This window comes from Allobosea sp. CRIB-10, from assembly GCF_900112185.1.
Lineage (GTDB): Bacteria > Pseudomonadota > Alphaproteobacteria > Rhizobiales > Beijerinckiaceae > Allobosea.
The window spans coordinates 1-54512 of the sequence record NZ_FOKP01000005.1; the positions used below are offsets into that span (position 1 = coordinate 1).

The 54512-nt window shown below is 63.0% G+C and carries 60 protein-coding genes and 6 pseudogenes (1 of these 66 running past the window's edge); 42 read left to right on the plus strand and 24 right to left on the minus strand.

Going from position 1 to position 54512, the window contains the following annotated elements:
• The 28 genes and pseudogenes from BMZ69_RS31545 to BMZ69_RS08675 form a co-directional block, all read left to right on the plus strand.
• A partial coding sequence (locus BMZ69_RS31545) for a hypothetical protein (protein WP_175506722.1) occupies positions 1–893 on the plus strand: 893 nt, incomplete at its 5' end.
• A gap of 10 nt (positions 894–903) precedes the next feature.
• Complete coding sequence (locus tag BMZ69_RS08555; RefSeq protein ID WP_092156165.1) at positions 904–1614, plus strand: hypothetical protein; 711 nt, start codon at positions 904–906, stop codon at positions 1612–1614.
• Positions 1614–2912, plus strand: coding sequence for a hypothetical protein (locus BMZ69_RS08560; RefSeq protein ID WP_092156166.1), 1299 nt, complete (start codon positions 1614–1616; stop codon positions 2910–2912). Before BMZ69_RS08555 ends, BMZ69_RS08560 begins: the two co-directional genes overlap by 1 nt.
• Entirely contained in the window at positions 2909–3520 is a 612-nt protein-coding gene (locus BMZ69_RS08565; RefSeq protein ID WP_092156167.1) for a DUF4376 domain-containing protein, read from the plus strand. The genes BMZ69_RS08560 and BMZ69_RS08565 overlap by 4 nt, the downstream gene beginning before the upstream one ends.
• Positions 3521–3628: 108 nt before the next feature.
• Complete coding sequence (locus BMZ69_RS08570) at positions 3629–4843, plus strand: phage tail sheath C-terminal domain-containing protein (RefSeq protein ID WP_092156168.1); 1215 nt, start codon at positions 3629–3631, stop codon at positions 4841–4843.
• Between the two features lie 15 nt (positions 4844–4858).
• Positions 4859–5395 carry a phage major tail tube protein gene (locus BMZ69_RS08575; protein ID WP_092156169.1) on the plus strand — a complete coding sequence of 179 codons (537 nt, stop codon included), beginning with the start codon at positions 4859–4861 and terminating at the stop codon, positions 5393–5395.
• The gene (locus BMZ69_RS08580; RefSeq protein WP_092156170.1) at positions 5395–5832 is read left to right on the plus strand and encodes a hypothetical protein; all 438 of its coding nucleotides are present in this window, start codon (positions 5395–5397) and stop codon (positions 5830–5832) included. The genes BMZ69_RS08575 and BMZ69_RS08580 overlap by 1 nt, the downstream gene beginning before the upstream one ends.
• Positions 5833–5988: 156 nt before the next feature.
• Positions 5989–8580, plus strand: a complete 2592-nt coding sequence (locus BMZ69_RS08585) for a phage tail tape measure protein (protein WP_092156171.1) — start codon at positions 5989–5991, stop codon at positions 8578–8580.
• Positions 8580–9005 (plus strand): phage tail protein, encoded by a 426-nt coding sequence (locus BMZ69_RS08590; RefSeq protein ID WP_092155490.1) that lies wholly within the window; start codon positions 8580–8582, stop codon positions 9003–9005. Before BMZ69_RS08585 ends, BMZ69_RS08590 begins: the two co-directional genes overlap by 1 nt.
• Positions 9005–9223 carry a tail protein X gene (locus tag BMZ69_RS08595; protein ID WP_092156172.1) on the plus strand — a complete coding sequence of 73 codons (219 nt, stop codon included), beginning with the start codon at positions 9005–9007 and terminating at the stop codon, positions 9221–9223. Before BMZ69_RS08590 ends, BMZ69_RS08595 begins: the two co-directional genes overlap by 1 nt.
• Complete coding sequence (locus tag BMZ69_RS08600; RefSeq protein WP_092156173.1) at positions 9223–10380, plus strand: phage late control D family protein; 1158 nt, start codon at positions 9223–9225, stop codon at positions 10378–10380. The genes BMZ69_RS08595 and BMZ69_RS08600 overlap by 1 nt, the downstream gene beginning before the upstream one ends.
• 176 nt (positions 10381–10556) lie before the next feature.
• Positions 10557–10877, plus strand: coding sequence for a hypothetical protein (locus BMZ69_RS08605; protein ID WP_092156174.1), 321 nt, complete (start codon positions 10557–10559; stop codon positions 10875–10877).
• Positions 10858–12123, plus strand: coding sequence for a DNA-packaging protein (locus tag BMZ69_RS08610; protein ID WP_244543297.1), 1266 nt, complete (start codon positions 10858–10860; stop codon positions 12121–12123). Before BMZ69_RS08605 ends, BMZ69_RS08610 begins: the two co-directional genes overlap by 20 nt.
• Before the next feature lie 111 nt (positions 12124–12234).
• Positions 12235–13407 carry a phage portal protein gene (locus tag BMZ69_RS08615; protein WP_092156176.1) on the plus strand — a complete coding sequence of 391 codons (1173 nt, stop codon included), beginning with the start codon at positions 12235–12237 and terminating at the stop codon, positions 13405–13407.
• The gene (locus tag BMZ69_RS08620; RefSeq protein ID WP_092156177.1) at positions 13404–13604 is read left to right on the plus strand and encodes a hypothetical protein; all 201 of its coding nucleotides are present in this window, start codon (positions 13404–13406) and stop codon (positions 13602–13604) included. The genes BMZ69_RS08615 and BMZ69_RS08620 overlap by 4 nt, the downstream gene beginning before the upstream one ends.
• Positions 13601–13771: a hypothetical protein gene (locus tag BMZ69_RS31550; protein WP_175506723.1), complete on the plus strand. Its 171-nt coding sequence runs from the start codon at positions 13601–13603 to the stop codon at positions 13769–13771. The genes BMZ69_RS08620 and BMZ69_RS31550 overlap by 4 nt, the downstream gene beginning before the upstream one ends.
• Complete coding sequence (locus BMZ69_RS08625; protein WP_092156178.1) at positions 13768–14292, plus strand: HK97 family phage prohead protease; 525 nt, start codon at positions 13768–13770, stop codon at positions 14290–14292. Before BMZ69_RS31550 ends, BMZ69_RS08625 begins: the two co-directional genes overlap by 4 nt.
• Positions 14293–14328: 36 nt before the next feature.
• A pseudogene (locus tag BMZ69_RS08630) lies at positions 14329–15303 on the plus strand (phage major capsid protein); the annotation flags it as partial.
• A gap of 2 nt (positions 15304–15305) precedes the next feature.
• Positions 15306–17033, plus strand: coding sequence for a recombinase family protein (locus BMZ69_RS08635; protein ID WP_139219003.1), 1728 nt, complete (start codon positions 15306–15308; stop codon positions 17031–17033).
• Positions 17034–17125: 92 nt separating this feature from the next.
• Positions 17126–17554, plus strand: coding sequence for a helix-turn-helix domain-containing protein (locus tag BMZ69_RS08640; protein ID WP_139219004.1), 429 nt, complete (start codon positions 17126–17128; stop codon positions 17552–17554).
• A gap of 174 nt (positions 17555–17728) precedes the next feature.
• Positions 17729–18439, plus strand: coding sequence for a DUF6878 family protein (locus BMZ69_RS08645; protein WP_092156182.1), 711 nt, complete (start codon positions 17729–17731; stop codon positions 18437–18439).
• Positions 18440–18441: 2 nt separating this feature from the next.
• Positions 18442–18786 carry a DUF6915 family protein gene (locus BMZ69_RS08650; protein WP_092156183.1) on the plus strand — a complete coding sequence of 115 codons (345 nt, stop codon included), beginning with the start codon at positions 18442–18444 and terminating at the stop codon, positions 18784–18786.
• Between the two features lie 175 nt (positions 18787–18961).
• Complete coding sequence (locus BMZ69_RS08655) at positions 18962–19513, plus strand: hypothetical protein (protein WP_092156184.1); 552 nt, start codon at positions 18962–18964, stop codon at positions 19511–19513.
• Positions 19514–20499: 986 nt separating this feature from the next.
• On the plus strand, positions 20500–21096 hold the full coding sequence (locus BMZ69_RS31040) for a hypothetical protein (protein WP_139219005.1): 597 nt from the start codon (positions 20500–20502) through the stop codon (positions 21094–21096).
• Between the two features lie 83 nt (positions 21097–21179).
• Positions 21180–22355: a type 1 periplasmic-binding domain-containing protein gene (locus BMZ69_RS08660; RefSeq protein WP_092156185.1), complete on the plus strand. Its 1176-nt coding sequence runs from the start codon at positions 21180–21182 to the stop codon at positions 22353–22355.
• The gene (locus tag BMZ69_RS08665) at positions 22355–22594 is read left to right on the plus strand and encodes a hypothetical protein (protein ID WP_092156186.1); all 240 of its coding nucleotides are present in this window, start codon (positions 22355–22357) and stop codon (positions 22592–22594) included. The genes BMZ69_RS08660 and BMZ69_RS08665 overlap by 1 nt, the downstream gene beginning before the upstream one ends.
• A gap of 2 nt (positions 22595–22596) precedes the next feature.
• A complete protein-coding gene (locus BMZ69_RS08670; protein ID WP_092156187.1) occupies positions 22597–23073 on the plus strand; it encodes a hypothetical protein in 477 nt (158 codons plus the stop codon).
• Positions 23074–24161: 1088 nt separating this feature from the next.
• Positions 24162–24362 (plus strand): DUF3606 domain-containing protein, encoded by a 201-nt coding sequence (locus BMZ69_RS08675; protein ID WP_092156188.1) that lies wholly within the window; start codon positions 24162–24164, stop codon positions 24360–24362.
• Here BMZ69_RS08675 and ligD read toward each other — a convergent pair.
• The 5 genes from ligD to umuD form a co-directional block, all read right to left on the minus strand.
• Positions 24359–25288 (minus strand): non-homologous end-joining DNA ligase, encoded by a 930-nt coding sequence (ligD, locus tag BMZ69_RS08680; protein ID WP_348272459.1) that lies wholly within the window; start codon positions 25286–25288, stop codon positions 24359–24361. The two genes, BMZ69_RS08675 and ligD, sit on opposite strands and share 4 nt — an antisense overlap.
• A 170-nt stretch (positions 25289–25458) precedes the next feature.
• On the minus strand, positions 25459–25710 hold the full coding sequence (locus BMZ69_RS08685; protein ID WP_139219006.1) for a hypothetical protein: 252 nt from the start codon (positions 25708–25710) through the stop codon (positions 25459–25461).
• A 38-nt stretch (positions 25711–25748) separates the two neighbouring features.
• Complete coding sequence (locus tag BMZ69_RS08690; protein WP_092156191.1) at positions 25749–26084, minus strand: hypothetical protein; 336 nt, start codon at positions 26082–26084, stop codon at positions 25749–25751.
• Complete coding sequence (locus BMZ69_RS08695; RefSeq protein ID WP_092156192.1) at positions 26081–27361, minus strand: Y-family DNA polymerase; 1281 nt, start codon at positions 27359–27361, stop codon at positions 26081–26083. The genes BMZ69_RS08690 and BMZ69_RS08695 overlap by 4 nt, the downstream gene beginning before the upstream one ends.
• The gene (umuD, locus tag BMZ69_RS08700; RefSeq protein WP_092156193.1) at positions 27358–27780 is read right to left on the minus strand and encodes a LexA family protein; all 423 of its coding nucleotides are present in this window, start codon (positions 27778–27780) and stop codon (positions 27358–27360) included. The genes BMZ69_RS08695 and umuD overlap by 4 nt, the downstream gene beginning before the upstream one ends.
• A gap of 114 nt (positions 27781–27894) precedes the next feature.
• Here umuD and BMZ69_RS08705 point away from each other — a divergent pair, with 114 nt between their 5' ends.
• A complete protein-coding gene (locus BMZ69_RS08705) occupies positions 27895–28635 on the plus strand; it encodes a hypothetical protein (RefSeq protein ID WP_092156194.1) in 741 nt (246 codons plus the stop codon).
• A gap of 2 nt (positions 28636–28637) precedes the next feature.
• Complete coding sequence (locus tag BMZ69_RS08710) at positions 28638–29222, plus strand: hypothetical protein (protein WP_092156195.1); 585 nt, start codon at positions 28638–28640, stop codon at positions 29220–29222.
• A 38-nt stretch (positions 29223–29260) separates the two neighbouring features.
• Here the strand turns inward: BMZ69_RS08710 and BMZ69_RS08715 are convergent.
• Positions 29261–29575, minus strand: a pseudogene (locus tag BMZ69_RS08715) (molybdopterin cofactor-binding domain-containing protein); the annotation flags it as partial.
• A 201-nt stretch (positions 29576–29776) separates the two neighbouring features.
• On the opposite strand from BMZ69_RS08715, the gene BMZ69_RS08720 reads away from it, so the two are divergent.
• From BMZ69_RS08720 to BMZ69_RS08730, 3 genes are read left to right on the plus strand one after another with little or no spacing between them, the layout of a single operon-like run.
• Positions 29777–30172, plus strand: coding sequence for a (R)-mandelonitrile lyase (locus tag BMZ69_RS08720; protein ID WP_092156196.1), 396 nt, complete (start codon positions 29777–29779; stop codon positions 30170–30172).
• Between the two features lie 31 nt (positions 30173–30203).
• Positions 30204–30689 carry a cyclophilin-like fold protein gene (locus BMZ69_RS08725; RefSeq protein WP_244543282.1) on the plus strand — a complete coding sequence of 162 codons (486 nt, stop codon included), beginning with the start codon at positions 30204–30206 and terminating at the stop codon, positions 30687–30689.
• Positions 30653–31126, plus strand: a complete 474-nt coding sequence (locus BMZ69_RS08730) for an NADPH-dependent F420 reductase (protein ID WP_280142079.1) — start codon at positions 30653–30655, stop codon at positions 31124–31126. Before BMZ69_RS08725 ends, BMZ69_RS08730 begins: the two co-directional genes overlap by 37 nt.
• Here BMZ69_RS08730 and BMZ69_RS08735 read toward each other — a convergent pair.
• From BMZ69_RS08735 to BMZ69_RS08750, 4 genes and pseudogenes are all read right to left on the minus strand, one after another.
• Positions 31117–31377, minus strand: a pseudogene (locus BMZ69_RS08735) (transposase); the annotation flags it as partial. The gene BMZ69_RS08730 and the pseudogene BMZ69_RS08735 sit on opposite strands and share 10 nt — an antisense overlap.
• A 163-nt stretch (positions 31378–31540) precedes the next feature.
• Positions 31541–32710 carry a cation:proton antiporter domain-containing protein gene (locus BMZ69_RS08740; protein ID WP_092156198.1) on the minus strand — a complete coding sequence of 390 codons (1170 nt, stop codon included), beginning with the start codon at positions 32708–32710 and terminating at the stop codon, positions 31541–31543.
• A gap of 48 nt (positions 32711–32758) precedes the next feature.
• A complete protein-coding gene (trxC, locus tag BMZ69_RS08745) occupies positions 32759–33181 on the minus strand; it encodes a thioredoxin TrxC (RefSeq protein ID WP_011982916.1) in 423 nt (140 codons plus the stop codon).
• A gap of 51 nt (positions 33182–33232) precedes the next feature.
• A complete protein-coding gene (locus BMZ69_RS08750) occupies positions 33233–33475 on the minus strand; it encodes an SDH family Clp fold serine proteinase (RefSeq protein WP_244543283.1) in 243 nt (80 codons plus the stop codon).
• On the opposite strand from BMZ69_RS08750, the gene BMZ69_RS08755 reads away from it, so the two are divergent.
• Complete coding sequence (locus BMZ69_RS08755) at positions 33416–33805, plus strand: IS5 family transposase (RefSeq protein WP_244543284.1); 390 nt, start codon at positions 33416–33418, stop codon at positions 33803–33805. The genes BMZ69_RS08750 and BMZ69_RS08755 overlap by 60 nt on opposite strands.
• A gap of 74 nt (positions 33806–33879) precedes the next feature.
• On the opposite strand, the gene yfdX2 is transcribed toward BMZ69_RS08755, so the two are convergent.
• The 11 genes and pseudogenes from yfdX2 to BMZ69_RS08815 all read right to left on the minus strand — a co-directional run bounded on the left by yfdX2 (position 33880) and on the right by BMZ69_RS08815 (position 45208).
• Positions 33880–34767 carry a heat resistance protein YfdX2 gene (yfdX2, locus tag BMZ69_RS08760; protein WP_092156199.1) on the minus strand — a complete coding sequence of 296 codons (888 nt, stop codon included), beginning with the start codon at positions 34765–34767 and terminating at the stop codon, positions 33880–33882.
• 102 nt (positions 34768–34869) lie between these two features.
• Entirely contained in the window at positions 34870–35784 is a 915-nt protein-coding gene (gene yfdX1, locus BMZ69_RS08765) for a heat resistance protein YfdX1 (protein WP_092156200.1), read from the minus strand.
• 22 nt (positions 35785–35806) lie between these two features.
• A pseudogene (hsp20-GI, locus tag BMZ69_RS08770) lies at positions 35807–35950 on the minus strand (small heat shock protein sHSP20-GI); the annotation flags it as partial.
• Positions 35951–35963: 13 nt separating this feature from the next.
• Positions 35964–36647, minus strand: a pseudogene (locus tag BMZ69_RS08775) (IS3 family transposase); the annotation flags it as partial.
• A 20-nt stretch (positions 36648–36667) separates the two neighbouring features.
• Positions 36668–37231, minus strand: coding sequence for an NADH dehydrogenase ubiquinone Fe-S protein 4 (locus BMZ69_RS08780; RefSeq protein WP_092156201.1), 564 nt, complete (start codon positions 37229–37231; stop codon positions 36668–36670).
• 1 nt (position 37232) lies between these two features.
• Complete coding sequence (locus tag BMZ69_RS08785) at positions 37233–37853, minus strand: hypothetical protein (protein WP_037094075.1); 621 nt, start codon at positions 37851–37853, stop codon at positions 37233–37235.
• A gap of 211 nt (positions 37854–38064) precedes the next feature.
• Entirely contained in the window at positions 38065–38712 is a 648-nt protein-coding gene (locus BMZ69_RS08795) for an HdeD family acid-resistance protein (RefSeq protein ID WP_092156202.1), read from the minus strand.
• A gap of 26 nt (positions 38713–38738) precedes the next feature.
• Positions 38739–39881: a sigma-70 family RNA polymerase sigma factor gene (locus tag BMZ69_RS08800; RefSeq protein WP_092156203.1), complete on the minus strand. Its 1143-nt coding sequence runs from the start codon at positions 39879–39881 to the stop codon at positions 38739–38741.
• Positions 39882–39959: 78 nt separating this feature from the next.
• Entirely contained in the window at positions 39960–42866 is a 2907-nt protein-coding gene (locus BMZ69_RS08805; RefSeq protein WP_092156204.1) for an ATP-dependent Clp protease ATP-binding subunit, read from the minus strand.
• 64 nt (positions 42867–42930) lie between these two features.
• A complete protein-coding gene (gene ftsH, locus BMZ69_RS08810; protein ID WP_092156205.1) occupies positions 42931–44763 on the minus strand; it encodes an ATP-dependent zinc metalloprotease FtsH in 1833 nt (610 codons plus the stop codon).
• A gap of 16 nt (positions 44764–44779) precedes the next feature.
• Positions 44780–45208, minus strand: coding sequence for a MarR family winged helix-turn-helix transcriptional regulator (locus BMZ69_RS08815; RefSeq protein ID WP_036751102.1), 429 nt, complete (start codon positions 45206–45208; stop codon positions 44780–44782).
• A gap of 201 nt (positions 45209–45409) precedes the next feature.
• Between BMZ69_RS08815 and BMZ69_RS08820 the strand changes: the two genes are divergently transcribed.
• The 7 genes and pseudogenes from BMZ69_RS08820 to BMZ69_RS08855 all read left to right on the plus strand — a co-directional run bounded on the left by BMZ69_RS08820 (position 45410) and on the right by BMZ69_RS08855 (position 51667).
• On the plus strand, positions 45410–45835 hold the full coding sequence (locus tag BMZ69_RS08820) for an Hsp20/alpha crystallin family protein (protein WP_092156206.1): 426 nt from the start codon (positions 45410–45412) through the stop codon (positions 45833–45835).
• A gap of 14 nt (positions 45836–45849) precedes the next feature.
• Entirely contained in the window at positions 45850–46248 is a 399-nt protein-coding gene (locus BMZ69_RS08825; RefSeq protein WP_003603273.1) for an Hsp20/alpha crystallin family protein, read from the plus strand.
• A 20-nt stretch (positions 46249–46268) separates the two neighbouring features.
• Positions 46269–46760: an Hsp20/alpha crystallin family protein gene (locus BMZ69_RS08830; protein ID WP_092156207.1), complete on the plus strand. Its 492-nt coding sequence runs from the start codon at positions 46269–46271 to the stop codon at positions 46758–46760.
• Positions 46761–46874: 114 nt separating this feature from the next.
• On the plus strand, positions 46875–47366 hold the full coding sequence (locus BMZ69_RS08835; protein ID WP_003603271.1) for a phosphate-starvation-inducible PsiE family protein: 492 nt from the start codon (positions 46875–46877) through the stop codon (positions 47364–47366).
• 482 nt (positions 47367–47848) lie between these two features.
• Positions 47849–48442, plus strand: coding sequence for a recombinase family protein (locus BMZ69_RS08845; RefSeq protein WP_003603269.1), 594 nt, complete (start codon positions 47849–47851; stop codon positions 48440–48442).
• 80 nt (positions 48443–48522) lie between these two features.
• A pseudogene (locus tag BMZ69_RS08850) lies at positions 48523–49240 on the plus strand (IS6 family transposase).
• Between the two features lie 978 nt (positions 49241–50218).
• Positions 50219–51667, plus strand: coding sequence for a hypothetical protein (locus BMZ69_RS08855; protein WP_092156208.1), 1449 nt, complete (start codon positions 50219–50221; stop codon positions 51665–51667).
• 297 nt (positions 51668–51964) lie between these two features.
• On the opposite strand, the gene BMZ69_RS08860 is transcribed toward BMZ69_RS08855, so the two are convergent.
• The 3 genes from BMZ69_RS08860 to BMZ69_RS08870 are packed head-to-tail and all read right to left on the minus strand — an operon-like array spanning position 51965 to position 54244.
• Complete coding sequence (locus BMZ69_RS08860) at positions 51965–52408, minus strand: ubiquitination-like system serine protease family protein (RefSeq protein WP_092156209.1); 444 nt, start codon at positions 52406–52408, stop codon at positions 51965–51967.
• The gene (locus BMZ69_RS08865; protein WP_092156210.1) at positions 52405–53589 is read right to left on the minus strand and encodes a ThiF family adenylyltransferase; all 1185 of its coding nucleotides are present in this window, start codon (positions 53587–53589) and stop codon (positions 52405–52407) included. The genes BMZ69_RS08860 and BMZ69_RS08865 overlap by 4 nt, the downstream gene beginning before the upstream one ends.
• A complete protein-coding gene (locus BMZ69_RS08870; RefSeq protein ID WP_175506724.1) occupies positions 53564–54244 on the minus strand; it encodes a multiubiquitin domain-containing protein in 681 nt (226 codons plus the stop codon). The genes BMZ69_RS08865 and BMZ69_RS08870 overlap by 26 nt, the downstream gene beginning before the upstream one ends.
• A gap of 138 nt (positions 54245–54382) precedes the next feature.
• On the opposite strand from BMZ69_RS08870, the gene BMZ69_RS08875 reads away from it, so the two are divergent.
• Positions 54383–54512: the start of an antitoxin Xre/MbcA/ParS toxin-binding domain-containing protein gene (locus tag BMZ69_RS08875; RefSeq protein ID WP_210188007.1), read on the plus strand. 254 nt of this gene lie beyond the right edge of the window; only the first 130 of its 384 coding nucleotides appear in the window; its start codon is at positions 54383–54385; the stop codon falls past the right edge of the window.

Consider the following 54512-nt stretch of genomic DNA (forward strand, 5'->3'; position numbering starts at 1 on the left):
CAGCGATGCCGAGCCGGTTTGATCAGCTCTATCGCTGGGGCAAGCGCGATATCGTCAACGACGACGCGCTGAACCTGCGGTTCCGCGACCTCGACGACCGGATCACGCCGATCGAGGCGCTGAAGATCTCGTATGAAGCGGCGCTGCTCACCCTGCAGGATCGCGTGCTGGAGCGGTCCGAGGCGGTGATCGAGGGGCTGCGCGACCGCCTCATCGAGATCACCGAGCTCGCCTGGCTCGTCGGCTCGTCCTCGACCAGCCTCACGCTCGTCGAGGAGGCCGAGCAGGCGCTGATCATCGCGCCCGATCGCCGCGCGCTCTTCACGCCTGGCCCGTTCGCCATCGTCGCGACCGCCTCGGATCCCGACGCCTATGCGGTGGTGCAGCATCTCGATTTCGACCGCGCGACCGGCCAGTGGAATTTCAGGACCAAGGTGGTCTCGGCTGCGCTGACGGGCACACATGCCGACTGGTCGATCGGCGCGCTCGCCGGCTCGACACTGGCGCAGATGGCGATGCTGGGGGAGGGCCAGGCCCTCCGCGACCAGTCCGTGGCTGCCGCCGTTTCCACAGCGGCGGACCGGATGGCCGTTGCCACCCATCGGGCGGCCGTCGCCGAGGATAAGGCGGTCACAACCGCCGATCGCGAGGCTGCTGCGGCCTCGGCCCTCGCTGCGGCTGAGTCCGCCGCTGCCGCTCAGACCTTTGATCCCGCGACCTATTACAGCAAGGTCCAGATCGACACGCAGTTCGCCGCGGTCAACACCGCGATGACCGATCTCGTCGGCGACGCCACTCCTGCCGGCAACACGCTTGGCGAACTCGAAGCGCGGCTTGCCGTGCTCGAAAATGCCACCTCCGGCTCTCCGGGCATGCCCATTCTGATCATCTAGGAACCTCGCAATGGACAAGCCCATCTATGTCGGCAGCTACCGCAATCAGCTTTCCGCGATCGTCGCCGGCGATGGCTTCGCCGCTGTCCCCGTCTGGGTTCCTCAGCCCGCGATCGGCTCTGCCACTCTGCGCGGCTCGCGGGTTCACGCCATCGTCGCATCCTCCAATCTCACCTTGCTGACCAAGCTTCTGGTCATCATGAAAGCGCTGGCGGTGACGAAGTCGGGGGCCGGCGAGGGCGGGAACCTGGCGTTCGGAACGGCGACGACGATCACCCGCAGCGACACAAGCCAGAAGGACTTCGTCAAGGAAGGCTGGCGCGTCGGCGACCGCGTCGCTGTCTTCGATCGAGGCAACCGCACGGGCGGCCTGACGACGGCCGCGAACCGCAAGGTCGCTCAGATCACAGGCGTCGCGGCCGGGACGCTGACCTTTGCGGCGGCGACCTGGACAGCCGAGGCGATCCCCTCGACGGCGGCGATCCATCGTGTCTCACCGATGGGTATGCCTGTCTCCGTCAGCGCGGGCGCCGGGAATTCGGCCGCCGTCCAGCCGGCCAACATCCTGTCCACACTCAACATGCCCTGGCTGCCAAACCGACCCGACACGGCCGATGTGGTGGGGCCTGATGAGGCCATCATCGCCATGCTCTCCTCCACCAACACGGTGCTCGGCGCCGGCGACGTGATCGAGATCACTGCCACAGGCGGAGACTACTGATGAGCCGTCTCGGCCTAATTCCCGAGTTCCTGGCCGACATGCCGTTCCCTGGGCTGAACAGGATCGGGTTCGTTCCTGAAGTCGTCTTTCCCCAGCCCTTCACCGGCAACATGCTCGACGCCAGCTTCACCAGCTGGAACGGCGTCTACGACGCTCCCGTCCCCGTCAATCACGGGACTGTCGACTGGGATTTTTCAGGTGGATACACGGACGGCGAGGTTTGGGGGTTCGACTCCAACAGCAAGCAGATCATCCGTGCGCAGGTGCTGGACAACGGAAATTTCAGCGCGATCGCGTCGTACACCTTCACGCTTCCATCGCCCTATACCTTCTATAGCTCGAAAATCCGTGTCTGCCGGATAACCGCCACGCGCGCTCTCGTCCTGGCCTGGGTCAGCAACGGGGCCAGCGACGGGCTGGGCTGCTTCTGGGCCGATTTCACCGGAACCGGCTTCAATGCGTTCGTGGCTGGCCCCTTCGTCAGCCACGGGTCGGCCGCCAACAACGCCAACCCCTTCCACTCCTGGGGGCGGGTGGTCCGGATGCAGAACAATCTGGCTGTGATGCACGGGCCTCGCTCAAGCGGATCAAGTCAGCTTCTGGTCTCTTTCGATCTGCGCAGCGGTACGCTCCAGACCGCAGTCATGCTGGTGCCCACCCTGAGTTCCGACGCCCCGCAGCAGATCGTGCGGCAGACGGACACGGAACTCTCGATCTTCGGCGGGAATAGCGGCAGCTACTACATGTATCAGCCCGCTCGGATCACGGTCCCGGGCGGCACGACGTCCCCCTCCTTTCTGGAGGCGGTCACCACGCATCCGGACGGGACCGGCACCTGGAACAACAGTTCGATCATCTTCCCGATCTGCGCTCTGACGCCTCGGCTGCTGGTGGTGCCCAACAGTCTCAGCCATAGCCTCGAACTCTGGGACATGTCGGGAACGCCGACGCGGATCAGCCAGACGGGTTACGCCGGAACGACCAATGCGTCGTACCAGTACGGCTTGCCCATCGCCATGGCGAGGATCAACGACAACGAAGTCCTGATCATCTTCTATCGGCTCGCGACCGGCGTCTTCACCACCGGGCGCGTCGTGAAGCAGATCGACAACTCGCTGGTCCTCACGATCTATTACGACACAGGCCAGACGATCACCCCTGGCCTCGTCGGCAGCAGCCCCTATAGCGCCTGGAGCGTTGGACTCGTCCTGCCGAACAACAAGATCGTCCTCGGCTACATCCCGACCAACACAGGCACTCCGGTGAGGTACACGGTGATGGCGAGGTCACTGTCATGACGATCGCAAAGGTCGATCTCGCCGAGGAAAGGGTTATTGCTCTCTTCGACGACATTCCCGAGCCTTTCCGCCACGTCCCGGCGGAAAACCTGCTCGACATGGGATGGGCCGGAATGTCGGGCATCGGCTATTTCCCGGCCTATCAGGCCCCCGATCCCGCATTCGATCCGGCCGCCGAGGTGCTCGCTCCGGCCGATCCGATCGTCGATCTCGCAGGGAAGCAGGTGGCGCTGATCAGGGCGCCGCGCGCCATGACGATCGAGGAAGCGGCAGCCTATCGAAGCGGCCTCAGGGCGCACGCGGCGGATGTGCGCTGGCGCAAGGAAACCGGGGGCATCACCGTCGCCGGCGTCACTGTGCTCACCGATCGCGATAGCCAGGCGATGATCAACGGCGCCGGCGCGCTCTGCGACAAGGTTCCCGCGACCATCGTGCGCTTCAAGGCCGCTACGGGGTTTGTCGATCTCGATGCTGCGACGATGACGGCCATCGCCATCGCCGTCGGCCAGCATGTCCAGTCGGTCTTCGCCACCGAAGCCGAGGTCGTTGCGGCGATCGACGCTGGCACGATCACGACGAGAGCGCAGGTCGAAGTAGCCTTCAGCTAGGCGAAGGGTGACACGCGTCACCCTCTTTAGCCCTCTCCCGCGCCCGTAGGGTCCCGGCTCGCATGACGCCTGTCAAGCGTCTCTCCCGAGCGACCGGAGCCCCGCACAATGGCCGTAACCGAGTATTTTCACGGCGTCCGCGTCTTCGAAGTCGGCTCGACCCCGCGGCCGATCTCGGTCAACGAATACAATACGGTCGGCGCGATGGTCGTGGCGCCGGCGGCCGATCCCGAGATATTCCCGGAAGACGTCGTGGTCGAGGGCTTCACGAACGACACGGCGTTCCGGCAGGCGCTCGGCACCGGCGGCAATGTCGATGCGGTCTTCGATGCGATCGACGATCAGGGCGTCATCGCCGAGATCCAGGTGGTCCGGGTGGCCGAGGGCACCGGCGCCACCGACCAGGCCAAGCTCGAAGCCACGATCGCCAACATCGTCGGCAGCGGCGCCGACAATTCCGGCGTGCACGCCTTCAAGCTCGCTTCAAAACCGCCGAAACTGCTGATCGCGCCCGGCTATGACAGCCAGCGCATCAGCAACGCCAAGAACCCGGTCGCGGCCGAGCTCGACGGCATCGCCAAGCGCTCGCGGGCGATCAAGATCCTCAACACGCCGATGACCAGCCGGGCCGCGGCCGAGACCTATCGCGACGACTTTCCGGACGACAAGCGCGCCTACCTGTTCCACCCGGCCGTCCGGGTGATGCGCGGCACCAGCATCGTCAACGAGCCCGCCTCGGGCCGCATCGCCGGGCTCTTCATCGCGCGTGACCGTCAGGTCGGCGGCCCGTGGGAGAGCCCCTCGAACCAGGCGATCGGCGGCGCTCTCGCGCCCAGCCGACCGATCAGCTATTTCACCGGCGAACCGGACAGCGAGGCTAACGCCCTCAATGAAAACCGGATCGCGACCGTGCGCAACGGGACGTTGCTTTGGGGCAACGAGACCTGCGCGATGGACCCGCTCGACCGGTTCGTCAACGTCGTCCGCACCAACGACATGATCGACGATGCGGTCGTCAATGCCTTCTATTGGGCGATGGACCGGACGCTGTCGGTCCCGCATGCCACCTCGATCATCCAGTCGCTCGACATGTTCGGCGACGAGCTCGTCGCCGCCGGCGCGGTGCTCGGCTTCCGCGTCTGGTTCGACCGGACCCTCAACAGCAACGGCCAGCTGGCCTCCGGCATCCTGCGGATCGAATACGACCGCGAGCCGGCCGCGCCGCTGCAGGACCTGCAGTTCGGGGCCCGCCGCAACCTCGAATATTACGCGGAGCTGGCCAACGGCATCCTGCAATCGCTCGACCGGCGCGAAGCCGCCTGACCCGGAGAGACCATCATGGCCAGCCTGCCGCTGCTCCTCGTCCAGGGGCGCAATTGTCATATCCAGTATGCCGGCGACACCTCGCTCAACTGCCAGCTGGCGCTCGGCAAGGTCAAGCTGCCGGTCGCGAAGGAAACCTATGAGGATTTCCAGCCGGGCGCGACCAATGGTTCGATGGAGATCGCGACCGGCGCCGAGGCCTGCGTGCTCGGCTTCGACCTCAAGGGTCTCTCGCCCGAGGTGCTGGCCCTGACGCAGATCCCGCGCGGCGACCGCGTCAAGATCACCGTCTTCGCGGCGCTCGTGAACGAGTATGCCGAGACGGGCGGCAACCGCGAGATCCCGGTCACGGCCACGGCCTATGGCCGGATCAACGCCGAGATGGGCGAGCTGGAGCCGAACATGGGCACCGACTATGAGCTCAAGTCGATCTCGAAATACTCGCTGATCATCGGCAACCGCGAGATCTGCCGCTGGAACGTCCAGCTCGGCGGCTGGCAGGCCATCGGCGGCCAGACCACGCGCATCAACCAGATGATCGGGGTCGTCTGATGAGCGCGCCGGGCGAAGCGATCCTCTCCGGATTCGAGCGCGACCCGGAGCTCGACCCGATCGTCGCACCGCCGCTGGCAGCCGCCCCCGCGGCTCCGGCTCGCCAGGGCCCGCGGGTCGAGCCGGCCGAGCCCCGGCTCTGGGAGGTCAGCCAGGACCTGCTCTTTCCCCTGCTGGTCGATGGCGAGCGGATCGAGCGGCTGACGATCCGGCGTCTCACCGGCCAGCAGGTCGCCGAGCTCGTCCTTGAAGACGACGACGGCGTCTCGCTCAACGCCCGGGCCCGCGCCCGCATGGCCGGCGTGCATCCCGCCGTGATCGCCGCGCTGGCGGCCGACGACGCCCTCATCTTCGCGGAACTCTGCCGCCCTTTATTGCCGGCCGCGCTCGCGCGCCTCGAAGAGGCGGTCATGGCGGACGCGGCGGGCGCGATCTGAGGCGCGGCCTGGCGCGGCTGCCGCGGCTCGCGGCGGAGGTCGCCCAGGCGCTGCACACGCCGCTGCCGACGATCCTGGCGATGCCGGTCGACGAGATTCTCTACTGGCACGAAGAGGCCTGCCTGATCGCGGCCGAGCGGCTCGGAAGGTGACCCCATGGCCGGCGACATGCGCGTCAAGCTGTTCCTGGACCTCGTCAACCGGCTCTCGCCCGGGGCGAAGGTCGCTGCAAAAGACCTGAAAGCGATCAAGCAGGCGGCGGCCGACATCCGCAAGGAACGGGCCGGGGACGGGCTGGCGAAGGGGCTCGACCGCAGCGGCCGGGCGGCGCGCTCGGCCGAACGCGATCTCAAGGGCGTCAAGCGGGCTGCTGCCGAGCTCCGCAACGAGCGCGCCGGCGACCAGCTGGCGGCGGGGCTGGACCGGGCCTCCGCCTCGGCCCGGCGCGCCCGCTCCGAGATCGCCGGCGTCAAGCGCGCCCAGGAGGATCTGGCGCGGACCGCGGCGGGCGCCAATCTGCCAGCGCCGCGCGGCGGCCGTGGTCGCCCGGCAGGGTCGCCGGCCGGCCTCGATGCCGCCGCCGGAGCCGCCGCAGCCGGAGGCCGCGGCGGTTTGATGCCGCTCGTCGGCGCCTATGGCGGCTATCGCGCCGCCAGCGCCGGCGTGCGCGGGACGGTGGGCACCGCGATCAGCCGAGAAAAGGCGATGGCCGAGGTCAAGAAGAAAGTCGAGTTGCCACAGGGCCAAAACTGGGACGGCCTGGAGAAGCAAATTTCACAGATGGCGATCACCTATGGTCGCAAATTCGAGGACATCGCAGCGATCGTTGCCGAGGCCGGCGCGAGCAATATCGATTTCAGTGCTCTGCCGCGCTTCACCAAACTGGCCACCAAAGCCGCGATCGGCTGGGATATGGATATGCGCGAGGCGGCGCAGAAGCTCTTCGAAATCAAAGCCGCCCGAGGGTCGACCATCGATCAGCTCGAAGAAATCGCCGACCTCGTCAACGATCAGGAAGACAACTCGGCTGCCAAGGCCAGGGACGTCGTCGAGATGTTCCAGCGCGCCGGCGAAGCGGGCGACACGGCCGGCGTCGACATGAAGGCGAGTATCGCCTTTCTGACTGCGCTCCGGTCCGGCGGCATGCAGCCGGAAGTCGCCTCGCGCATGTTTGCTGCATTCGCGGGCGGACTTCGCACGATCACCAGTGGTTCCGAGAAGGCACAGGAAGCGATCAAGCAACTCGGTCTCGATCCCGCCGCCGTCGAGAAGGGCATGCAGACCAATAGCGTCGGCACGATCGTGGACTTGTTCCAGCGCCTCGAAAAGAGCGGTGATCAGGCAAAGATCGCCCTTCAGCTCTTCGGCAAGGAATGGTGGGACGATGTCCTGCGAGCCAAGAAAGTGCTGCCCGAGTTCATGCGCCTCCTGGACCGTACGAAAGACCCGCAAACCTATGCTGGCTCGCTCGACAAGGGTCTCAACGTCGAGCTCGCCACGACATCGACGCATCTCTCGCGGCTCTCCGCCCTTGCCTCGGATGTCGGCGATCGCCTCGGCCGCTGGGCGCTGCCGGCCATCAACGAAGGCGTAGAGCGGGTCATCGCCGGCCTGGACGCGATCGACAAGCGTGCCGAGCAGAAGAAAGAGGTCGAGAGCCTGGCGCAGTCCCAGGCCAAGGGCGAGGCGCTGACGCCCGAGCAGCGCGAAAAGCTCGCCGGCGACCACCAGATGGCGCTGGCCGTGAAGCGCCGTTCAAACCAGATTTCGGCGCAGTCCGACTATGAGGAGACCACCGCCCGTACCGCCCAGGCCGAGCCTGCCGACGTGCTCGACGAGCGTCGCCAGCTCCTGCGGCGCCAGTTGCAGCGCCAGGTCGATACGCTCGAGTCGGAGCAGAAGCTGGCGCCGGGCGAGTTCGGTCTCGGCAAACAGAAAAAGCTCCAGGCGCTGCGCAACCAGCTCGCCGAGATCCCGGCGCAGGCGCAGGAGCGGCGCGTCGCGGCGCCCGATCCGCGCCGCCCGGCCGACCAGGCCGAGCGCGGCCAGGCCGATCGCGGCGAGGCCGAGGCCCAGCGCGAGCGCGTCCGGCAGATCACCAGTCGCGTCCAGGCGCTGGACGATCTGGCGGCGACCGCCAGCAACCCCGCCGACAAGCAAGGCTTCAAAGGCGATGCCGACGTGCAGCGCGCCCGGCTCTCGGTCGCCGCGCGCGAGCTCGCCACCCTCGAAAACCCTGCGGCGGGCGATGCGATGGCGGCTCGCCAGGCCGCGCCCAATGCGGCGGCGGCCGGCGCCTTCGGGTTCAACAAGCTCGGCGGGGCTCCCGATAGTGCCGCGCCCAAGGGGCCGGGGCCTGGCCTGCTCTCCTTCGGCCTCAACGGCGCCGGCGGCGACAGCGGCGCGGCCTGGGCCTCGGCCGTCAAGAGCGCGACCGATATCGACCTCGGTCCCGCCGGCATGACGATGATGGAAAGGCTCAACGCCGGGCTGAAGTCGGGCGCGGCCGGGGCCGAGAGCACGGCCGCCGGCGTGAAGACCGGCATCGAGGCCGCACTGCAGGGCGGCGATCTCAGCGGCGCCGGCGCCTCGCTGATGTCGACCTTCGCGGCCGGGATCACCGCCGGCGGCGCGGCTGCCGTCGCCGCGGCGCAAGGGGTCGCCGGGCAGGTCAAGGCCGCGCTCGCCGCCGGCGGTGGCGGCGGCTCGCGCGGCCTCTCCGGCTCGCTGCATGACGGGGTGGATTGATGGTTATCCCGATCCTGGCCATCGGCCCGCATATCTTCGCGGCGCTGCCGCTCTCGATCCAGACGATCAAGGAGACGACCAAGGCCAACTGGCCCTCGGTCAACCGTTTCGGCGTCGGACCCGCCCGCCAGTTCGTCGGCCGCGGCGAGGACAGTTTCGAGGTCGAGGGGCTCTACTTCCATGCAGAATTCGGCGGGCATGCGCAGTATCTGATGCTGAAGGCGACGCAATCGGCGGGGGAGCCGGTCGAGCTGATCGGCTGGAGCGCCGCCGGCGCGGCGGCGGAGGTCTTCGGGACCGTCGTCATCCTCACCGTCAGCGCGACCCACAAAAAGATCACCCGCGCGGGCATCGGCGCGATCACCGAATTCTCGATCGAGCTCGCGCCCTTTGGCGGAGACGGCAGCTTCGGCGGTCTGTTCTGATGGCCCGCGTCAAGGTCACGCGCGAGGGCATGACGGTCGACCTGATCGTCTTCCGCCATTTCGGGAACCCCGACACGCGCCTGGTCGAGCTCACCTATGAGCTCAATCGCGGGCTCGCCGACCTCGGGACGATCGTGCCGGTCGGGACGGAAATCGACCTGCCGGAGGCGCCGCCCTCGTCGCCGCCGCGCCGCGAGACCGTGAGGCTCTGGGACTGATGGCCTACGTCCTCGACAACGTCAGCAAGGGCGGCTTCACGCCCATGATCGAGATCAAGATCGACGGCGAGGAGGTCGCGGGCGAGTTCTACAGCGTCCTGATCAAGGCGACCGTGCGCGACGAGGCCGGGCAGAAGTCAGATCAACTCACGCTGGAGCTCGACGATCGCCATAATCAGATCGCCCGGCCGCGCGACAAGGCCAAGATCGAGGTCTGGCTCGGCTACAAGCAGACCGGGATCGCCGAGATCGGCACCTATGAAATGCAGACCTTCTCGCGCAAATGGGACGATGGCGGCCAGACCGTCACGATCCAGGCCAATGCCGCCGACCTAAAGACCGGGCTGAAGGGCGGCGGGCGCGAGCATTTCGAGGATACCAATGTCGGCGACGTCATCACACGCATCGCCAAGCGCAACAAGCTGACCCCGGAGATCCACGCCAAGCTGAAATCGATCCCTGTCGAGTATCTCGCCCATGTCGATTCCAGCGATATCGACTTCCTTACGAACTTGGCGGATGCGCTCGACGCGGTGATCAAGCCGATGGGCGACAAGCTCGTCGCGACCCCGCGTGGCGAGGCGAGCTCGGCCGGCGGCAAGAAGCTGATCACGATCGAGATCGCCAAGTCCGACACGGTCGACGGCGAGATCACACCCAACAGCCGGGCGCAGTACGGCAAGGTCGAGACCAGCTATATCGACCAGAAGACCGGCAAGCGCGTCGTCGAGAAGTCCGATACCGGGCTCGACGGGCCGACCTTCACGGTCCGCGATCCTCTGCCGAGCAGTGAACTGGCGAAAAAGAAGGGTCAGGCCGAGGCGAAGCGCCTGACGCGCAACACGGCGCAGGGCCATGTCACGCTCGCCAAGGGCCGCCCCGAGGCGAAGGCCGAAGCCGATGTCGTGCTGGGCGAGGGCTTCGTCGACGACGTGGCGGGTGAGTACCGGGCGGATTCGGTCGAGCACACCTTCGACAACAACGGGTTCCGCACCAAGATCGAGCTCAAGGCCAAGGAAGATGGCTCGACGACGAAAAAGATGGCCAAGGAGAGCAAGAAGAAGGGGGGCAAGGCCGCCTCGAAGCCCTCCACGACCTCGAAGAACAACTCTGCGGTCAACAGCTCCGGCGGAGGCGGCGGCTCAGCGGTCGGCTAGCGCCGGCAGGTTGACCAGGCGCTGCTAGAGGGTGGCGTCAGATTTTCAATCTGTTGCCATTTGATCGTTCGCTCAATGCCATTTGAAAGTTCGCGCTACACGATGAGAATGATGACACCGCCCCGGCTCGGCCGGCGGCGAAACGCAAGCCTGCACGGAGCGGCGGCCGCAAAGCCGTGATCAGCAAGCTCTGGAAGGCGGCGCAGACCCAGCTCGAAGCGCATGAGGCGCATCTGGCCGAACTGCCGGCCGGCACGGCCGCGAGCGAGGCCGATGCCAAGACGCTGGCGACGCTGGCTCGCACGGTGCGCGAGCTGGTCGCGCTGGATTCGGCGGCAGCGGGGGAGGGAGGAAAGTCCGAGGATGAGCCCAGCCCCGCCGAAGGATTGCGCCGGGTCGATGAGCTCCGCAGCGAGCTTGGACGCCGTCTTGGGGCGCTTGCCGCCGAGGAGGCGGGCACGGCTGGTGCGCCGCCTCATGGAGACGGCCTCACCTGAGGAACAGCAGATCATCCTGACGACTTGGGCGACTTGGGCGCGTTCGGATCAGTTTCCTGCCTCGCAGGATGATTGGTTCAGTTGGCTCGTTCTTGGCGGGCGAGGCGCTGGCAAGACCCGGACTGGCGCCGAGTGGGTACGGGGCACGGCACTGGGGCGATGGCCATTTGCGACCGCTCCCGTCGGCCGCATCGCCCTTGTCGGCGAAACGCAGGCGCAGGTCCGCGATGTGATGATCGAGGGCGTCTCCGGGCTGCTGGCGGTCCATCATCGCTGGGAGAGGCCGATCTGGTCGCCGTCGCGCCGCCGGCTCGAATGGGGCAATGGCGCGATCGCGCAGGTGTTTACCGCCGAGGACCCGGAAGGCCTGCGCGGCCCGCAATTTGGCGCCGCCTGGTCCGACGAGCTGGCGAAATGGCCGAACCTTCAGGAGACCTGGGACATGCTGCAGCTCGGCTTGAGGCTTGGCGAAAGGCCAAGACAGGTGATCACGACGACGCCGCGCCCGCTGCCCTTGATCAAGCGGCTGCTCGACGATCCCAGGGTCGCCGTCAGCCGGGCGGCGACCCGCGCCAACCGCTTCAACCTGGCGCCGAGCTTTCTCGACAGTGTGAGCCAGGCCTATGGCGGCACCCGGCTCGGCCGGCAGGAACTCGAAGGCGAGATCGTCGAGGAGAGCGCCGATGCGCTCTGGAGCCGGGCGCTGATCGAGGAATGCCGCGAGCGCGACGCGCCGCCATTGGCGCGGATCGTCGTGGCGATCGATCCGCCGGCGTCCTCGTCGAAGCGGGCCGACAGCTGCGGGCTCGTCGCGGCCGGGATTGATCGCGACGGCATCGCCCATGTGCTGGCGGACGGAACGCTCGGGGGGGCCAAGCCGCATGAATGGGCCGCTGCCGCCGTCGCGCTCTATCGCCGGCTGGAGGCTGATGTGCTGGTCGTCGAGGTCAACCAGGGCGGCGAGATGGCGACCAGCGTCATCCGCGAGGTCGATCCGGGCGTGCCGGTGATGCCGGTCAGGGCCTCGCGCGGAAAATTCCTGCGGGCCGAGCCGGTGGCGGCGCTCTATGCGCAGGGCCGGGTGCGCCATGCCGGCGCCTTTCCGGCGCTCGAGGATGAGATGTGCGACTTCGGGCCGACCGGGCTCAGCTCTGGCCGCTCGCCCGACCGGCTCGACGCATTGGTCTGGGCATTGACTTATCTGATGCTCGGGCCGAAGGGCCGGCCGCGGGTGAGGGGGCTTTAGGAACAGCCGTCATTCCCGGACCGCGAAGCGGATCCGGGAATCTCAGGACCATCTTGCATGAGATGCTCGGCTCAAGGCCGAGCATGACGTGCGCTTCATAGCGAGAAACCCATGCTCAATTTCCTTCGCAGCCTGCGCGGCCTTGCCGCGCCGGAACAGAAGCGCTCGCGCGTCGGGCCGCTGATCGCCCTGCACGAGGCCGGCCGCCCGGTCTGGACGCCGCGCGACTACGGCGCCCTGGCAAGGGAGGGCTATCAGCGCAATCCCGTCGTGCATCGCTGCGTTCGGCTGATCGCCGAGGCGGCGGCGCAGACGCAGCTGATCGCCAAGGTCGGCGGGCGCGAGATGCCGGAGCATCCGGCGCTGGCGCTGATCGAGCGGCCCAATCCGCGCCAGGGCGGCATCGCCTTTCGCGAGATGCTCTACGGGCATCTGCTCGTCGCCGGGAATGCCTATGTCGAAGCGGCGAGCATCGGCCGCGAGCCGCGCGAGCTCTATGCGCTGAGGCCCGACCGGATGCGGGTGGTGCCCGGCCGCGACGGCTGGCCTGAGGCCTATGATTATACGGTCGGCGCCCAGACCATCCGCTTCCGCCAGGACGAGGGCGCGCTGCCGCCGATCCTGCATTTGTCGTTGTTCCATCCGGTCGACGACCATTACGGCCTCTCGCCGGTCGAGGCGGCCGCCTGCTCGCTCGACGTCCACAACGCGGCCGGCGCCTGGCACAAGGGGCTGCTCGACAATGCAGCCAGGCCCTCCGGCGCCCTGGTCTATGACGGGCCGGAAGGCGGCACTCTGACCGAGGCCCAGTTCGAGCGGCTGAAGCAGGAGCTGGAGGACGGCTTCCAAGGCGCGCGCAATGCCGGACGCCCGCTCCTGCTCGAAGGCGGGCTCGACTGGAAGCCGCTGTCGCTGACGCCGGCCGAGCTCGATTTCGTCGCCGCCAAGGGCGTCGCGGCGCGCGAGATCGCGCTCGCCTTCGGCGTGCCGCCTTTGCTGCTCGGCCTGCCTGGCGACAATACCCATGCCAATTTCGCCGAGGCGAACCGCGCCTTCTGGCGCCAGACGCTGATCCCGCTGGTCAGGCGCACGGCCCAGTCGCTGGCGCAATGGCTCGGCCCGGCCTTCGGCGATGCGCTCACGCTCGAACCCGATCTCGATGCGGTCGAGGCGCTGGCGGAGGAGCGGGAATCGCTCTGGCGGCGGGTCTCCGCCGCCGGCTTCCTCAGCGAGGACGAGAAACGCGAGGCGGTCGGTTATGGCCGCCGGGAGGTGTCGTCATGAGCCCGTTCGACGAAGCCGCCGCCGGGATCGTCGCGCGTGGCGATCTCGGCCATCTCGCGCTGCTGCTCTGGGCCTTCTGCGCCTCGGGGCTGGCGCTGTTTTCCCTGCGCGAGCTGATCGCCGCCAACCGGCGCTTCGACGAGTTCGTGCGTGAGTTCGCCCGCTTCAACGCCCGCTACGAGGGAGGGGATTCATGAGCAAGACCGGTGGCAAGCAGCCGCCCAGGCCGGCTCCGGCAGCCGTCAGATCGGGCGTCGGCGCGCCGCGCCCCGGCCGCCAGCCGCGCGAGGTGTTCGGCCGTTTCTTCGAGACGCTGGGGCAGCTCGACGCCAACGGCCGCGGCGGGCGGGGAGGGGCACGATGAGAAGCGTTCCGCCTCGCTATGCCGGGCCAGCGCGCGAAGCCAAGTTTCTGGCGCAGCCGCTGGCCCGGATCGAGCCGGACGGTGCTTTCGAGGGCTATGCCAGCCTGTTCCGCATCGCTGATCTCGGCAAGGACGTGGTCGAGCCCGGCGCCTTCCGCGAGTGCCTCGCTCGCCGCGGCGCCGGCGGCATCCGAATGCTCTGGCAGCATGACCCGACCGAGCCGATCGGCCGTTGGCTCGACCTGCGCGAGGATTCGCGCGGCCTCTATGTCCGCGGCCGGCTCTCGCTCGCCGTGGCGCGGGCCCGCGAGCTGCATGCGCTGATGCGCGACGGCGCCGTCGACGGGCTTTCGATCGGCTTCCGCTCGCAGCGTGCCCGCAGCGAGCCGCGCACCGGTTTGCGCCGGCTCGAGAAGGTCGACCTCTGGGAGATCTCGCTCGTCACCTTCCCGATGCTGCCGCAGGCAAGGGTCAGCGCCGTCAAGGCGCTGCGCCCCTCCTGTCGTGCCGCCCTTGTCTGAAAACCCACCTGAAGCCGCAGAACCACAGGAGATTCCATGACTGCGCTGAACCAGGCTCCCGAGACCAAGGCGACCGGCGAGGCCGCCGCTGTCTATGACGATCTGCGCTACACGCTGGAGGCCTATCGCGCCACCAATGACGAGCGCCTGGCCGAGCTCGAGACCCGCATGGGCGGCGACGTGCTGACCGGCGAGAAGCTCGCTCGTCTCGACGATGCGCTCGACGAGACCCGCCGCCGGCTCGACCGGCTGAGCCTCGACAGTCGCCGCCCGGCGTTGGGTGCGAGCGAGGAACGCGATCCGGCCGTGGCCGAGCACAAGGCCGCCTTCGCCTCCTATGTTCGCCATGGCGAGGCGACCGGGCTGAAACGGCTCGAAGCCAAGGCGCTTTCCGCCGGCTCCGGCCCGGATGGCGGCTATCTCGCACCCTCGACCGTCGAGGGCGAAATCCTGCGCCGCCTGGCGACGGTGTCGCCGATCCGCTCGATCGCGACGGTGCGCACCATTTCCTCCGGCACCTACAAGAAGGCGTTCTCGACCACCGGCCCGGCCTCCGGCTGGGTGGCGGAGACGGCGGCGCGTCCGCAGAGCGGCACGCCGACGCTGGCCGAACTCTCCTTCCCGGCGATGGAACTCTATGCCATGCCGGCGGCGACGCAGACCCTGCTCGACGACGCCATTGTCGATATCGACCAGTGGATCGCCGAAGAGGTCGAGAGCGCGTTTGCCGAGCAGGAGGGGGCGGCCTTCGTCGGTGGTGACGGCGTCGACAAGCCCAAGGGCTTTCTGGCCTATCCGACCGTCGCCGACGCCAGCTGGAGCTGGGGCAATCTCGGCACGCTGAAGACCGGTGTCGCCGGCGCCTTCGCCGCTTCGAACCCGTCCGACATCCTGGTCGATCTGGTCTATGCGCTGAAGGCCGGCTATCGCCAGAACGCCAGCTTCGTGATGAACCGGAAGACGCAGGCCGCGGTGCGCAAGTTCAAGGACTCGACCGGGATATACCTTTACAATTGACAGCCGTCAAATCTGGAAGTTATTTCAAGGGGATGACACAGCTTGGACACCTCTACCGACGCGTCTCGCACCCGTCGCAACTCACCGGGCACGGCCTCAAAAGGCAGGACGAGAACACCCTCGCGTTCGTTAAGAGCCGAGGTCTCACTCTCGTTGGAACGTACGAGGACCGAGGCATCAGCGCCTGGACGGGCAAGAACCAGAAAAAGGGCGAGCTTGGCCGTGTCCTGGACCTCATCAGGGCCGGGGTTATCAAATCCGGCGAAGCTCTGGTGGTGGATGCTCTGGATCGTCTGAGCCGCCAGCCCTTCATGTCCGCGTTCGGACTTCTGAAGGAAATTCTGGAGGCGGGCGTCGTGATCCACGCGATCCACGAGCCGAACCCGATCACGCTTGAAAGCGTCAACACCGTGCCGCAAATCGCGCAGTCGATGATCTCGGCGTTGATGCTCGCGCATGACGAGAGCAAGAACAAAAGCCGGTTGGTCCGGCAGGCGTATCAGCACGGTCGCGAGACGGGTGAGATCGTCGCGGGCAGGGTGCCGACGTGGGTGATCAGGAACGTCAACAAGAGGACGGGCGAGAAGTGGTTCACACTGGACGAGGACATCGTCCCGATCGTGCAGCGCATCTTCAGGATGTGCGCGAGCGGACATTCGTCATACGAGATCGCCAAGCGGTTCACCGAGGAGGGGATCAAGCCATTCGGTGACCTGAAACGGTTGAGCGGGTCTGCCGCTACCAACAAGCACCATTGGAACAGCACGACCGTTCAAGACATCGTCCGCTCGCGCACGGTGCTCGGTGAGTTCCGTTCCCATCAGGTGTGGGAAGACGAGAACGGCAAGCGCCAGCACAAGCTGATGAAGGTGATGCCAAATTACTACCCATCCGGCTTCATCGATCACGACCTTTGGCAGAAGGCCAACGACGCCCTTGTGATGAGGAAGAGGGCTCGCGTGCGTGGAAACACCGGTATTGGTTTCCCGAACTTGTTGAAGCCGATCGCGGTCTGCCAACATTGCGGCAGCACGATGCAGATCAAAAACCAGATAGCGAAAAAGGACGGGTCGAAGTTTCGGCGACTTCGCTGCGCCGGCCGGTCGGAAAACTACTGCGACAACAGCCGCGTCCCTAGATATGATCAGGTCGAGGAGGCGATCCTGCGGCTGGTGAGCGAGATCAAGCTTACCGACCATCGTTCAGCGGAGAAGTCGGCGCTGACCCGCGTGGTCAACGAGGAGAGCATGAAGCTCGACGCGCTCCAGGTGGAGGTCCGCAATATCATCCTCGCCTTCAAAGGCTCGCCCACGGCGGTGGCTATCGTCGCCGAGAAGGAGGCCGAGATCGCTACCCTCGCGAAGTCCAGGAGCGAGAACCAAGCCAAGCTTGACGCCCTGAACTTCTCTCAGTCGCCCGAGAGCCGCCGCGACGCGATGATCGAGCTTATTGGGCGCATGCGATCGGAGATCGACCTGCATAAGCTGCACGACATACGCACGGAGCTGAATATGCGGCTACGGCAGGCAATTAAACATGTCGCTTTCAATTGCAATGGTGACATCGCAATCCATCTGCACGGTGAGACTGCATGGTATCTGCTGGCTCAGGACAAAGGCGGGCTAACGTCTGGCATGCGGCTGATCGATGGCCCAAAGCGTGGCGAGGATGGTCTCGACCTACGTGGCAAGACGGTCGACGACTTCGTAATGATCAGGTCATGACAGCTCATGCGTTGTCTGCATAGCAGAAATGTCCGAATGAAGCCGATAAAAATTCTAAAGTTGCAGACTTTAGCCGCAAAGTCGATTTGACGATGTCGATTTTGTGCGAGTATGGTCTCGTCATGACAAACGAGCAACTCAAGGCATGGCGCGCCTCGAAGCGCCTCTCACAATCAGAACTTGCTGCAAAGCTGGGGTTAAGCCGTGACGCGGTGTCCCAGTACGAACGCGGCATCAATCCGCTGCCCAAAGCCGTAGCGCTCGCATGCGGGTTGCTTGACCTCGGAATCGAGGAGTTTTCTGGCGAGCACATCAAAATACATCAGTATCGCGTGTATTCCGAGTTCGGTGAAGAATGGATCGTGCACCCTGTTCGGGGTTGGGAGTCGAAAAAGCATCCAAAAAACACTATTGTCGAATGGTTTGCTCAGGAAGGATTTCCGCTCGACGACGACGGCTTGAGCACGATCGACGATCGCACCGCCACTATGATCCGTCTACGGTGGTTCGGAACGCAGTAGGCTACATTTCAGTTGCTTGCCTGAATAAGTCCTGCCGGGAGCCCGCTTGCGGGCTCTGCAGATGACGCTGCCGGCCGGCAGCAGTGCGCCCAAGCACCAAGCTGAGAGATGAAAGTCGGACTGCGCTGATGGTCGCGCAGATCGAGAACGCATGTCCACATCCGGAGAAGAAGCATGTCGAAATCAAATTCGTCGACCGAAATCTATGTCCAGTACGAACGCCGTCAAACGGTGGAGCAAGATGACGCCAAGATTGAGAGCGAAATGAAAAAGTACAGAGGCCAGTGCGTTAATTCGGGCACTTTTCTCGCAACAGGACAGCGTGATCATGCCTTTGTTGTCCCAGGGATTTTCGACGAGTTGATGTGCCGTAAGCTGGAGGGAGACCTGTCTCAAGCGCTTGGTATCCCGGTTTTGGTCACCACTCGATACGAGGATACAGATCTGGGAAGGTTGTTGAGTGGCGCAGTGCCTCGCCAGCAAAGCGTATCAGAGGATCACGCTCAAACCGAGAGCGAGACGACCGACCGCCTACGCGAGACAATGCTGAAGAGCCTCGCCGCGGCCGACATCTCGGAAGTCGAGCTGACCTATGATGGCTATGGTGACGAGGGCCACGTCGAAGAAATAGATGCCTGGAATTCGTCTGGAGATGCTGTCGACCTCAACAAATATTGTAGTGCAGGCAATCCTATTACATCGGAAACGAAAGAAACGCTCCACGATCTCTGCGAAGAATGGCTGGATAGTGCCATAACTGGGAATTTCCCGGGCTGGGAGATCAACGATGGTTCGCGAGGTGTGATCTGCATCGACGTCGCCGAAGGAAAAGTGACCTGCGATCATTCTTGGCGCGTGACCAACGACACCCGTGTGGACCTCTGACGATGGCTGATCCCTTTCACCATGGCCTATCCAGTGCACGCAAATTCGGCGGGCAGGCTTCTGACTATCTGCACATTCACAGTTGGTTTGATGCCAGCAAAGCAGCAAGTTGCGACGGTCGCCACCGCCTGGTCCGTCACCACGCCTTCGGCATAGCCGAGTGCGTCACGCTTTTTGGTCCTACGCTCATCACTAGCGATGGACGTGCCGTTCCAACTCGCTGGGTGGCCCAACAGCACGTCGCCGAAGATTTCGGCGGCTTTATCCCAACACTATCCGACTGGATCGAGGCTGTTCAGCTGAAGCCATGGATGGGGCGCGCAATGAAGCTTTCTAAGATTGATTGACGCCACCTCGGCGGCAAGCCGTTCGAGGGAGCTGCAGGATGAACGCGCCTAAAGCAACCAAGGTGCTCGGGACGGCGCGATGGCGCTCGCCGGCCACACCAGAACCCATTTCAGAGATGTTCGCGCCGCGCCGGATCTGCGCGGACTGATGGCGCATGCCTAGTCGGAGAGTTCAATGCCCGATGAGAAAGAAGTCTTCTCAAAGATCGATGTGATCAATGACTACACGACGGACACCTGGGACATCGAGTACGGTCAATTCAAGAGACACCCCAGCTTCGGCTTGGTCGGCAGAGTCCGCATTGGCGCCGATGGCCTTCATCGAATCACTGTCCAAGATGCGCCGTCGGTACGCCAAGCGGTACCGCGACTCCGCAGTCAGATCGTCGATGTTGGTCTTACTCGGCTCGACGCTCGCTTCGCGCTGGAGAGAGATATCAGGCACGCTCGCGCCACCTTGTGGGCTGAAATCGTCGCTCGAGGCATGGACGCGTCAGATGCTGACAGCCGGGATCGAGGGACAATCCTCCAATTGCACGCTGGCGGTATGGGCCTGCTGATCGAACTCGGTTGGCCGAACGTGTTCATCATCGAGGAGAGTGCGATGGTGTTCCACTTCCATCGCGTCGAGGGTTCGGCGAGCGAGGCGTCGCAGTATGTCGAGAGTAGAATTCGAGAAAGCATCAATTATGCCGCAGTTTTACTGACGAGAAAGCGCAATGGATGACACATTTAAACTCAGGTTGGGGCGCGTTATCCTGAAAAGCCAACCTGAGACGGTCGACTCGTCAATGATTGGCCTAATAACGATCGGTGGTCACGCTCTGTCCCTTCGGGAATGGTGCGCTGTTCGCGGCCTCAAGCTATCAACCGTCCGAGCCAGAGTACGCAACGGTTTGTCTCCAGAGGAGGCTCTCTCCTTCCCAAGATACGGACGTCGCAAGGCTACCGCAAAGGTGAAGGCCGCATCCGCTCGAACGCGTGCGCTAGAGCAGGCTGCCCTCCAGAGGGCCGGAAGCAAGTATGCAGCCCAGATGCTGGCGAAGAACATCGAACGCTGGCAGTCGACCGGGAAGAAGCAACACCTTGCGAGCGCCCAGGGATGGATCAGGACGCTTTTGGAAAGCTGATTTCAGCTTCCGTAGAAGGGATGAATAATGATTTGACCGCTGGGATGAGCGATTGATTTGCGCCTCGGTTGATCAATCCGTGGGAGTTTATCTTTTAGATGAATGTAATCAAATATGTTGTGATGTTGTATGTTCTCATATCTTCTATAAAATATCCACTACAGATGAAAGCACGGATCATTTTTTAAATTGACCGGTCACAAATATGACTGGTAAACATTGCAAAGTAGAAAATTATTCATCCGAATAGCGTGGATTATGAAAAAATATATTGTTTTCATGAATTTAGGATATATATGCGTACAATTTACCGATATCAAGAGTCGCGCTCGGTGGGGATTAAATGAAGGCGCGCAGCAAGGGGTAGATTCGATATCTAGCCTGTTGCTTTCTGTTTTATATCTTTAATAATCTAGTCGCCCGCATCTTATGGAATATTAGCGTTGACAGTCATGTCGGGATCTTAGAATCAATTGAGACATCGTCCCGCAGCTGTTGCCAATCAAACGTTACTGTATTCAAAAAGCTAATTTATTAAGACGCGAGCTTAGAAGGCTGAGTGTCACAAAGAAAGAATTTCTCAATGACCAAAATCAACCGGATGAACCGTAGCGCAAGCAGCCGGGCTACACTGCGCGAACTTGAGCGCAAAAACATTCTGTGCCGGGAAAGGATCGGCGTTCGCCACGTTATCAGGGCCAATACCGGACTGATCGAGGCAATTGGACTCAACGTCGACGCCTTGCACGGATCGGTTCGCGATGATCCCACGTTCGAGCACTTCAAATTCGTGTGGCCACGCGAAGCCTGGGTGGAGTTTAACGGTGGACGCGCTCGTCTAACAGGTGTGCAGGCGCACAGTTGGATTGACCCAAGCCGTCTGCGCGACGTCCCGGTTAACAGGGGGGCGACGGAGCTCGTAAGGAAAAGCAGTACCAAGGGGAATACATTCGATGCAGACGCGGACGTGCTCGGTGATGCTATTCTTGTAACAGATCATCGCGAGCACTGCGTGCTGCAACCAAGCTGTCGGAATTGTACGCCAGACGACCTCAGTTTCTTTGGGTCCATGCTATCAACCCCAAATAGTCTTCTGGAGCGTTGGGGGCGCAGCTACATCCTGTTTCACGAGGAGCCGCGTGAACACGATATCATCGCTATCAAACTGCGCTGGAGCTGACGCGGTCACGATCCAGCAGATTTTGCTTCCGGAATCTCGGTTCCGTGCAATGCTCTCTCCACGTGAATTACGTGGAGAGAGCATTGGTACAAGTCGATCGGCAGCCTTTTCATCCTCGCGCTCTTCATGCCGATGTTCTCGAATTTGCCGCTCGACTTGAAGGTCACCAACCGCACTTCCTGTACCATCAGCTCTACGCCACCGATTTCCGGCGAACCGTCGTCTGGGCGATAGCGGCTGAGCTCGACCTGGATCAGCCCGACGCATTCCTGCAGCAGATCCAGCAACATGCGCCGGATGTTTTCGCGGCGAGCAGTCATCTCGATCCGCTGGCGCAGATCGCGAGGGCGCTGATCCAGACGAAGCCGAAGAAGCTCCTGGAGGCTCTCTACGGACGGTGTCCGGACGGGCTTGCTGGGCTTCTAGCTCGGGTTGGCCCGGCCCCTTTCTATCGACGGAGTTTGTACCGAACGGCCTTTGAGCTGTGCGACCGGCCCGAGAACCGTCACAGGGTCAAGGCGCTCAGTCAGTTGCACGGCCTCGTTCGCCCCGAACAAATCCTGATGGCCTCTGAACTTGACGATGTCCTGGTGCACCGCGCGGTTCTCGAACGCGCAAAGCCTCTCGAAGTGGCTGCGCTCAACGCGTTCAGCAGGCTTCTCCCCGAGCTTTGCGACGCATCCGAGCGCGATGTTCGCGAGAGCCTCGATCAACTCCCGGCCGACGTGAAAAACGTCAGGATCGGCGAGTGGGCTCAAACGTGGCTGAAGCGACAGGTCCGGCTGCCAGTGCCGGTTCCGATCCCTGACAACGACCCCGACTTGCAGGTTCGGATTGGGGCCGACCAGGAAAGTCTGGGGCGTCGATTCAGGAACTGTGCTGGAAGCCTCCTCTCGTTCGCTTTCACTGGGGAGCGAGTCTTGGTCGAGTGGGTGAGGGAGGGCGAGGAGGCGGTTATCGACTTGGCTCTGGTTCGCACCGGTTCGGAATACCGCTGGCAATGCGAAAACCTGTCCAGACCGCGAAACCGACGTGTCAGCGCGACGGTTGCGGGCGCGATCCGCGAGCGTTTCGACGAGCTCGGGATCATTTATCGTTTCAACCCCATGCCGTCCGACGAGCAGCAAGGGATTGCCGCGCTGTTGGACCATTCCCTGAACGCAACGTTTGTCGATCAGCACGCGCTGGCCAATGCCGACGACCAACATGTGGAGCGGCTTCTCGACGCGTTGGAAGTGGAGCTGGAGGATACGTTCTGATGAGCGCAGTTCAGGCCCAGTTCGAACAGGCGCCTGCGCGCGAGGTCATTCGAGATCAACGCGGCACGATCGTTGGCACGATCGAGCGTCTGAAACTGACCGGTAAGCTGATCGCGCGGACCAAGCAGGGCACGCTTGCCGGCGTCTATGATCCTCGATCGGGCGAGACGCGTGATCACCGCGGTCGGCTGATCGGCCAATCGAACCTGTTGCCGGTTCTGCTCTTTGGCAGGCGGTGAACATGCGGTCGCTCGTCGTACTCGTCGCCTTGGGATGGCTCATATCGCTGCCGGCGTGGGCGTTGGTGGTACTGATCTGCGTCGCGGTAGCGGCCGTGCTCGGCGGATGGTGGCTGCACGTTCACGGCGGGATTGATACGACGCGCCTGTACTCTCGGCGCAGTGATATCGATCCAGCTTACGTAAGCGCCCTCGAGACGATTGTCGCGCAGGCCGAGGCAGAGATCGAAAAGCTGAAGGCAGCGGCAGGAGGCAGTCGCGGTTCAGCGAATTGTGCGGACGAGGCGGAGCGCATAGCGCTTTTCCGACGTGTCGGACTGTCGCCGAGCGCGCCAGAGTTTGTCGTTGCCGCCGCGCAGAGAGCTTACCGGGTCCATTTGCATCCTGATCGACATCCGCAGCGGTTCAAATCGGCCGCTGAGACGCGTTTCAAAGCTGCGGAGGAAGCGTTTGCAGCGATCGCCGCGCGCGGGCGCTGAGCGCCCAGCAAGCACCAGCGGCCATCGGCCGCCAATCAAAACTGATACCGGAACCAGTCGGCATCCTGAGCTCTGCAAAACGATATAGCTTGCCGACCTCGACACCGCTTTCGCGGAGCTCATCGACCCAGAACGATCCGCGACAGTTCTCAGCAAGCCATTGGCGGCGCTCATCGAGCTGCTTGAGGAATTGATCGTCGTCCATAAGGCTACGGAGGAGGCCGGGCTGCCGGACGGTGTGCGGATGGCTGCTGCGGCGCGCGGTGGTCCACGCGACATATTTTAGGTGATGGCCGGGGTAGGGCGGTTGCATCAGTTATTTAGCGCGGCGCTCGAGCGGCTAAATATGGGATGCCATCATCCTGTTCTTCCGCGCACCGCTGCGCTCTACCGTCCTGTCCGAACTGCTGCTGGAAATATTCGCTGCACATGTGCCGGCGTATCGAGGCGGTGAAGCCGCGACGCCCGCACGCCATTGCGATCGGACAAGCGTCCGGCAGCTTTCTTGATGTCGGGAGACGTAGGCGGGCAATCCATAACGTCCTCGCCTACCAACGGCGACGGTCTGCATGGTGGAAAAGCGTCGGCCTCTGGCTGTGGATCAACGGCAGTGCCTTCCGTGGGGTTGTGGAACTTGGCTCGGTCACAGCGGACGAGTTTGGCACAGCCTTTCGGCACCACGGTCCGTTGGTCATTCGACCGATCACTGCCGCTGGCCTCCGAGTTGAGGTGTACGACGCAGCACGGGGCCTCGATCAGATTTCGGCTGGCGCAGGTGTAGGACGATACCAGCCGTTCAAAATCGCGATCTCGCCTGTGGCCGGACCGACAAGGCGAGTTCCGATCGCTCCTACCGTGATCGCGCCTATGCCGATACTGGTTTAGCCTGCGCTCACGGATTCCGAAGGTTTCTGGGAGCGAGCGATCGGGCCCGCCACGAGGCCAAGGAGGCGGGCTGGCAGCGCGCAATTATTCTACGGCACACCGTCCTCGGACTAGGGACAGCGAGCTCTCGAGCTTCGATGTCACGAGCCGGCAGGGAACCTGCGGCCTCTTCAGCGATTCTGTCTCCAGCACAGGAGGCCGGAATGGCAGACGACAAGAGCAACCGCGGACCCCAGGACCGTTCCCGCATCAGTTTGAGCGAGGACTATGAGGTTCGGTACTGGACCGACAAGCTGGGGATTTCGAAGTCTCAGCTCGAGGAAGTCGTCCGCAAGGTCGGGCCGTCGGCCAGCGCCGTCGAGGAAGAACTCCGGAAGCAGACTTTGAGCGCGGGTAAAGCCTAAGCCTCAGTCAGTTCGAAGACCTCCGACTGATCGGCGTCCTCGCGCAGGCCCTTGTAGGAGGCGTGGCGCAGGTTGCCGTCGTTGGTCCAGCCGCGAAACGCGATCTCGGCCGGTAAGATGGGCTGCACCCAGACCATGCCCCTCGTCTTGAGCGGGATCGCGGGCTTCTCAATTGCCAGGGATCGCAACAGCTTCTTGAGCTCGGTTGCCGTCTTGGTTGTAAAACCAGTACCGACGCTCCCCACATGGGCCAGCCCGTCGCCGCGATGAGCCGCCAGCAGCAGGCGACCGATCCCGCCCAACGCCGCCGACGATGGTTCGTAGCCCAGGATCAGGAACGTCTCCGACTGGACGCACTTGATCTTGAGCCAGTCACCGCCTCGGCCGGATCGGTAGGACGCGTCCCGGCGCTTGGCGATGATCCCCTCGAGGCCGAGCTCGCAGGCGAGCTTCAGGAAGACCGCTCCGTCCGCGTCGAGTTCCTCGCTCATCCGGATCGAGCCATGCGGCTTGATCGCCTCTATCAGCAGGTCGCGCCGCTCGTCGAGCGTGAGCGCCCGTAGGTCGCGACCGTCGAGGTAGAGCAGGTCGAAGGCATAGAGGATCGCACCGGCAGCGGAGTTCTTCCCGCCACGCCCGCCCAGCGCCCGCTGCAAGGCTCGGAAGTCGGATGCCCCGCGCTCATCGAGTACCACCGCCTCGCCGTCGAGGATGGCGCTGTCGAGACCCATCTCCAGCGCATCATGAGCGATGGTCGGGAAGCGGCTCGTCCAGTCGTGGCCGCCGCGCGTCAAAATGCGGACCTTGCCGCGTTCGATATGGATTGCGAGCCGATACCCGTCCCATTTGACCTCGAAGGCCCATTCCGGGCCGACTGGGGCCTTGGGTGAAAGCTGTGCCAGACAGGGTTCGACGCGGTCGGGCATCGGATCGAACCGAAGGACTTCTTGCCGGCGGCTCGGGCGCCGTGTGACGACGGGGCTCCGTGCGATGTCCCCGCCGGCACCGGCTCGCAGCATGCGCTTGGCCATGCCGTACTCCACCCAACTGACTCAACGAAACGCCGAGTCAACGGTGGGCCGACGGTTCCGTTCCGTTACGAGTTCAGCCGCGATCCGAAACGCTTCCGGAAGGCATCGGCGTTCTCCACATCAGGGAAGCTGACTCTCAATCGCTCGTGCTCGGGCTCCATCAGGATGCGCGCCTGGTGCGGGATATCGCGCTCGACCAGCCACAGCCCGATGTCGAACAGGCGCTCGTTAAGCGTGCCGGGATCGAGCGGCAGGTCGACCCGGTAAGGTCCCTCGGCGCCGACTCGTGTCGTGACGTTCACATGCCGTATCGACATGGAGCCATCCTTTGACCGGGACCCTATCTCAGCCATATCTAGTGCTCGGTCGCGCATTTTTTCAGTGTTCCCGCCCATTCTGCATAGGGCGTGTTCTTGGCCATGTGGCGGTTCAGATCAGGCGCGCCGTCATCCCACCAGACGGGGCCGCGCTCACCCAGCGCGACCTTCGCGGCATCGACGCGGTCGCGGGCGAGCCGAAGGTCACCGCTTCCACGCCTAGCATCCTTGACGGCTCGCCGAGCATCCATGAGTTCGGCGACGAGGCGATGACGACGCTCTTCCGGGATCGCCGGGTTCGTCGAGCGCCACAGACGTCCCGCGACAATGAAGTAGCGACCGTCTGGCGTCGTGGGGTGCTCGCGGGAACTCATGCCCGTCCGACCACTGGCACCTCGTCCAACCGTGTCGTGTACCTTGGCGAGCGCATCTCGAATTTCGTGACCCATGCCTTGCGCTGCCGCGCGATCCCTGCCGCGGCCGGGAAGACAACGCCGCGCCCGTGCCGCTGGTTGCAGGCATCCAGTGCCTCCATCAGGCGGCCGGACTTCTCGCGATCCAGAGCGCCGATCAGCGCGCGCTGCGAGCTTTCCAGCGGAACGATGTCCACCGTCATCAGGCCCGCCTTCGCGTAGCGATACCCCGGCTTCCAGATTCGTCTCGCGCCCCATTTCGCGGCACGGACCAGCACCAGGGTGTCGTTGCTGGCCTCGGGGAAATCGACGGTGGTCGAGACGGACCGCGACGGTCCCTTGTCGAAGGGTGAGGTGTGGAAGAAGACCGTGACGTGGTCGGTCGCGAGGCCATGGTGGCGAAGCTTCTCGCCGAGTCGAGCCGCATGGGCGGCGATGGCTTCCTGCATCATCTCCAGGCTCTCGACGCGTCCGGCGAAGGAACGGGTGACGGCGCAGCCCTTCCGCGTCGGCGCCACGGCCTCCAGGTCGATGCAGGGGTGGCCACGCAGCTCGTGGATGATCCGCTCGCCGACGACGGTCAGCGTCTTCCGGGCGAGCTTGGGATCGAGCGCAGCAACGTCGGCCGCCGTCTTGCACCCGAAAGCGGCCAGCTTGGCTTGGCTGGCCCGCCCGATGCCCCAGACGTCCTCGAGCGCGACGAGCGGCAACCACTCGCGTCTGGCTTCGTCGCTGGTCAGGTCGCAAACGCCGCGGAGCTGGGCCGTGCTCTTGGCAATCTTGTTGGCGAGCTTGGCCAGGGTCTTCGTCGGACCGATGCCGACGCAGGTCGGGACGCCCGTCCAGGTCGACACCGTCGAGCGTAGGTCCCGCCCGAGTTCCTCGCGCTGCTCCGGGGCGATCGGCATCAGGTCGAGGAAGCTTTCGTCGATCGAGTAGATCTCGATGTCCGACGCGAATCCTTGATACACGCTGTTCATGCGACGGCTCATGTCGCCGTAGAGCGTGTAGTTCGACGAAAAGACGACGACGCCCTCGCGCTTGCAGAGATCGCGGATTGCGAACATGGGCGCGCCCATCCTGATCCCGAGCGCCTTGGCCTCGGCCGTCCTGGCGACCGCGCAGCCATCGTTGTTCGACAGCACAATGACGGGCCGGCCCTTGAGTTTCGGATCGAAGACGCGCTCACAGGAGCAGTAGAAGCTGTTGCCGTCGATCAGAGCGAATGATCGCGTCATCGCCGGAGGCGCCGCACCGTGTTGGTGACGACCCCGAAGATCTCGATCTCAGCGTCTGGACCGGGATCGTAGTCGGGATACCGCCGGTTGCCGAACGCGAGATTTGATCGGCTCCCGGCGGACTTGAAGATCTTGACCGAACGCTCGCCGTTGACGTCGACCACCACGGCATCGCCGTCTCGCGGTTTCAGGCTGCGATCGACGGTGATCAACGAGCCGTCGAAGATCCCGACGTCGATGGCACTGTCGCCCGCCACCGTCATGATGAAGGTGGCCGGAGCGTTCCGGATCAGTTCCCGGGACAGGTCGATCGGGGCGTCGAGGTAATCGTCCGCAGGCGAGGGGAAGCCCGCTCGCACCGCCTTGAGGTAGACCGACAGGAAGAGCGGTGGCCCCACAACGACGGGCGAGATGTTCATCGGATCGGGTTCCCATTGAAGGAACAAAATAGGAACATCTGCCCGCGACAAGTCAAGATGCGAGTTGGCAACAGCCCGGGCGCGCGGCTAGCGTGCCGAGGCTTGGAGGGTGAAATGCTCAATGAAAACATCGCCGTCGAGATCAAGGACGGCCGGATCTTCATCGATGAACAGGACCAGGGCTTTGAGCGCGACGACCAGGAGCACATGCGACTGACGGCCCGCGCGCTTCAGAAGGGTCACACCGTCCACATGCTGGACGAGAAGAGGCTGGAGGATCGTCGGCTTTTCGGGATCGGCACGATCGAGGGCAATCTGGGTCTGGTCGGACAGACGCACACGGTCGAGCGGATCGAGGTCATCATCCAGGCGGCTCCCGCCGACCGGACCGACCTCGATTGGCACAGTTACATCGGTGCCTCTCTCGCGGACGGCGAATTCGATGACGAGGACAGGTGGGCCGTCCACGTTCGCGTACCGGGCGATGTCTGGAAGCGCCTGGAATTCGACTACGACGCGGGGCAGGTGCGGGAGATCGATTTGACCGTCGTCGCCCCTCTCTGGTGCAAGCCTACGCCATTCTTCCACCAGCGCAGGCCCGACCTGAAGCTCACACCCGATCGGAACGGAGGAGGCGGCGCCACGCAAGGGAAGACCACCTCGATCACCTGGCGCGACCGCCCGGCCACCGTCACCGACCCCGTTGTGGGGCCGACCCTTGCCGGGGACGACGACGAGCCGGTGGTTGCCGGACCCGGTCCGTCGATGGTCATCCCCGCCCGCCTCGTCTCGATCGTTTCGTGGTGTCTGCCCGCGATCGTGGTCCTGCTCGCTTTCATTGCCTCGAGGAGCTGACGGTGCTGTCGCTATTCCGGAAGAAGCCCGATCCGCTGAAGCAGGACCGTGACGCCGATCGCGCGCTGAGGAAGGTCTACGAGTACGGCTCGATCTCGCTCGCCCTGGCGCGGGTGGACACATACTGGTCGTACAACAAGTCGACTCCGCTCGAGATCGATCGGTTCGTGCCCTTCTCGCATCGAGACGAGCCGCTGCGGGCCCATGGTGTCGTCGACGAGTACGGCATGCACGACGTCCGGATCGCCGTCGACGTCGAGTTCGTCCGCGTCCGGGAGAAGGCTGCGATCGGCCATTGCTACCTGGAGCGGAAGGCAGGCGCATCCACGCTGAAGGTCGTTCTCAACGATCCGGACGGCAGCGTCGGCGAGGCGATATCGAACGCGATGCGCGATGGCGCGATTTCAGGAAGCACCTACCAACATTTCGGGATCACCGTTGCCAAGAGCGATGACCTGGCCGCAGCAAGGACGCAAATCAAGGAACTCGGCTATGGTCCCTCGCTATCCATCTCCGACATCGACTGCATTCGACGGGTGATCCTGTCGAAGGCACCGGGCAGTTCATGGCGCCGCGAATTCGACTGAATTCGCGGCGCCATGGCCTCGGGCAACGTCCTCGTCGCTTAGATCAGCTTCTCCGGCGTGATCGGTAGATCACGCACCCGCTTCCCGGTCGCATGGAACACGGCATTGGCGATGGCTGCCGGGATGCCCACCATTCCGAGTTCGCCCATGCCCTTGACGCCGAGCGGGTTCACGATCGTGTCCTCCTCCTCGACGAAGATGGTCTCGATGGCATGAATGTCCGCGTTTACCGGCACATGGTAGTGCTGGAGGCTGGCATTCATAATCCGGCCGTGGCGATGATCGACCTCCGTCGCCTCCTGAAGCGCCATCCCGATGCCCCAGACCACGCCGCCGATTTCCTGGCTATGCGAGGCGAGGGGATTGGTTTTCCAACGCCGGGCGTCCCGCACGCATCTACAAACCATGATGGCGGCCAATCGCCATTCATGGGCTGGATTAATTGGTCCATGCACATGCGGCCGGCTAATCGGGCAGCCGTCCAGGCGCTATGTTCGACCTGCCTTCGAACTGCACGCTGTCGGCACGAAGCCGCATTCTGCAAAGGTGCTCGCATGGATATCAAACGACTTGGCACCCGGCCTTCGGTGAAGGGGCCGGAAGACTGGTTCACCGGGGCCGTCCGGGTTGATCCGTTGTTTCAGGCCGCTGCGCCCGCGCGGGCGACGGGAGCTGCGGTGACGTTCGAGCCGGGCGCTCGGACGGCCTGGCATACGCATCCGATCGGGCAGACCCTGATCGTCACCGCCGGGTTCGGTCGCGTTCAGCGTGAGGGCGGTCCGATCGAGGAAATCCGCCCGGGTGACGTGGTGTTCTTCCCGGCGGGCGAGAAGCATTGGCACGGGGCATCCCCCACCGTGGCGATGACCCACATCGCGATCCAGGAGGAGCTCGACGGCAAGGCCGTCGACTGGCTCGAGAAAGTCACCGACGACCAGTACGGCGGCTAGGCGGCATCGCATGCGGGGAGAACCACAGGTTATGCGCGCCCTGGCCACCATTGTCGCGTCCGTCGTGGTCCTCTCGGTGGCGAGTTCGCCGCCCCTTGTGGCGGGGGATCGTATCCCCTCGGCAGCGAAGACAACCAAGGCGTCATCTCCCGGGAAAGAGACCATGAAAATCCGGATCAGCATCAACGGCCGCGTGGCGACGGCTACGTTGGACAATACCCCGACGGCGCGGGACTTCGCTGCGCTGTTGCCGTTGAGCGTAACGCTCTCCGACTATGCCTCGACCGAAAAGGTCAGCGACCTGCCGCGCAAGCTGACCCAGCAAGGGGCGCCCCCCGGATACGAGCCGAAGACGGGTGACATCACCCTCTACGCGCCGTGGGGCAACCTCGCGATCTTCTATCGCGACTTCAAATACTCGACGGGCCTGATCCGTCTCGGCGCGATCGACACTGGATTGGAGGCCCTGAACCAGTCGGGATCCCTTCCGGCCACCATCGAGATGATCCAGCCGTAAGGCAGGCTCATGAACCGGACAATCGAGTGCACGTCATGAAGATCGGCATTCTCGGCTCCGGCCTGATGGGCGGCGCTCTCGGTCTCGCGCTTTCCCAGGCAGGTCACGACGTTGCGTTCAGCTACGCCCGTGATCAGGACAAGCTGGAGCGGCTCGCACGTCGCGCGAACGGGACCGCTGTATCGGTCGCGCAGGCGGTGGAGCGGGCGGACGTGGTGCTTCTCGCCGTCCACTGGTCGAACCTCGACGACGTGCTTTCGCGAGCGGGTGACCTGCACGAGAAGACGATCATGACGTGTTGCGTCCCCCTGAACGCGGCCAACACACAGTTGGTCGTCGGCCTGAAGGAGTCCGGCGCCGAGCTTCTCGCGCGCAAGGTCCCCGAGGCCCGGATCGTTGCCGCGTTCCAGACCACGCCGAGCGAGGTGTTCGCCTGACGCAACTCGCGGTTCTCCCGCTCCAGCGTCCTCATCTTCTCGGCCATGTCGGTTGGGATGCCCGCGCGCTTGCCGCTGTCGACCTCGGCCTTCTTGACCCACTCGTTCAGGGTCTGGGGCGCACAGCCGATCTTCGCGGAAATCGACATCACCGCCTGCCACCGCGATCCGTGCTGACCTTCGTTATCGAGGACTAGCCGCACCGCACGGTCGCGCACTTCGGGGGAAAATTTGTTCGTCGTCTTGCTCATGATGCTCCATCCTACTCAAGAGTTGGAGCCTCCGGCAAACCCGGAGCGGTTCAATCCCTTCGGCCCGTGATGACCGCAATGGGGGCCGAAGGCTGACTTTGCTTGGTTAGAGTGTCAGCATTTCTCGCCTTGGCCGCCGCAAAGATATGGCTGCCATACTTTGTCAACAGGGCCTAATGTCGATTGGTCCTAGGCCTGACCCCGCCCATCTAATCATAAGACTTCCAGCCAACATGCTCACTCCAATCGCGAGGAGGAGGGGGCCGGCGAACTCCTCGGCCACTGTACCCGACGTCGAGGAAACCGATAGCAACATCAGGCTGAATTCTCCCCCGTTGGCCAGGATGACTCCGGTCCGCAATGAGGTCTGAAGCGCTTCGCCGAATAGTCGGGCGACGACGAAAACAATCAGCGTCTTTCCGCAGAGTATTATTGCAAGCCAGACCAGCACGGCAGGCCATTGAGATGGAAGGATCCAAAGTGGCAATTGAGTCCCGATACCGATAAAGAAAATCCCGACAAACAAGTCGCGAAAGGGCCGGATCTCGTTCTCGACAGCATGGCGCGCGTCGCCCTCGCCGATGATCATACCGGTCGTGAATGCGGCGAGCGCCGGAGAAAGGCCAGCAGATGTCGCGACGATCGTGGACCCAAGCGCAATGGTAAGTGCGAGGAGTTGGGCAAGCTCCGGATCGCCACGCAACGCGACCCAACGGGCAAGTACCTGCAACGGACCTCGGGCAATGAACAGAGCAGCAACCACTGCCGTTGCACTGGCGATGACCGTTATCACGCCATACCCTTCGGCGGCACCACTCATTGCATCGTGCAGAAGCAGGAACGCGACGGCTGCCAAGTCCTGAAACAGAAGCACTGCGATGGCCAAGCGCCCATGAGCCGATCCAAGAGCGTTCGCGCCTGCGAGCACCTTGAGGCACATGGCTGTGGATGACATCGCAACGGCCCCGCCGATGAGGATTGCGGAAACTGATGCGAGATCGAAGACCAAACTCGCTACCAACGAAACCGTTATCGTCGTGACTGAAACCTGTACAGCCCCAAGACCGAAGACATGCTTCCTGAGTGTTACGAGCTTCTCGAAGGAGAATTCCAGACCAAGCGCGAACAGCAGGAGTACGACTCCGATTTCGCCAATACTGCTCAGGGCAGCGCTCTCCGCAATCAGGCCGAGGCCAGCGGGTCCAATGACTATACCGGCAAGAATGTAACCGACGATGCTAGGCACGCCAATCCGTGAACATATCGTCACGAGTACGAACGCGGCGCAAACCAACAAGGCCGCACTTTCGGCAAATCCAGTCACGCCATGCATGTTCTTCTCCTGATATCATGTCGCAGGAAATGCCAATACCTGTATACTCTAAACGTGCGACCGCGCCCACTGCGCTATCTGCGCGGCAGGCATTACACCGCTCGTCCTCGCGATTTCCTTGCCGCCCCTGAACAAGATCATGGTGGGAATGCCGCGGATCCCGTAACGGTCTGTGATCTGCTGTTCGGCTTCGGTATCGAGCTTGCCGAGACGGAACTGGGGTTCGAGCGAACGCGCCGCAGCCTCGAACTGAGGTGCCATCATCTTGCATGGCCCGCACCATTCCGCCCAGAAATCGACGAGCAGGGGCAGATCGGCATCGGCGTGTCGGTCGAAACTGGCGGCGGTCAGTGTGACTGGCCGGCCCTCGAACAGGGCGGCGCCGCAGCGGCCGCAGCTGGGGTTATCCGTCAGTCGTTCCTGCGGAACGCGATTGACGGAACTGCATTTCGGGCAAGCAACGGTGGGCATTCTGTTCTCCCTTTGAGTATCGTTTCGGAGGGGCAGGCAGGGCGGCGCCGTTCAGCGCGAGGTCGTGGCCCGCCGGGCCTCTCGGTGGCGGGGTTCGGGCAGGTATTCGACGCCGCCGCCCAGACGGCGGACGGGCTGCGGATAGAGGGTCATCAGCTCGAGTATTTCCTCGGGCATGTCGGTCCGCACCGGCAGCCCCATCTCGCGCGCCTCTTCCGCAGAGATAGGGTAGTCGTGCGTCCAGGTGCCGGTGGCCTGCCCATCAGCGTCGAGCTGACGCCCGGCGAGACCCACGACCTAATCGCCTATGACGACCTCATGGCCGAGCGCGACAGCGATCCCGGCGTGCTGCTCGGTGACAGGGGCTACGACAGTGACCGCCTGCGGCAGGATGCGCGCGACCGGGGGGCCCAGCCGGAGATCCCGACCAAGCGGAGCCGCAAGGTGCAGCACAGCGTCAACCGACGCCTCTACGCCCTGCGTTCCCGCATCGAGTGCTTCATCAACCGTCTCAAGAACTGCCGCCGCGTGGCCACCCGCTACGACCACACCGCTTCCAGCTTTCTCGGCTTCGCCCTGCTCGGCTGCATCCGCTTATGGATCAGGTTCGTCCACGCGGCCTAATGGGGTGAAAAAGCATACACTCCTGAGCAAAGAGAGGGGCGCGACGCGCCCCTCTTACGCCCTATCCAGCGGTTTCAGAACAACTTGGACAGCTTTGCCTTGATTTCATCGAGCCAGCCTTTTCCGCCGCCTCCCCCAGCCGTCTTTTGCTTGACTTTCCTGAGTTCAGCATACAGGGGCTCAAAGTCCTTCTTCTTTCCATAGCCCAGCAGTTCTGCCATTTCCAACTGCTGCCGCGCTTCGTTCAAGAATGTCTCCAGGCGCTCATTGGACGCTTCGCTCCGCTGACCATCTTCTACCAAGGTCTCGGCGCGCTTCAGGAGCAGCCTGGCGCGCAGGGCGGGCAGCGGATGCACGCTGCGCGTCTCGACCAGCGTGCTGAGCGCTGCCTGCAGCGCGGCTTTGGCTTCTTCAATCTTGCCCTGATCGATCAGCGGCACGACTGACTTCACGGCTGCGGGATAGGACGCCAGAGGGATGTTGGTGACCGCGATCACGATTTCACTTGCCAGCAAAGCCAGCACGTGACGTGCCTGTTGCACCTCGCTATGTTTGAGGGCATCCAGCGCCTCGTCGGTCATCGCCTCAATGGTTTCCGTGTTGGCGAACAAGTCGTGCACGATGGTGCGCACATCAACGGGGGCCAGGGCAAGCGTGGGTTCGCGCGCAACGATCAGCTCCAGCTTTCCCGTCACTTCGGCCAGCGTTGCCAATGCGCGTGCAGCGTCCTTGCCGTCAAGTGCGGCCAGCGCTGATTTGGTCAGCGCCAAGGCCGAGACGGCCTCATCGAGGACTTGTTTACGTTTGTCTGCCGCCTGCGAGCCCGTTTCCTTCTGAACCTCAGGCTGTACCTCCGTGACGACTTCAGGCTTGGCCTCTGGACTGACAGGAAGGCTGCTTACCGCGGCCTGTTCGTTTATTTCTTTGTTCGTCGCATTGGGATTCGATGTTTGCTCATTCATGGTGATATGCCTCGTATGAGTTAGTGAAAATAGGCGAATCTATTGGGGCTGACTGCGAACATCGCGAGACTGACCGACCGAACAGTCGGCCCCTTCATCACCTCAAAACAGCTTTTGGAGGCGCGTCTTCAACTCGTCGAACCATCCCTTGCCGCTTTTGCCACCAGCCGACTTTTGCTCAATGGACTTCACCTGATCGAAGATGGGTTTGAAATCCGCCTTCTTGCCATAACCCAGGATCTGCGCCATCTCGATCTCCGTGCGCACGGACGACAGCAAGGTGCTGAGCTCCTCGTTCTGCTTGGCATCGCGCTTGTCGGTCTCGGCCAGCTTTTCAGCTTTTGCCATCGCGGCTTCAGCCCGTAGCACGGGCAGAGGAAAGGCGACCGAGGTCACCACCAGCGTGTTCAGTGCTCGGGCGAGTTCCGCCTTGGCGTCGTCGATCTTGCCGCTGTCGATGAGCCGTGCGGCCGACTTGATCGCTGCCGGGTACGTTGCCATCGGCAGGTTGTCGGTTTCGATCACGATTTCGCTGGCCAGATTGGCGACGATGGGCCGGGCCTTTTGCACCTCGCCATCACCCAACAACTCCCGAGACAACTCGACCGCTTTCTTCACCGTTTCCACGTTGGCGTGGATATCGTGGGTGATGACGCGTACATCGACCGGCGCCAAAGCAAGTTTGGCGTCGCGTGCCAATACCAGTTCCAGCTTTCCGCTGGCCAGTTCCAGCGCAGCGAGCGCCTCCTTGGTCTTCTTTGCCTCAAGGAGTGTCAAAGCCTCCTGGGTCTTGGTGAGCGCCGTGATGGCGTCCTGAGTGAGCTCAGCACGCTTTTTTTCGGCTTCCCGGGCGGCCTTGTCATCTACCTGTGGCTGCGCCGCCTTGGATGCGGCAGAGGGTGCTGCAGCACCTGGGCTAGAACCTGCCGCCGATTGGGCCTGAGCCGGTCCGCTAAGTCCGACGACGACCGCCAGGGCAAGTGCGGAGAAGGTTGATTGGGGCTGTTTGATATTCATGATCTTGGGCTCCTAATTAAAGTTAGTTGACTGAGATTTCAATCTGTTTCGGTTTGGCTTGCTCGGCCTTGACAAGCCGCACTTCCAGCGCGCCGTCTTTCATCGAAGCCGTCACCTTGGTCGGATCAACGTTGTCAGGCAAGACAAAGCTGCGCACAAAGTGACCTGCCACTGAACTTTCATCCAGCGGCGATTAGAGTCTCGACCGTTTCTGTTACGCCGTTGGGCGCGGGTTGAGCAACGGGCGGAGACGCGAAGCCCTTATCGAGCGAAGCGTCGGAGCCGGTTGCGGTAAGGGTTCCGGCGAAGGCCGCCGGGGTCTGGTATCCGAGCGAGGAGTGCGGTCTCGCGGTGTTGAAGTCCTGCCTCCATTCGGCGATGGCGCTGCGGGCGTGGTCGAGGCCGAAGAACAGGCTCTCGTTCAAGAGCTCATCGCGCATCCGGCCGTTGAAGCTCTCGACGTAGCCATTCTGCATGGGCTTTCCGGGCGCGATGTAGTGCCACTCGACGCGATGATCCTTCGACCAGGCGAGGATCGCGTTCGAGGTGAACTCCGTGCCGTGGTCGGAGACGATCATGCCCGGCTTGCCGCGTCGGGAGATCAGGTCCGTCAGCTCACGAGCAACGCGGCGACCGGAGATCGACGTGTCCGGGATCGCTGCCAGGCATTCGCGCGTCACGTCATCGACGATGTTGAGCACACGGAAGCGCCGCCCGCAGGCGAACTGATCGTGCACGAAGTCCAGCGACCAGCGCGCGTTCGCCCTTGCCTCGACCAGGATCGGCGCCCGCGTGCCCACCGCGCGTCGCCGCGCCCGGCGCTTGCGCACCGTCAGGCCCTCCTCGCGGTAGAGCCGGTAGATCGAGCGCATGTAGCTGGCCGTCATCCCGTCGTCTTTCTTGCAATTGTCACACCCGTCCACGCCGGAGGATCAGAGGCGGGGAAGGATTCGAGCGAGGCTTCGAGGACCGGATCGAAACTCTCCCTGTCGCTGGTAGACGGGTCGGCCGTGCTCTCATGCTGGACGCCTCTTGAGAGGCGGCGATCGGGGCGGAACGGGACCCGGAAGGCTCCCGGGGCATCGACGCCCCTGTGCAGCCGGTGGCGCGTCTCACCCGCCCAAGGGTTCGCCATCCGGGCTCCCCCAGCGTCCTCGCGCACGACATAATGCCAGTCCTGCCGCTCTGCGAAGTCCACGGCGCTGTCGCGATCCGGAAACTTCAGCCGAATCGGACGATAGGGATCGCCGGTGGACGTGTATCCCATCAGCGGCTCGATCTGCGGCGGCCGGGACGGCTCGAACTCGAGGACCCAGTAGTTGGGCCGAGGCGCCGATGTCATCGCGGAACGGGCAGGACGGTAGATGATTGCCGTCGGCACGTCCCAGGATGGCAGATCGGTTCCGGGAATTTTCGGCGGGAATGGTGGGCGATTATGGCCGCGCATATCAGTTCTCCCGGGTGTCGGTGGATACGAGAAGGTGACGTTCGAGATCGTCGAGTTTTTCCATTCGCCTCGAATTCAGGCGAACGGCGCGTTCGGTGTTCTGCGAAGGAAAGGCAGCAGCGTGCAGGACGTCCGACCGCATCGCTATCGTGAGATCGGCGACGGCATTCATCACGCCCTCTCCGTCCCCGTCCGAGAGCGTGCCGTCAGCAAAACCGGACTGCAAGCTCTCCAGTACCTGCTCGAAGCTGGACACGACCCCTGCACTCGCGACCACAGCCAGCTTGTGGCTGAGAACACGCAGTTCATCGATCAGCTTCGCATCGTGCCTTGCGGTTTCCACGATCTCTGCGACCTTCTCGATACAGGCCATGTAAATGTCGCATTGCTGCTGGAGGATGATGACCCTTCCTTCCTTGCGAAGCTCGAGATCGGTCTGGCGATTGAGAAGCGCCGCGGTCAGAATGATCGTCACGACAGCGCCGAGGAAGATGAGCGTCATCTCCTGCGCGAAAGGCAGTATGTCTTCGGCAAGATACATCGAACGAAAAACGAAAACGATGCCGATGCCCAAGGCAGCGGCCGCAGCAGCAAATGCCAAGTCAGGCAGGCGGTTCGACATCAGCACCTCGCATTTTCGGTGTCAGGTGGCATGCACTGCTTTGCATCGGCGTCCGGCGCCTCTGCGTCCCGGTGCCGCAGGAAGATTGGCGTCGGACCGCTGCCGAACGGATTGAAGCCGGTGCTCAGGCAACGGTCGAAGATCGTTTCGTCCCATCGGGTGAAATCGTGCTCCTCGCCGGCAAGTCGCCCGTCATCCACCACAGGGCACCTCACGCCTTTGCCGATGGGGGAGCGTTATCGAAGGCCGCACCGTCCGAACGATCCGCCTTGCGAAGCCGTAGCCCGAGGAGGATCATCATCACCCCGAAGACCGCGGCGTAGAAGCCGATCAGCCAGCCGAGCGCGAGGAAGCTTTCGACCGGGCGCGTCAGCAGCATCCAGGTCACGACGACACCGAGAACGACCGAGAGAAGGCCGCTCAGGATCAGCCAGATTTCGCCGTTGATTTCCTTTCGCAGGCGGATCGCTGCCGCGATCTCGAGGGCACCCGAGAACACGGACCAGAATGCGATGCTGGCCCAGAGGAATGTCGCAAGCACAAGCGTCGCGACAAAAGGCGAGACAACCACGACGACGCCCGTGGCGATGCCCAGAATGCCGCTGAACATCAGCCAGCCCCAGCGTTCGCCCTTGCGGATGTTACGTATCGCGGCGACGAGGCCGAACACGCCGTCGGCAAAGGCGAACGCGCCGAAGACCAGCGTGAGCGCCAGAAGCGCTTCCGCAGGCATGACGAAGGCTAGCACTGCGATGATCAATGCGAGCACGCCGCGTAACACGAATGCCCACCAATTCCGGGACAGGCTGCACAGCATGTCCTGCATCTTGTCGGTCGGGTTTTCAGAGGCTGTGGTCATTGGTCGATCTCCTATTCAGTTCCATGTCAGGTGTCGGAGCCGGCCTCCTCGCCGGTTAGGGCGGCGGCCACGCGGCGGCGATCCTCGATCGGCTGAGGCAGACGCTGCGTGTGAGCGATTTCCCGTTCGATGGGCGCGCGGCCTGATGGATCTCTGACCAACCCGGCTTCGGCAAGCCTCGCGCGTAGTGTCGCGCCCGCATTTTCTGCGATCTCGGCGACCACTGTCTCGGTCAGGCCGAAAAGGTCTGCCGTCTCCGCGATCGTAGCGTTGTCGAGGTGGAGCCGATAGAGAACGCGGCGTTCGACCGACGGAAGATCGGCGATTGCCCGGTGCAGCACCATGGCGATCTTATGCCGATCCGCTTGGCTCTCGGGGTCTGTGCCGCCGTCGTCGGCGAGGAGGTCCTCCAGCATCAGCACTTCGTCGGGCTGGTAGAACTCGAACATCGCCTGATCCGCCTCGGTCGGATCCTCCGCCGGGGCCTCGGGTTCCGCCTCGATCGAGGCGGCGTCCTCCGGCACCGCGCGGCGCGCGGCGCGCGCCTCGGCCTCGATGGTCTCGAAAGCCAGTTTCAGCAGCCAGTCGCCTATGGAAAACTCGGTGGGCCGCTGCTCGAACCTTTCCAGCCCCTTGAGGATCGTCGCATCGACGATATCGCCAACGCTCAGGTAGCCAGCCGGCACAGACCCGCTGCACTCGAGATAGGTCAACTCGCGCCTGACGGTATCGTAGACCGTATCGAGATGATCCTCGATCAGGTCGAAGAAGAGTTGGCGCCGGTCCGCTTCCGCCGCATCCCGCGCGGGCGACAGCGGGGCGCCGATCCGGCGCCGGCGGGCGGGACGCTTGTATTCAGACTCGTGCTTGAGGCGCGCCACATGCCGGTCAACCCGCTGGCGCAGGTCGGCAAAGGCCTTGCGCAGGACAGGCTCGATCTCGAACCCCTCTTCCTGCGCCGCGATCACGCCCGAGGGCAGTTGCAGGCGCAGGCTGACCTGGATGCGCGTCTTGCCCCTCGTCTGGGAGGCGACGACTTCGAGCCGGACGAGATCCTCGCGGAAGCGTACAAGATGAGGTTCAAGTTGCCGCACCTCTTCCTCGATGACCTCGGGCGCGCGCTGTTGCCCGTGCCGGTCGAGATTGCGAAATGCTCTGATGACTTTCATGCCGTGGATCCTTCCAGTAACCCTCCGACGAAATGGGCCGGCGCGACCGTCATCGCGCCGGGCCAGTCCCTCGCAACGTCACCCGGCGGATTTGTCCTCCTTGGACTGCACCTCATCCTTGGCCTCGGCCGGGACGTCGGGCGTCGGAGCGTCCGCCTTGTCTCCGGCAACTTCGCCGGACTCGTCGATCCCGGCCTTGGCCTGACCGTCCGGGCTGTCGTCACCGGTGTCCTTTGCGATCTTTTCGAACACGACCTTCTGCTCGTCCGCCGACCAGGCGACGCGGACCTTGTCACCATCCTCGATCCGCCCGGAGAGCATTTCGCGGGCCAACTCGGTCTCCAGCTCCGACCGGATCAGCCGGCGCAGCTCGCGGGCGCCGAATTCGGGGCGGAAGCCGACCGCGCCGAAGTGATCCACGACGCTCACGTCGAATTCGAGTTCGACGCCCTGGCCGAGGGCGGTCCGTTTCACCCGGTTCAGCTGCAACTCGACGATCTGGCGGATCTCCGACTGGTTCAGCGAATGGAAGACGATGATCTCATCGATCCGGTTGATGAACTCTGGCCGGAAATGACCGCGCAACACCTCCATCAGTTCGGATTTCTGCTTGGCCTCGTCGAACTCCCTGCTGCCGCGTTTCGTGAGGTTGCGCTGGATGATGTCCGAACCGAGGTTCGAGGTGGCGATGATGATGGTGTTAGTGAAGTCCACCACGCGGCCCTTGCCATCTGTCAGGCGGCCATCGTCGAAAACCTGAAGCAGGATGTTGTAGACATCGGGATGCGCCTTTTCGATCTCGTCGAGGAGCACGACCGAGTAGGGCCGACGGCGCACCTTCTCCGTCAGCTGCCCGCCTTCGTCGTATCCGACGTAGCCCGGAGGTGCGCCAACCAACCGGGCAACCGAGTGGCGCTCGCCATACTCCGACATGTCGATACGGATCAGCGCGTCCTGATCGCCGAAGATTACCTCGGCGAGCGTCTTGGCCAGTTCCGTCTTGCCAACCCCGGTCGGCCCGAGGAACAGGAAGGTCGCGGTCGGACCGGAACCTTCGCGCAGACCCGCACGCGCCAGGCGCACCGCATCGGCCACGGCGCGGATCGCTTCTTCCTGGCCAATGACGCGCTCGTGCAGCTTCTCCTCGAGCTTCAGGAGCTTGTCCTTCTCCTCGGCGGTCAGCTCCGTGACCGGAACACCGGTGATCTTGGAGACGATCTGCGCGACATGATCGGCGCGCACCTCGGCGGTCGCCGAAGCCTGGTCGCGCTTCCAGATCTCCAGAAGCTCGTCAAGCTCCTTCTGCTTCTGCTCGAGTTCCTTCTTCAGTTCCGCTGCTCGGTCGAATTGCTTGCGGGCTGCGGCATAGTCCTGTTCGCGCTTGATCTGCGCGACCTCGGCTTCGAGCTCCTGCACGTCCACGGGCCGCGCAGTGGCCGAGATCTTCACCCGCGCCGCGGCCTGGTCGATCAGGTCGATCGCCTTGTCGGGCATGAAGCGACCGGTGATATAGCGATCCGAAAGCTCCGCGGCGGCGATGATCGCCTCGTCGGTGATCGTCACCTTGTGGTGGCTTTCGAGCGTGTCGCGCAGCCCGCGCAGAATCATGATCGTCTGTGCGACCGTGGGCTCGTCCACATAAACCGGCTGGAACCGTCGCTCGAGCGCCGCGTCCTTCTCGATGTATTTCTGGTACTCGTTGAGCGTCGTCGCGCCGATCAGGTTCAGCTCGCCCCGCGCCAGCGCCGGCTTGAAGGTGTTGGCGATGTCGAGACCACCTTCGCCACCGCCCTGGCCGGCGCCGACGATGGTGTGCATCTCGTCGATGAACAGGATCAGGCTGTCCTTCTCCTCGGTGATCTCCTTGAGGATCTTCTGGACTCGCTCCTCGAACTCGCCGCGATACTTCGACCCGGCCACCATCGAGTTGATGTTGAGCTCGACCAGCCGCTTGTCGCGCAGCGCCTCGGGCACTTCGCCCGCGACGATCCGTTGTGCAAGTCCCTCGACGATGGCGGTCTTGCCCACGCCGGGCTCGCCGATCAGCACCGGGTTGTTCTTTTTCCGGCGGGCCAGCACTTCGATCGTCGTCTCGATCTCGCGGGCGCGGCCGATGACGGGATCGAGCTTGCCATCGCGGGCGAGCTTCGTCAGGTCTCGGCTGAACTGGTCGAGATCGGGGGTGTTCGACGGAGTCTCGACGCGGCCTTCCTCGGCTCCCTTGCCGACCACCTTCGTCACCTGCTGGCGAAGCGCCTGCGGCGTCAACCCCAGCTTGCGCAGCATCGCCGCCGCGAGGCCTTCGCCCTCTTCGGCGAGCCCGATCAGCAGATGTTCCGGCCCGACATAGGAATGGCCAAGCTCGTTCGAGGCGATGAAGGCCCGGTTCAGCGCGTCCTTGAGACGCGGGCTAACACCGATTTCGCCTTCCGTCTTGGCGTCTCCACGCTTCGCTTCCTTCTCGATCTGGCGCCGCAGATCGTCCACATCGACCTTGAACTGTTCCAGGATCGTCTTGACGACGTCAGACGAGGTCAATGCCAGAAGCAGATGTTCGGTATCGACCTCGCTGCGCCCGAATTCTCCGGCCTTCTGTGCGGCCTCCTGCAATAGTTTGTTGCCCTGTTCGCTCAGCCGGTCAGCGATGGTGCGTCCGCCGCCGCGCCGCGAACCACGCCGTGGCGTGCCCTCTCCGAAAGTGGCGTCGACGACCTCGTCATCACCGTCGCCCATGGAGCCCAGCGTGCCGCCCCGCAACGGGCTGTCGCCAAAGAGGCTGCCGAAACCGCTGTCGCCGAAGAACTCGTCAAGAAGGGAATGCCGTCCGAACAGGGACTCCAGCGGCGAGGCGCTGCGGCCCGACCGGCGCACCATCTCGCGGTAATGCTGGTCGCAAAGCTCCATGTTCTGAATTCTGCCGTTCACCGAGGCGCGCACGCGCGCCGTCGCCGGGCGACCGCAAATATCGCAAGCTCCGTTTGCCATTTGTCTTCTCCTTTATCTTTATCCAGTCAGGGTTATCCGCCGATCATCTGCGCCAGTGACAGTGTCACGCAGCGACCGCTTCCGTTCTTTTCAACTTGGCCCCAATTGCCACCAGATTGGGCTCGTCCAGTGTCTCTCTTTGCAGGAGATCCTGCGCCGATTGCTCGAGAAGATCCAGATTGGTTTCAAGAAGGGTGAGGGTGCGCTTGAACACGCCATCCACGATGTCGCGCACCTTCGCGTCCATCCGCTCAGCAGTGGCGTCGCTGTAACGGCGGTTCAGCCAGGACGACTGGTCGCCGGTGCCGAGAAAGCCGGGCCGATCGCTGTCGTAGCTGACATGCCCGAGTTCTTCGTCCATCCCGTACCGCGCGACCATGGCGCGGGCGATGTCGGTCGCCTTGACCAGATCGTCCGCCGCCCCGGTCGAGACATGATCGTAGATGATCTTCTCTGCCGCGCGCCCGCCAAGCAGGACTGCGATCTTGTTTTCGAGTTCCTCCCGCGTCATCAGGAAGCGGTCCTCGGTCGGGCGCTGGATGGTGTAGCCGAGCGCGCCAATCCCGCGCGGTATGATCGAGACCTTGTGCACCGGGTCCACCCCCGGCAGAGCCATCGCCACCAGCGCGTGCCCCATCTCGTGGTGCGCCACGATCTCGCGTTCGCGCGGATTGAGCACGCGGTTCTTCTTTTCCAACCCGGCGATGATGCGTTCCAACGCATTGTTGAAGTCGTCCATCGTCACCGCATCAGCCTTGCGGCGCGTGGCGAGCAATGCTGCCTCGTTGACGAGATTGGCAAGATCCGCGCCGGAAAAGCCGGGAGTAAGAGCTGCGACCTTCTCGGCATCGACGTCTGGGGCGAGCGTCACTTTCTTCATGTGCACGTTCAAGATCTGCACACGCCCCGTCTTGTCGGGCCGGTCCACCAGCACCTGACGGTCGAAGCGTCCCGCACGCAGCAGCGCGGGGTCGAGAATCTCGGGTCGGTTGGTGGCGGCCAGGAGCACGATGCCCACTGCAGGGTCGAAGCCGTCGAGCTCGGTCAGAAGCTGGTTCAGCGTCTGCTCACGCTCATCATGGCCACCGGCAATCTGGCCGGAGGAGCGCGCCCTCCCAAGAGCGTCGAGTTCGTCGATGAAGATGATTGCCGGGGCCGATTTCCGGGCCTGCTCGAACAGGTCGCGCACCCGTGCGGCACCGACGCCCACGAACATCTCGACGAACTCTGATCCCGAGATCGAAAAGAAGGTCACGCCGGCCTCGCCTGCCACCGCGCGCGCCAGAAGCGTCTTGCCGGTTCCCGGCGGCCCGACGAGCAATATGCCTTTGGGGATATGTGCGCCCAGCTTTCCGTATTCGGCGGGGTTCCTGAGGAACTCCACGACCTCCTCGAGCTCGGCCTTGGCCTCGTCCACACCGGCCACGTCGGCGAAGCTGACGCCGGTTTCCTTTTCCATGTAAACTTTGGCCTTGCTGCGGCCGACCTGCATGAAGCCGCCAAAACCCTGCTTGTCGGCGAACTTGCGGAACAGCAGCATCCAGATTCCGAAGAAGACAAGCGCTGGCGCCACCCAGGAAATCAGCGTGCCGAGAAAAGTGTTTTGCGGAACGCCAGTGATCTCGATACCTGACCGGTCTATCCGCTCCAGGATTGCGGGATTCACTACGGTCGTCACAAACTGCTTCTTGCCGTCGACCGGTTCGGCGAAGGTGCCTGTGATAGTGTCTGCCCCGACCGCGACAGAGGAAATTTTCCCGTCAGCGAGATACTTCTCGAACTGGCTGTAGCTGATCGGCGCGACGGATTGCCAGCCGGCGATCAGGTTCTGGATGAAAAGCACGGCTATGAAAGCCACCACCCAGTACCAGATGTTGTATTCGGTCTTCCTTTCCATACCTATTCGCCCCCCTCTAGCGTAAAAGCCGCGACTTGATCCGCTCGAGCAGCGCCAGCAGAATGCGCCTTTCGTCCGCCGACAGATCCTGCAGGATTTCATCTTCGAGCGCCGACTGCCGCGGCGCGAGTTCCTCCAGCATCGCCCTGGCCTTAGGTGTTGCCGTGACGATCTGCGACCGCCGGTCGTCGGGCGAGGGCCACCGCTCGACCCAACCGCCCTGTACCATGCGATCGACGAGCTGGCCCGCAGTGGCCCGGCCTACCTCCAGCCGCCCGGCCAGATCGCCGATGGTCAGCCCGAGCGAATCCTCGACATGTGTCGCCGCCATCCAGGACAGGCGGGTCAGGCCGCTGTCGCCGATCTCGTTGTCGATCCGCTGCTGGATGAGCTGCGCGACACGGTGGATCGTCGTCCCGATCAGGGCAAGATCAGAAGAGATCATGGGTATCCTTCCTCCACTGCATGAGAAACAGGATAGACTGCTCTCCATCCAATGCGCAATGCATGCACCATATATGCTTGCATAATAAATGGAACCGCCTATCTTGATAGGCGGTCTCCGAACCCACATCCGGCCGGCACCGTTGCCCGGTCCGTCCATGCCGACGGTTCGGGGGCATCGATCAGCAACAGGAGGCCAGCAATGCTCTACCCGACATATCTGCGCCGCAGCGATCCCTTTGCGCTGATGCGCTCCATGATGCGCGATCTCGACCGTGGTTTCTGGCCGCCGTCCCGCGCGGCGTTCCCGGCGGTGAATGTCTGGCAAGGCCCTGAGGCCGTTGGAGTCACCGCTGAACTTCCCGGCATCGAACCGGGCGACATTGAGATTTCGGTCAAGGACAACGTCCTGACGCTGTCGGGCGAACGCAAGGCGCCCGAGGTTCCCGACGGTGCGCGCTGGCACCGCAACGAACGCAGTTTCGGCAGGTTTTCCCGCACTATCCGCCTGCCGTTCGCGGCCTCGGATGACAAGGTCGAGGCGAGAATGACGAACGGCGTATTGCGGATCGTCATCTCCCGGCCCGAGGAAGAAAAGCCGAAGAAAATCGAGATCAAGGCAGCCTGAGAGGAGCTGGAACGATGAGCACCGACATCTCGCAAGCCGCCGAAAAGACGCCGACCGACTCGCCTGAGACCACCGGCGGCGGACGCATCTACCGCCCGTCGACCGATATCGTCGAGACCGATCAGGGTTTCTCCATGATGCTTGAAATGCCTGGGGTCGCCGCCGATGCGATCGAAATCACGCTCGAAAATCGTGTGTTGACGATCCGCGGCAAGGTTGACCCGGTGCGGCCGAAAAACCTCGAACTTGCCTATGCCGAATATGGCGAGGGCGATTTCGAGCGTGCCTTCACGCTTTCCGAGGACTTCGACCCCGACAGGATCGAAGCTGAGATGCGAGGAGGCGTCCTAACTTTAACGCTCCCCCGGGCCCCTGAAGCGCAGCCGAAAAGGATCGCCGTCAAGGGCGCCTGAAAACCGAAGGAGACCATATCATGCAGATCAAAGACCTCATCCCCTGGGCGCGCAAGGACAGCACGCCAGATGCGAAGAGCAGCCAAGACAACCCGATCGCGACGCTCCAGCGCGAAATGAACCATGTGTTCGAGAGTTTCTGGGATCGGGCCGGTCATTTCGAATGGCCCTTTGGCAGTGGAGAGACGAAGTCCGACGTGGTTGAGACCGACAACGCGATCGAAGTGTCGATCGAACTGCCGGGCATGGAGATCAAGGACATCGAGGTGACGGTCAACGATGACATGTTGACTGTGAAGGGGGAGAAGAAGATCGAGCGACAGGAGGAGAAGAAGGGATACTATCTCTCCGAGCGCAGCTACGGCGCAATCTACCGGACAATTCCGCTCCCTCCCGGTGTGGATGGCGAAAAGGCGCAGGCATCCTTCAAGAACGGGGTTCTGACGATCAAGCTGCCCCAGACACCCGAGGCGCAGGCGAAGATCAAGCGCATCGATGTCAAGAACGGCTGATTTGCCACATTGGGTGTCGCCGGTTTGCGGCGTCCGCTCAGCTCCGTTTGATATCACGCCGTCTGGTGAGCCCCGGGGAGCCTGTTTCTCCGGGGCGGCTTTCGAGGGGGAATGATGAAAGACCTGAAACGATCCGGGCTAACCCGTGAACAATGGTCGGCGATGACGCTCTACGAGAAGTTCGAACAGGTCGTCATTTTCGTCCTCAGCGCCATCATTGCGGTTATCGTCGTGGCGTCGGTTTGGGCGCTGATGCGCGAGGTCGTGAACCGGTTGGTCTTGGGAGCGTTCGACACGCTCGATTACGCCACCTTCCAGGTGGTGTTCGGAATGATCTTCACCGTTGTAATTGCGCTCGAGTTCAAGCGCTCCCTTCTTGTGGCGACAGAACGCAGCTTCGGCGTTCTCCAGGTCCGCACGATCGTGCTGATCGCGCTCCTCGCGATCGCGCGCAAATTTATCATCCTCGACCTTGGCGAGACGGAGCCAGCCAAGATTGCCGCCCTCGCGGGCGCGGCTCTTGCGCTCGGAGCAGTCCACTGGCTGGTGCGCGATCAGGACCGGCGCGAAGAGCCCGGTGCTAAAAATGCCGAAGGCGATCAATGAGCCGAAGCGTTTTCGTTCGACTTGTTTCATCAACCTCTGCCGCACTCATCAGCATAATTGTTTAGCAGAAATTTTTTATCATGCCGAGCGTTGCGCTGGGTCGGTTTGCCGAGCCGCGCGCCGTCGCTTCCCGCGGAGACTTGGCGGCGTTCGAACAAAGCACCATCACAGTTTTCAACGCCACTCGAGACAGTGCGTCTCCATCGCGACAACCGAGCGTATAGTCGATCCCTAAACCCGGAGTGCCTATGACGGTCCGCGTGGGAACGGCTCGCGGTTCATTTGGGACGAACTCTAATCAATTTTTCGGCCCACTCATATGCTCTCTAATTGAAACCAACACGCTCTCGAACTCGGCGTCATCTCGTGTCCAAAAACGAGCGATTGCGTACAGGGGTAAAACTCCCTGTCCACAAATTATCTTGACATGATTTCGAACAAATAAGATATTTCGGACAGCCTATTCGGACGAAATTGACCTCATGCCACGCACCTTTGCCTATGTCCGCGTCTCCACGATCGGGCAGACCACCGAAAACCAGATTCAGGAAATCGAGGCCGCCGGCTTTCACGTCGAGCCGCGACGGATCGTCACCGAGACGGTTTCCGGCAGCACGGCCATTGTGCAGCGCCGTGGCTTTTCCCGGCTCATGGACAAGCTGGAGTCCGGGGACATTCTCATCGTGACCAAGCTCGACCGCCTCGGCCGTGATGCGATCGATGTCAGCACCACCGTCAGGACGCTGGCCGAAATGGGCGTAAGGGTCTATTGCCTCGCGCTCGGCGGGGCCGATCTCACCAGTTCGGCCGGTACTATGACCATGAACGTGCTCAACGCCGTCGCCCAGTTCGAAAGGGATCTGCTGATCGAGCGGACGCAATCCGGCCTCAAGCGCGCCAAGTCGGAAGGCAAGGCCCTCGGCCGTCCTTCGACGCTGAGCGATAAACAGAAGCAAGATGTGCGCGGCGATCTCACGACGGGGATGAGCGTTTCGGCGATCGCACGGAAGTTCGCGACCAGCAGGCAGACCATTATGCGGGTTCGCGACGAAGGTTCACGGTCCGTTCGACCTTAGCGTGTCTGGGGGAACAAAGCTTGTTCCGACCCCAAGACGCAGGGGCGTTGTCACGTTGTTCGTGGCTTAACGGCTGACGGATAACCGGACGTGATGAGCACGCCGACCATCAGCTACAAGAACCACCGTTTCCCACCGCATATCATCGCCCATGCCGTCTGGCTGTATTTCCGGTTCCCGTTAAGCCTGCGGCTGGTGGAAGAAATGCTGCTGGAGCGCGGCATTGTCGTGTCCTACGAAACGATCCGGCGCTGGGGCCGGAAATTCGGTGCGGCCTACGCAAAACGACTGCGCAGAAAGACGCCGTCGCGAGAGGATATCTGGCATCTGGACGAAGTGGTCGTAACGATCGGCGGGCGAAAGCATTGGCTTTGGCGAGCCGTCGACCAGGACGGATATGTTCTCGACGAGATCGTGCAGACCCGTCGAGACACCAAGGCTGCCAAGCGATTGCTGATCAGGCTGCTGAAGAAGCAAGGCCTCGCGCCAAAGAGGATTGTCACCGATAAACTGTGTTCAAACGGGGCGGCAAAGCGAGATGTGATGCCGGCCATTGAACATAGATCACACAAGGGCCTTAACAACCGTGCGGAAAATTCCCATCTGCCGCTGCGAAAACGAGAACGAGTGATGCAGGGCTTCCGATCCGTCGGCAGTCTGCAACAATTTGTCCCCGTGTTTTCAGCGGTTAGAAATCATTTTGTCCCGTCGCATCAAAAACACTCCGCCCTCGCCACCCACATTCATCGGATCCGCGCCATGGCGCACTGGAAGGCCGTGACCGGCGCAACTGCCTGAGTTTAACTGAAAGCGCTTCGTCCGGCCTCAGTCGAACAACGTGACAACGCCCACAGATACTACAATTCGGAGTTTATTCAAGCGTAATCGCGCAAGTTTTTTGTATCTATATTTTCGTTCAACCAATTTTTTGTTGATGTAATATTTGTGTATCGAGATTAGACGGTGAGTACTGTTGCATTTTGCTTAGGTCCATTTCGTTTCCTGGACGTGTATGCACGTGCCAGCGACGGAGCCTGTCGAAGTATCATTTGCGTAGAGAGGCCGGAGCCCAAGTATCCTCGGGCGGGCGTGGGCCGGACACTACCGGAAGCGCGAAGGGAGTACCGGAGCGCAAGCGAGTAACTCACGGCTGTGCCCACGAATATACGTCGACGATCGCCAAACGGTTGGTGAGATATAGCGGCCTCGGTGCCCTTTTGGTCGAGCGCGGCCGCGTTTGGCTGGTTTCTCATCGACCGCGATCGGTGCCGACCCGGCGCCGCCACAACGGCCATGGTTGGCCGAGCCTGGGGAAGATCGCGGTTGCGTAAGCCTCAGGCTGAATGTCCGCCATCATCGCTACCCTGCCGAAATTCGTCATCTGCCCGGTTAGGAAAGGCCGCCTGTGGCGGCAAGGCATTCATCTCCTAGCGAGGTGAAAACGCCCTCCGTCTCGAGCTCGCCGCGAGGTCTTTGAGGTCGAGGCGCGAAGCGCCTTGCCGAGAAGCCAAAGTGGCACGCGGATCCCGCTTGCGGGAGCGGCGTCCAATCTAGGCCAGCTCAATCGACCTGAACATCACGAGGGGCGCTGGCGCGCCCCGTCATGCCGCGTGCGCCAGCTTCGCGCCTGCGCCCTTCGGGCTGACGGCACTCGCTGCCTTCTCGGCGTGATGACTGAAGTAAATTGCTATCTCGAACTCGATTGCCGTAAAAATAAATGTGTCATCGCTGTTTATATAAGAGGGCGAGTGACAGATTTAATTACGGATATTATGGATGGATATTACAGTTTACGAAGGCACTCCAGGCAGCAGGAAAACGCTGACGCTCCTCGATACGATCGTCGCCGCTCCTGGTCGGCACGTTATCGCATTTCCTCGCACGGAGCTGATCGACGAGCAGGCCGACTACTGCCGCCAGAAGGCTCGCGAGCTCGGCACGCGGCCCTCGATCGTCATGCACCACTCGAAACGGCCTCGTAGCCGTGGTGACGTCGGTCGGCAGATCGAGGACACGCTTAGGGCCAAGGCCGACCAGAGCCATGTCCTGCTGATGATCACCCATGCGTCGCTGCTCGAGCTCGATCCGGCACTGCTCGTGGGCTGGCACGTCGTGTTCGATGAGAACCCGGACAGCAGCGTCGCTTCCGGGACGTTCGCTGCCTCCGCGTCATGGAGCATGCTCCAATTGCACTTCCAGCTCGAGCCGGTCGCCGGCAGTCGTGTCTGGCAGGTCCTGGCGAGCGACGACGCGCCGATGCTGAATAGGAGGCAGATCGCGGCCGAAGGGGAGGGCGACCTGCAGCGGTTCCTAACAAGTGCTCGGAACTCTCGGCGTGCGGTCTTTGTCGACATCGGCGACTGGGAGGATGCCAAGTCCGGACGCAAGGTTGGCTGGTGGTCGATCTGGACACCGCTGGTTCTCGACAATTGCGCGTCAGTGACATTCACGGCGGCGGCATTCTTCGAGAGCCTTCCATACCGGGCGACGCAATGGCTCGCCGGCGATCAACTTGTGCCCAATCGGATCGATCTTGGTGCAGGTGCCTCGCGTGCGCGTGCGCGCGTACGTGTTCATTACTACGTGCGGCACGCTGGTTCGACCGAATGGTGGAAGACCGATGAGGGCAGCCGGTGCTTGGTCAGGATCTCCGAGCATCAGGCACGGCTCGGCGGCGTCGGGTACTGGTCGTGCAATCCCGAGATCTGGACCTTCTTCTGCCACCGTTTTGAGGGCGTCCACTGCAAGCCCAAGCAGGCCGGGACCAACAGCCTGATCGAGCATCGCTCGTGTTTGCTAATCTATTCTTCGAAGGCGCAGTCCGGCGATGGACCGATCATGGAACTGCTTGGGCTAGATCGGAATGACGTGCGCAGGGCGCGGGAGTTCGAGGATGTCCGGCAATTCGCGTTGCGTGGGGCTCTTCGCAGGCGGGACTTTGCCGGCGACTATGACGTGTACCTGTACGATCAGTCCCAGGCCGAGGATCTGGCCGGCTACCTACGTGAGATCGGTATCGCCGACGTGGAGGTCGTGCCGGTCGAGGACGCGGGGACTTTGGAAATGGTCCGGCCAGAAGCGGTTCCGTTCGAGAAGAGGGTGTCGTTGACCGCAAAGGAGAAGCGCGATCGGAACACTGAGAATCAGCGGCGGAGGAGGGCGCAGATCAAAGCGCAGGAGGAGGAGAAGGGTATCATGCGGAGGAGGGGGCGGCCGAAGGTGTGACCGGTGGAGCGATGATGCTGTCGCTCGGCTTGGGATGGTCGAGAAGGGCGGAACGGGACCTGGATTACCGGCTGCGGCGGTTCCAGGCATGCTCAAGGGTCGAGGCGGACAACTTACCAAGTTGGTCCTTTGCTGACATTCAGATTGTCCGCATTGCGGCAACTCAAGTTTGCGCAGCAGTGGTGCGTTCGAAGCCTGCCCGTAGCTAGCGTTGGACATGCGCTAGCTTGCTATGCGGTGACGCCACTGCCTGGTCGTCTTCGCCTTGATCGGACCTGCTGCCTCGACCATGGAGAACTAAAGCCCCAGACGACCGAGTACGCGGGTCCACCATCTAGGTTTGGTCGGCGCCGGCACGGAAGTCGGGATTGGCGCAATCTCGGTATTCTGAAGCGGCGTCTCAAGCGTACCATACCTCCTCTCCTTGAGGGCGCGATCCGCTCGTCGGCCCGCCTCGACTTCCTCGTCGCTCCAGGCGCCGGCCCATTCGATCCTGTTCTTCTTGACGACGTAGTGGGAGCGGCAGGGAAAGCTCCAGTTCCCAACGGACGGCCAGAGCGAAACGGTCTCGCCGTCGTAGGTGAAAGACCAGTCGGTCCGACCGAGCGGCGTGTTCACCTCGTGTCCGCAGCCGCAGGCGCACCTGTGCAGGATCGTTCCGGTCTCGATGCCGATGTAGAGGATGCCGTCCTCCAGGTCGGACGGCATCCTCTCGACGAAGCGGGGCGTCAGTCGCTTCATGCCGCCACGTCCTCGTTGAGGAGGTGATTGCCATCGATGGTGTAGGCGGTGAAATGCTCGCCCTCGAAATCCTTGTAGAAGCCGAGGTACTTCTTCCATCGGATGACGGCTAGGCAGGCGTTCATGGCATTCAGCTCGCCGATCTGGATGTTGCGCTCGTACAGGTTCTCGAGCCCGTCGCCCATCATCGGGATGCGATTCTTGGCGTGGACGTGTTCGCGCATCTTGGGCGTGCTCGCGGTCACCCGGACGATGCCGATGAGGCTGTCGTCCACCACGTCAACCCCCATCCCGACGTCGACGAAGGAGATGCCGAAACGTTCGAGCGCGTCGATGACCGCTGCCTTGTCCTTCCCGGCGTCGAAGCTCAGGAACACGAAGTCGAGGTTTCGGAGCAGGTCGACGTTCGCTTCCGTTACCCGTACCGAATGGGGCACGATCCCGTTCTTCAGCCGGGAGTAGATGCGGGCCCACCGGTCGACCTTAAGCTCGCGCGCGACCAGTTCGTCAGACGTCGGCACCCCTGGCGCTCGAAATCCGTTGTGCTGCAGGAACACGTCGTCGTCGAAGATGTGGATCGCGGCGACGGGTGTCTTCGAGATCAGGTCCAGGATGTATGACCCTGTGCCCCCCAGCCCGACGATCCCGACCTTGTGGCCTCGGAGCCTGTTCGTGACGCCGACGACGCCCGCGCGACTAGAGGCGGTGTCGACGAGACGGAACGGCGCGGCGGCGTCTGTGGTTTCGACTACCCGGTGGGTCATCGCCGTCGCGTCGGGATCGAGGGCCTCTGCGTGGCTCGCGACAAGCGCCACGTACGCGCTCATCTTCTCGTGATAGTCGGGATAACCCTCGGCCGGCTTGCTCGACATCATGTGCATCTGCATCGGTCCAGAGCCTAGGTCGAGGGACTGGCCGCCGATCACGATCTTGCCCAAAGGCAGACCCTGGGCGTCGCAGGGATGGTCGCCTTCGAAGTGGGCGACGTGATCGGACGGCCGCACCGTGACGTCGTTCGCCATCTGCAGGGCGGAGACGAGCTTGCCTCGCCTTACCCGCCGCTGACTGTCCACGTACGGCACGTTGTCGAGGACGAGGTAGCCGTTAACGATGGCGACCTCGTATCCCTCCCCTCGCAGACGTGCGAGGTCGGGGCTACGATTTATCAGTTGCGCGGACATTGAAGACCATCCCGTTCTTGACGCGGACCGAGTGTCCGGCGGTGAGGGACCCTTCCGGGTTACCATCCGGGCCCTTGCGGTAGGTAACGGTGAAGGACACGTTCGGCCCGGTCGGAGGGGTCGGGAACGCCAGAAGGATCAGCGCCTCGAAGCTGATCGTGCCCCGCGCGACCTCCTTCTCGCGGCCGTTGACCAAGATCGTGACGGTTCGCATTGACGGGCGGGTGAAGACCCGCTCGACGGCCTTGCCGCCGAGGTTGATGTCCTTTCCGCGTTCGATGACGCGGTCGATGTCCCCGTCGAGCACGAGATCGAGGTCGTCGTCCACCTTGCCGATGGCCCGGATTTCGGCCTCGTTGATCGTCTCCTGCGGCCACTCGCACTCTGCGTCATTGAGCAGGAAGGAGTACGTCCGGTCTCCGGGAGCGCTCCGGAAACAGTGCCGGTGATTGGCGTCCAAATGGACCCGGTCTTCGAGGGCGATAGCTCGGGTAGAGGTGTTCCGGATCTCGACGATCCGGAAGTCAGCTGGCGGGGAGAGGTTCGCCGCCGCGCGGATCTGACGACCGTCCAGAATGGGGTCGCGGGTGCGGCAGACGGTGCCGTCCACCTCAAATTCGTAGGTCAACCTTCTGTCAGCCATGATGGCCCCCATCGTGCTCGCCGAACACGCCTTGCAGGCATCGAGCGGCTGGACTAGTATCGAGAGGCAGTCTCGATCTGGACTAAGTCCTAAACTAGACAGAGATTGCGCGCAAGTCCCGTTTTGGACTTTTTCAACCGCGGGGTGCCTATGGGCCATGCACAAGCCGCCGTCGAAGAGACGCGGCAAGGCGTGGACATTCCGATGACGGCCTTTCAAAAGCTGGCCGACGCTTGGGATCTGTCCACCGAGCATCAATTGAAGTTGCTGGGCTCGCCTG

What these genes read in the sequence shown, in the direction of transcription:
- BMZ69_RS08555 (WP_092156165.1), top strand. Translation starts at nt 904, where the DNA reads ATGGACAAGCCCATCTATGTCGGCAGCTACCGCAATCAGCTTTCCGCG.
- BMZ69_RS08560 (WP_092156166.1), top strand. Translation starts at nt 1,614, where the DNA reads ATGAGCCGTCTCGGCCTAATTCCCGAGTTCCTGGCCGACATGCCGTTC.
- BMZ69_RS08565 (WP_092156167.1), top strand. Translation starts at nt 2,909, where the DNA reads ATGACGATCGCAAAGGTCGATCTCGCCGAGGAAAGGGTTATTGCTCTC.
- BMZ69_RS08570 (WP_092156168.1), top strand. Translation starts at nt 3,629, where the DNA reads ATGGCCGTAACCGAGTATTTTCACGGCGTCCGCGTCTTCGAAGTCGGC.
- BMZ69_RS08575 (WP_092156169.1), top strand. Translation starts at nt 4,859, where the DNA reads ATGGCCAGCCTGCCGCTGCTCCTCGTCCAGGGGCGCAATTGTCATATC.
- BMZ69_RS08580 (WP_092156170.1), top strand. Translation starts at nt 5,395, where the DNA reads ATGAGCGCGCCGGGCGAAGCGATCCTCTCCGGATTCGAGCGCGACCCG.
- BMZ69_RS08585 (WP_092156171.1), top strand. Translation starts at nt 5,989, where the DNA reads ATGGCCGGCGACATGCGCGTCAAGCTGTTCCTGGACCTCGTCAACCGG.
- BMZ69_RS08590 (WP_092155490.1), top strand. Translation starts at nt 8,580, where the DNA reads ATGGTTATCCCGATCCTGGCCATCGGCCCGCATATCTTCGCGGCGCTG.
- BMZ69_RS08595 (WP_092156172.1), top strand. Translation starts at nt 9,005, where the DNA reads ATGGCCCGCGTCAAGGTCACGCGCGAGGGCATGACGGTCGACCTGATC.
- BMZ69_RS08600 (WP_092156173.1), top strand. Translation starts at nt 9,223, where the DNA reads ATGGCCTACGTCCTCGACAACGTCAGCAAGGGCGGCTTCACGCCCATG.
- BMZ69_RS08610 (WP_244543297.1), top strand. Translation starts at nt 10,858, where the DNA reads ATGGAGACGGCCTCACCTGAGGAACAGCAGATCATCCTGACGACTTGG.
- BMZ69_RS08615 (WP_092156176.1), top strand. Translation starts at nt 12,235, where the DNA reads ATGCTCAATTTCCTTCGCAGCCTGCGCGGCCTTGCCGCGCCGGAACAG.
- BMZ69_RS08620 (WP_092156177.1), top strand. Translation starts at nt 13,404, where the DNA reads ATGAGCCCGTTCGACGAAGCCGCCGCCGGGATCGTCGCGCGTGGCGAT.
- BMZ69_RS31550 (WP_175506723.1), top strand. Translation starts at nt 13,601, where the DNA reads ATGAGCAAGACCGGTGGCAAGCAGCCGCCCAGGCCGGCTCCGGCAGCC.
- BMZ69_RS08625 (WP_092156178.1), top strand. Translation starts at nt 13,768, where the DNA reads ATGAGAAGCGTTCCGCCTCGCTATGCCGGGCCAGCGCGCGAAGCCAAG.
- BMZ69_RS08640 (WP_139219004.1), top strand. Translation starts at nt 17,126, where the DNA reads ATGTCGATTTTGTGCGAGTATGGTCTCGTCATGACAAACGAGCAACTC.
- BMZ69_RS08645 (WP_092156182.1), top strand. Translation starts at nt 17,729, where the DNA reads ATGTCGAAATCAAATTCGTCGACCGAAATCTATGTCCAGTACGAACGC.
- BMZ69_RS08650 (WP_092156183.1), top strand. Translation starts at nt 18,442, where the DNA reads ATGGCTGATCCCTTTCACCATGGCCTATCCAGTGCACGCAAATTCGGC.
- BMZ69_RS08655 (WP_092156184.1), top strand. Translation starts at nt 18,962, where the DNA reads ATGCCCGATGAGAAAGAAGTCTTCTCAAAGATCGATGTGATCAATGAC.
- BMZ69_RS31040 (WP_139219005.1), top strand. Translation starts at nt 20,500, where the DNA reads ATGACCAAAATCAACCGGATGAACCGTAGCGCAAGCAGCCGGGCTACA.
- BMZ69_RS08665 (WP_092156186.1), top strand. Translation starts at nt 22,355, where the DNA reads ATGAGCGCAGTTCAGGCCCAGTTCGAACAGGCGCCTGCGCGCGAGGTC.
- BMZ69_RS08670 (WP_092156187.1), top strand. Translation starts at nt 22,597, where the DNA reads ATGCGGTCGCTCGTCGTACTCGTCGCCTTGGGATGGCTCATATCGCTG.
- BMZ69_RS08675 (WP_092156188.1), top strand. Translation starts at nt 24,162, where the DNA reads ATGGCAGACGACAAGAGCAACCGCGGACCCCAGGACCGTTCCCGCATC.
- ligD (WP_348272459.1), bottom strand. Translation starts at nt 25,288, where the DNA reads ATGCCCGACCGCGTCGAACCCTGTCTGGCACAGCTTTCACCCAAGGCC.
- BMZ69_RS08685 (WP_139219006.1), bottom strand. Translation starts at nt 25,710, where the DNA reads ATGTCGATACGGCATGTGAACGTCACGACACGAGTCGGCGCCGAGGGA.
- BMZ69_RS08690 (WP_092156191.1), bottom strand. Translation starts at nt 26,084, where the DNA reads ATGAGTTCCCGCGAGCACCCCACGACGCCAGACGGTCGCTACTTCATT.
- BMZ69_RS08695 (WP_092156192.1), bottom strand. Translation starts at nt 27,361, where the DNA reads ATGACGCGATCATTCGCTCTGATCGACGGCAACAGCTTCTACTGCTCC.
- umuD (WP_092156193.1), bottom strand. Translation starts at nt 27,780, where the DNA reads ATGAACATCTCGCCCGTCGTTGTGGGGCCACCGCTCTTCCTGTCGGTC.
- BMZ69_RS08705 (WP_092156194.1), top strand. Translation starts at nt 27,895, where the DNA reads ATGCTCAATGAAAACATCGCCGTCGAGATCAAGGACGGCCGGATCTTC.
- BMZ69_RS08720 (WP_092156196.1), top strand. Translation starts at nt 29,777, where the DNA reads ATGGATATCAAACGACTTGGCACCCGGCCTTCGGTGAAGGGGCCGGAA.
- BMZ69_RS08725 (WP_244543282.1), top strand. Translation starts at nt 30,204, where the DNA reads ATGCGCGCCCTGGCCACCATTGTCGCGTCCGTCGTGGTCCTCTCGGTG.
- BMZ69_RS08740 (WP_092156198.1), bottom strand. Translation starts at nt 32,710, where the DNA reads ATGCATGGCGTGACTGGATTTGCCGAAAGTGCGGCCTTGTTGGTTTGC.
- trxC (WP_011982916.1), bottom strand. Translation starts at nt 33,181, where the DNA reads ATGCCCACCGTTGCTTGCCCGAAATGCAGTTCCGTCAATCGCGTTCCG.
- yfdX2 (WP_092156199.1), bottom strand. Translation starts at nt 34,767, where the DNA reads ATGAATGAGCAAACATCGAATCCCAATGCGACGAACAAAGAAATAAAC.
- yfdX1 (WP_092156200.1), bottom strand. Translation starts at nt 35,784, where the DNA reads ATGAATATCAAACAGCCCCAATCAACCTTCTCCGCACTTGCCCTGGCG.
- BMZ69_RS08780 (WP_092156201.1), bottom strand. Translation starts at nt 37,231, where the DNA reads ATGCGCGGCCATAATCGCCCACCATTCCCGCCGAAAATTCCCGGAACC.
- BMZ69_RS08785 (WP_037094075.1), bottom strand. Translation starts at nt 37,853, where the DNA reads ATGTCGAACCGCCTGCCTGACTTGGCATTTGCTGCTGCGGCCGCTGCC.
- BMZ69_RS08795 (WP_092156202.1), bottom strand. Translation starts at nt 38,712, where the DNA reads ATGACCACAGCCTCTGAAAACCCGACCGACAAGATGCAGGACATGCTG.
- BMZ69_RS08800 (WP_092156203.1), bottom strand. Translation starts at nt 39,881, where the DNA reads ATGAAAGTCATCAGAGCATTTCGCAATCTCGACCGGCACGGGCAACAG.
- BMZ69_RS08805 (WP_092156204.1), bottom strand. Translation starts at nt 42,866, where the DNA reads ATGGCAAACGGAGCTTGCGATATTTGCGGTCGCCCGGCGACGGCGCGC.
- ftsH (WP_092156205.1), bottom strand. Translation starts at nt 44,763, where the DNA reads ATGGAAAGGAAGACCGAATACAACATCTGGTACTGGGTGGTGGCTTTC.
- BMZ69_RS08815 (WP_036751102.1), bottom strand. Translation starts at nt 45,208, where the DNA reads ATGATCTCTTCTGATCTTGCCCTGATCGGGACGACGATCCACCGTGTC.
- BMZ69_RS08820 (WP_092156206.1), top strand. Translation starts at nt 45,410, where the DNA reads ATGCTCTACCCGACATATCTGCGCCGCAGCGATCCCTTTGCGCTGATG.
- BMZ69_RS08825 (WP_003603273.1), top strand. Translation starts at nt 45,850, where the DNA reads ATGAGCACCGACATCTCGCAAGCCGCCGAAAAGACGCCGACCGACTCG.
- BMZ69_RS08830 (WP_092156207.1), top strand. Translation starts at nt 46,269, where the DNA reads ATGCAGATCAAAGACCTCATCCCCTGGGCGCGCAAGGACAGCACGCCA.
- BMZ69_RS08835 (WP_003603271.1), top strand. Translation starts at nt 46,875, where the DNA reads ATGAAAGACCTGAAACGATCCGGGCTAACCCGTGAACAATGGTCGGCG.
- BMZ69_RS08845 (WP_003603269.1), top strand. Translation starts at nt 47,849, where the DNA reads ATGCCACGCACCTTTGCCTATGTCCGCGTCTCCACGATCGGGCAGACC.
- BMZ69_RS08855 (WP_092156208.1), top strand. Translation starts at nt 50,219, where the DNA reads ATGGATATTACAGTTTACGAAGGCACTCCAGGCAGCAGGAAAACGCTG.
- BMZ69_RS08860 (WP_092156209.1), bottom strand. Translation starts at nt 52,408, where the DNA reads ATGAAGCGACTGACGCCCCGCTTCGTCGAGAGGATGCCGTCCGACCTG.
- BMZ69_RS08865 (WP_092156210.1), bottom strand. Translation starts at nt 53,589, where the DNA reads ATGTCCGCGCAACTGATAAATCGTAGCCCCGACCTCGCACGTCTGCGA.
- BMZ69_RS08870 (WP_175506724.1), bottom strand. Translation starts at nt 54,244, where the DNA reads ATGGGGGCCATCATGGCTGACAGAAGGTTGACCTACGAATTTGAGGTG.